Annotated in this window: 57 protein-coding genes and 1 riboswitch (2 of these 58 cut by a window edge); of the genes, 28 read left to right on the top strand and 29 right to left on the bottom strand. The window is 63.6% G+C overall.

Going from position 1 to position 54460, the window contains the following annotated elements:
- From O7A70_RS03260 to rpmB, 3 genes are all read right to left on the bottom strand, one after another.
- On the bottom strand, window positions 1-437 hold the 5' portion of the coding sequence (locus O7A70_RS03260) for a spermidine synthase (protein ID WP_337138979.1). The gene continues 238 nt to the left of window position 1, outside the view; only the first 437 of its 675 coding nucleotides appear in the window; its start codon is at window positions 435-437; the stop codon falls past the left edge of the window.
- Window positions 438-440: 3 nt separating this feature from the next.
- Entirely contained in the window at window positions 441-1124 is a 684-nt protein-coding gene (locus O7A70_RS03255; RefSeq protein ID WP_337138978.1) for a queuosine precursor transporter, read from the bottom strand.
- Window positions 1125-1285: 161 nt separating this feature from the next.
- Window positions 1286-1582, bottom strand: coding sequence for a 50S ribosomal protein L28 (gene rpmB, locus O7A70_RS03250; protein WP_027143515.1), 297 nt, complete (start codon window positions 1580-1582; stop codon window positions 1286-1288).
- A 257-nt stretch (window positions 1583-1839) separates the two neighbouring features.
- Here rpmB and O7A70_RS03245 point away from each other — a divergent pair, with 257 nt between their 5' ends.
- Genes O7A70_RS03245 through O7A70_RS03235 form a run of 3 tightly spaced genes read left to right on the top strand, consistent with a single transcriptional unit; the run spans window position 1840 to window position 4342 of the window.
- Window positions 1840-2628, top strand: a complete 789-nt coding sequence (locus tag O7A70_RS03245) for a DUF3108 domain-containing protein (protein ID WP_337138977.1) — start codon at window positions 1840-1842, stop codon at window positions 2626-2628.
- A 44-nt stretch (window positions 2629-2672) separates the two neighbouring features.
- A complete protein-coding gene (gene yddG, locus O7A70_RS03240) occupies window positions 2673-3671 on the top strand; it encodes an aromatic amino acid exporter YddG (protein ID WP_337138976.1) in 999 nt (332 codons plus the stop codon).
- Window positions 3668-4342 (top strand): lysoplasmalogenase family protein, encoded by a 675-nt coding sequence (locus tag O7A70_RS03235; RefSeq protein ID WP_027143512.1) that lies wholly within the window; start codon window positions 3668-3670, stop codon window positions 4340-4342. The genes yddG and O7A70_RS03235 overlap by 4 nt, the downstream gene beginning before the upstream one ends.
- Here the strand turns inward: O7A70_RS03235 and O7A70_RS03230 are convergent.
- Together O7A70_RS03230 and gloB are read right to left on the bottom strand one after the other, a co-directional pair.
- The gene (locus O7A70_RS03230) at window positions 4339-4758 is read right to left on the bottom strand and encodes a cupin domain-containing protein (RefSeq protein WP_027143511.1); all 420 of its coding nucleotides are present in this window, start codon (window positions 4756-4758) and stop codon (window positions 4339-4341) included. The two genes, O7A70_RS03235 and O7A70_RS03230, sit on opposite strands and share 4 nt — an antisense overlap.
- 22 nt (window positions 4759-4780) lie before the next feature.
- A complete protein-coding gene (gloB, locus tag O7A70_RS03225; protein WP_337138975.1) occupies window positions 4781-5548 on the bottom strand; it encodes a hydroxyacylglutathione hydrolase in 768 nt (255 codons plus the stop codon).
- 196 nt (window positions 5549-5744) lie between these two features.
- Between gloB and O7A70_RS03220 the strand changes: the two genes are divergently transcribed.
- The 3 genes from O7A70_RS03220 to O7A70_RS03210 all read left to right on the top strand — a co-directional run bounded on the left by O7A70_RS03220 (window position 5745) and on the right by O7A70_RS03210 (window position 9397).
- Window positions 5745-6533, top strand: a complete 789-nt coding sequence (locus O7A70_RS03220; RefSeq protein ID WP_027143509.1) for a class I SAM-dependent methyltransferase — start codon at window positions 5745-5747, stop codon at window positions 6531-6533.
- A gap of 142 nt (window positions 6534-6675) precedes the next feature.
- A complete protein-coding gene (locus O7A70_RS03215) occupies window positions 6676-8493 on the top strand; it encodes an ABC transporter ATP-binding protein/permease (RefSeq protein ID WP_337138974.1) in 1818 nt (605 codons plus the stop codon).
- A 100-nt stretch (window positions 8494-8593) separates the two neighbouring features.
- Window positions 8594-9397, top strand: coding sequence for a DUF1194 domain-containing protein (locus tag O7A70_RS03210; RefSeq protein ID WP_337138973.1), 804 nt, complete (start codon window positions 8594-8596; stop codon window positions 9395-9397).
- 13 nt (window positions 9398-9410) lie between these two features.
- On the opposite strand, the gene O7A70_RS03205 is transcribed toward O7A70_RS03210, so the two are convergent.
- The 5 genes from O7A70_RS03205 to metX all read right to left on the bottom strand — a co-directional run bounded on the left by O7A70_RS03205 (window position 9411) and on the right by metX (window position 14436).
- Window positions 9411-10346 carry a glycosyltransferase family 2 protein gene (locus O7A70_RS03205; protein WP_337138972.1) on the bottom strand — a complete coding sequence of 312 codons (936 nt, stop codon included), beginning with the start codon at window positions 10344-10346 and terminating at the stop codon, window positions 9411-9413.
- A 289-nt stretch (window positions 10347-10635) separates the two neighbouring features.
- On the bottom strand, window positions 10636-11658 hold the full coding sequence (locus O7A70_RS03200) for a glycosyltransferase (protein WP_337138971.1): 1023 nt from the start codon (window positions 11656-11658) through the stop codon (window positions 10636-10638).
- A gap of 78 nt (window positions 11659-11736) precedes the next feature.
- Window positions 11737-12585, bottom strand: a complete 849-nt coding sequence (locus tag O7A70_RS03195; protein WP_337138970.1) for a Stf0 family sulfotransferase — start codon at window positions 12583-12585, stop codon at window positions 11737-11739.
- On the bottom strand, window positions 12531-13145 hold the full coding sequence (metW, locus tag O7A70_RS03190; protein ID WP_140503320.1) for a methionine biosynthesis protein MetW: 615 nt from the start codon (window positions 13143-13145) through the stop codon (window positions 12531-12533). The genes O7A70_RS03195 and metW overlap by 55 nt, the downstream gene beginning before the upstream one ends.
- Window positions 13146-13266: 121 nt before the next feature.
- Window positions 13267-14436 (bottom strand): homoserine O-acetyltransferase MetX, encoded by a 1170-nt coding sequence (gene metX, locus O7A70_RS03185; protein WP_337138969.1) that lies wholly within the window; start codon window positions 14434-14436, stop codon window positions 13267-13269.
- Between the two features lie 120 nt (window positions 14437-14556).
- Window positions 14557-14634: riboswitch (SAM riboswitch) on the bottom strand.
- Window positions 14635-14770: 136 nt separating this feature from the next.
- Between metX and hisC the strand changes: the two genes are divergently transcribed.
- Both hisC and O7A70_RS03175 read left to right on the top strand, forming a co-directional pair.
- Window positions 14771-15880: a histidinol-phosphate transaminase gene (gene hisC, locus O7A70_RS03180; protein WP_337138968.1), complete on the top strand. Its 1110-nt coding sequence runs from the start codon at window positions 14771-14773 to the stop codon at window positions 15878-15880.
- Between the two features lie 5 nt (window positions 15881-15885).
- Window positions 15886-16821 (top strand): prephenate/arogenate dehydrogenase family protein, encoded by a 936-nt coding sequence (locus O7A70_RS03175; RefSeq protein WP_337138967.1) that lies wholly within the window; start codon window positions 15886-15888, stop codon window positions 16819-16821.
- On the opposite strand, the gene O7A70_RS03170 is transcribed toward O7A70_RS03175, so the two are convergent.
- Both O7A70_RS03170 and O7A70_RS03165 read right to left on the bottom strand, forming a co-directional pair.
- On the bottom strand, window positions 16818-17747 hold the full coding sequence (locus O7A70_RS03170; protein WP_337138966.1) for a sugar kinase: 930 nt from the start codon (window positions 17745-17747) through the stop codon (window positions 16818-16820). The genes O7A70_RS03175 and O7A70_RS03170 overlap by 4 nt on opposite strands.
- 7 nt (window positions 17748-17754) lie before the next feature.
- Window positions 17755-18753 (bottom strand): DUF2125 domain-containing protein, encoded by a 999-nt coding sequence (locus O7A70_RS03165; protein ID WP_337138965.1) that lies wholly within the window; start codon window positions 18751-18753, stop codon window positions 17755-17757.
- A gap of 153 nt (window positions 18754-18906) precedes the next feature.
- Between O7A70_RS03165 and O7A70_RS03160 the strand changes: the two genes are divergently transcribed.
- The 3 genes from O7A70_RS03160 to O7A70_RS03150 all read left to right on the top strand — a co-directional run bounded on the left by O7A70_RS03160 (window position 18907) and on the right by O7A70_RS03150 (window position 21218).
- On the top strand, window positions 18907-19428 hold the full coding sequence (locus O7A70_RS03160) for a gamma-glutamylcyclotransferase (protein ID WP_337138964.1): 522 nt from the start codon (window positions 18907-18909) through the stop codon (window positions 19426-19428).
- 122 nt (window positions 19429-19550) lie between these two features.
- A complete protein-coding gene (locus O7A70_RS03155; protein WP_140503309.1) occupies window positions 19551-20498 on the top strand; it encodes an aldo/keto reductase in 948 nt (315 codons plus the stop codon).
- A gap of 93 nt (window positions 20499-20591) precedes the next feature.
- The gene (locus tag O7A70_RS03150) at window positions 20592-21218 is read left to right on the top strand and encodes a LysE family translocator (protein ID WP_337138963.1); all 627 of its coding nucleotides are present in this window, start codon (window positions 20592-20594) and stop codon (window positions 21216-21218) included.
- Window positions 21219-21237: 19 nt separating this feature from the next.
- On the opposite strand, the gene O7A70_RS03145 is transcribed toward O7A70_RS03150, so the two are convergent.
- Both O7A70_RS03145 and O7A70_RS03140 read right to left on the bottom strand, forming a co-directional pair.
- Window positions 21238-22026 carry a lysophospholipid acyltransferase family protein gene (locus O7A70_RS03145; protein WP_337138962.1) on the bottom strand — a complete coding sequence of 263 codons (789 nt, stop codon included), beginning with the start codon at window positions 22024-22026 and terminating at the stop codon, window positions 21238-21240.
- A gap of 77 nt (window positions 22027-22103) precedes the next feature.
- Window positions 22104-23009 (bottom strand): LysR family transcriptional regulator, encoded by a 906-nt coding sequence (locus tag O7A70_RS03140; RefSeq protein ID WP_337138961.1) that lies wholly within the window; start codon window positions 23007-23009, stop codon window positions 22104-22106.
- 101 nt (window positions 23010-23110) lie between these two features.
- Here O7A70_RS03140 and O7A70_RS03135 point away from each other — a divergent pair, with 101 nt between their 5' ends.
- From O7A70_RS03135 to O7A70_RS03125, 3 genes are all read left to right on the top strand, one after another.
- Window positions 23111-23662: a carboxymuconolactone decarboxylase family protein gene (locus O7A70_RS03135; protein ID WP_337138960.1), complete on the top strand. Its 552-nt coding sequence runs from the start codon at window positions 23111-23113 to the stop codon at window positions 23660-23662.
- A 61-nt stretch (window positions 23663-23723) separates the two neighbouring features.
- On the top strand, window positions 23724-24194 hold the full coding sequence (locus O7A70_RS03130) for a nuclear transport factor 2 family protein (RefSeq protein ID WP_140747917.1): 471 nt from the start codon (window positions 23724-23726) through the stop codon (window positions 24192-24194).
- A 25-nt stretch (window positions 24195-24219) separates the two neighbouring features.
- A complete protein-coding gene (locus O7A70_RS03125) occupies window positions 24220-24852 on the top strand; it encodes a pyridoxamine 5'-phosphate oxidase family protein (RefSeq protein WP_337138959.1) in 633 nt (210 codons plus the stop codon).
- Window positions 24853-24859: 7 nt separating this feature from the next.
- On the opposite strand, the gene O7A70_RS03120 is transcribed toward O7A70_RS03125, so the two are convergent.
- The 3 genes from O7A70_RS03120 to ftsE all read right to left on the bottom strand — a co-directional run bounded on the left by O7A70_RS03120 (window position 24860) and on the right by ftsE (window position 27333).
- Window positions 24860-25585: a YdcF family protein gene (locus O7A70_RS03120; RefSeq protein ID WP_337138958.1), complete on the bottom strand. Its 726-nt coding sequence runs from the start codon at window positions 25583-25585 to the stop codon at window positions 24860-24862.
- 109 nt (window positions 25586-25694) lie between these two features.
- On the bottom strand, window positions 25695-26681 hold the full coding sequence (locus O7A70_RS03115) for a cell division protein FtsX (protein ID WP_337138957.1): 987 nt from the start codon (window positions 26679-26681) through the stop codon (window positions 25695-25697).
- Window positions 26674-27333 (bottom strand): cell division ATP-binding protein FtsE, encoded by a 660-nt coding sequence (ftsE, locus tag O7A70_RS03110; protein WP_337138956.1) that lies wholly within the window; start codon window positions 27331-27333, stop codon window positions 26674-26676. The genes O7A70_RS03115 and ftsE overlap by 8 nt, the downstream gene beginning before the upstream one ends.
- A gap of 188 nt (window positions 27334-27521) precedes the next feature.
- On the opposite strand from ftsE, the gene O7A70_RS03105 reads away from it, so the two are divergent.
- The 3 genes from O7A70_RS03105 to O7A70_RS03095 all read left to right on the top strand — a co-directional run bounded on the left by O7A70_RS03105 (window position 27522) and on the right by O7A70_RS03095 (window position 29179).
- A complete protein-coding gene (locus O7A70_RS03105) occupies window positions 27522-28166 on the top strand; it encodes a hypothetical protein (protein WP_337138955.1) in 645 nt (214 codons plus the stop codon).
- Between the two features lie 23 nt (window positions 28167-28189).
- Entirely contained in the window at window positions 28190-28732 is a 543-nt protein-coding gene (gene hpt, locus O7A70_RS03100; protein ID WP_337138954.1) for a hypoxanthine phosphoribosyltransferase, read from the top strand.
- Between the two features lie 75 nt (window positions 28733-28807).
- Entirely contained in the window at window positions 28808-29179 is a 372-nt protein-coding gene (locus tag O7A70_RS03095) for a response regulator (protein ID WP_181174151.1), read from the top strand.
- On the opposite strand, the gene O7A70_RS03090 is transcribed toward O7A70_RS03095, so the two are convergent.
- Window positions 29180-30127, bottom strand: coding sequence for a DMT family transporter (locus O7A70_RS03090; RefSeq protein WP_337138953.1), 948 nt, complete (start codon window positions 30125-30127; stop codon window positions 29180-29182).
- 222 nt (window positions 30128-30349) lie between these two features.
- Here O7A70_RS03090 and O7A70_RS03085 point away from each other — a divergent pair, with 222 nt between their 5' ends.
- Window positions 30350-31228, top strand: a complete 879-nt coding sequence (locus O7A70_RS03085; protein ID WP_337138952.1) for a LysR family transcriptional regulator — start codon at window positions 30350-30352, stop codon at window positions 31226-31228.
- Between the two features lie 26 nt (window positions 31229-31254).
- Here O7A70_RS03085 and O7A70_RS03080 read toward each other — a convergent pair whose 3' ends face one another.
- Both O7A70_RS03080 and O7A70_RS03075 read right to left on the bottom strand, forming a co-directional pair.
- Window positions 31255-33852 (bottom strand): TIGR02302 family protein, encoded by a 2598-nt coding sequence (locus O7A70_RS03080; RefSeq protein ID WP_337138951.1) that lies wholly within the window; start codon window positions 33850-33852, stop codon window positions 31255-31257.
- A gap of 213 nt (window positions 33853-34065) precedes the next feature.
- Entirely contained in the window at window positions 34066-35007 is a 942-nt protein-coding gene (locus O7A70_RS03075; RefSeq protein WP_337138950.1) for a threonine/serine dehydratase, read from the bottom strand.
- Window positions 35008-35057: 50 nt separating this feature from the next.
- Here O7A70_RS03075 and O7A70_RS03070 point away from each other — a divergent pair, with 50 nt between their 5' ends.
- Window positions 35058-35360: an ArsR/SmtB family transcription factor gene (locus O7A70_RS03070; RefSeq protein ID WP_337105252.1), complete on the top strand. Its 303-nt coding sequence runs from the start codon at window positions 35058-35060 to the stop codon at window positions 35358-35360.
- A gap of 19 nt (window positions 35361-35379) precedes the next feature.
- Here the strand turns inward: O7A70_RS03070 and lysA are convergent, their stop codons facing one another.
- The 3 genes from lysA to argH all read right to left on the bottom strand — a co-directional run bounded on the left by lysA (window position 35380) and on the right by argH (window position 38441).
- Entirely contained in the window at window positions 35380-36648 is a 1269-nt protein-coding gene (gene lysA / locus O7A70_RS03065; protein ID WP_337138949.1) for a diaminopimelate decarboxylase, read from the bottom strand.
- Window positions 36649-36717: 69 nt separating this feature from the next.
- Complete coding sequence (locus O7A70_RS03060; RefSeq protein WP_337138948.1) at window positions 36718-36924, bottom strand: hypothetical protein; 207 nt, start codon at window positions 36922-36924, stop codon at window positions 36718-36720.
- 116 nt (window positions 36925-37040) lie between these two features.
- A complete protein-coding gene (gene argH, locus O7A70_RS03055; protein ID WP_337138947.1) occupies window positions 37041-38441 on the bottom strand; it encodes an argininosuccinate lyase in 1401 nt (466 codons plus the stop codon).
- Between the two features lie 37 nt (window positions 38442-38478).
- Between argH and tlpA the strand changes: the two genes are divergently transcribed.
- The 6 genes from tlpA (at window position 38479) to O7A70_RS03025 (ending at window position 44728) form a co-directional block, all read left to right on the top strand.
- A complete protein-coding gene (gene tlpA, locus O7A70_RS03050) occupies window positions 38479-39159 on the top strand; it encodes a thiol:disulfide interchange protein TlpA (RefSeq protein ID WP_337138946.1) in 681 nt (226 codons plus the stop codon).
- A gap of 352 nt (window positions 39160-39511) precedes the next feature.
- Complete coding sequence (locus O7A70_RS03045; RefSeq protein WP_337138945.1) at window positions 39512-40864, top strand: extracellular solute-binding protein; 1353 nt, start codon at window positions 39512-39514, stop codon at window positions 40862-40864.
- Window positions 40865-40965: 101 nt separating this feature from the next.
- Entirely contained in the window at window positions 40966-41850 is an 885-nt protein-coding gene (locus tag O7A70_RS03040; protein WP_140503269.1) for a carbohydrate ABC transporter permease, read from the top strand.
- Between the two features lie 7 nt (window positions 41851-41857).
- A complete protein-coding gene (locus O7A70_RS03035) occupies window positions 41858-42772 on the top strand; it encodes an ABC transporter permease subunit (RefSeq protein ID WP_027143474.1) in 915 nt (304 codons plus the stop codon).
- Window positions 42773-42786: 14 nt separating this feature from the next.
- Window positions 42787-43887: a sn-glycerol-3-phosphate import ATP-binding protein UgpC gene (locus O7A70_RS03030; RefSeq protein ID WP_337138944.1), complete on the top strand. Its 1101-nt coding sequence runs from the start codon at window positions 42787-42789 to the stop codon at window positions 43885-43887.
- A gap of 31 nt (window positions 43888-43918) precedes the next feature.
- A complete protein-coding gene (locus O7A70_RS03025; RefSeq protein WP_337138943.1) occupies window positions 43919-44728 on the top strand; it encodes a phosphodiesterase in 810 nt (269 codons plus the stop codon).
- A gap of 36 nt (window positions 44729-44764) precedes the next feature.
- Here the strand turns inward: O7A70_RS03025 and O7A70_RS03020 are convergent, their stop codons facing one another.
- The 6 genes from O7A70_RS03020 to O7A70_RS02995 all read right to left on the bottom strand — a co-directional run bounded on the left by O7A70_RS03020 (window position 44765) and on the right by O7A70_RS02995 (window position 51346).
- A complete protein-coding gene (locus O7A70_RS03020; protein ID WP_337138942.1) occupies window positions 44765-45847 on the bottom strand; it encodes an ABC transporter ATP-binding protein in 1083 nt (360 codons plus the stop codon).
- On the bottom strand, window positions 45844-47424 hold the full coding sequence (locus O7A70_RS03015; RefSeq protein WP_337139033.1) for an ABC transporter permease: 1581 nt from the start codon (window positions 47422-47424) through the stop codon (window positions 45844-45846). Before O7A70_RS03015 ends, O7A70_RS03020 begins: the two co-directional genes overlap by 4 nt.
- Window positions 47425-47595: 171 nt before the next feature.
- Window positions 47596-48603, bottom strand: a complete 1008-nt coding sequence (locus O7A70_RS03010; protein ID WP_140503260.1) for an iron ABC transporter substrate-binding protein — start codon at window positions 48601-48603, stop codon at window positions 47596-47598.
- 120 nt (window positions 48604-48723) lie between these two features.
- The gene (locus tag O7A70_RS03005) at window positions 48724-50076 is read right to left on the bottom strand and encodes a hypothetical protein (protein ID WP_337138941.1); all 1353 of its coding nucleotides are present in this window, start codon (window positions 50074-50076) and stop codon (window positions 48724-48726) included.
- Window positions 50077-50085: 9 nt separating this feature from the next.
- A complete protein-coding gene (locus O7A70_RS03000; RefSeq protein ID WP_337138940.1) occupies window positions 50086-51135 on the bottom strand; it encodes a hypothetical protein in 1050 nt (349 codons plus the stop codon).
- A 73-nt stretch (window positions 51136-51208) separates the two neighbouring features.
- Window positions 51209-51346: a hypothetical protein gene (locus O7A70_RS02995; protein ID WP_337138939.1), complete on the bottom strand. Its 138-nt coding sequence runs from the start codon at window positions 51344-51346 to the stop codon at window positions 51209-51211.
- 228 nt (window positions 51347-51574) lie between these two features.
- Here O7A70_RS02995 and O7A70_RS02990 point away from each other — a divergent pair, with 228 nt between their 5' ends.
- From O7A70_RS02990 to O7A70_RS02980, 3 genes are all read left to right on the top strand, one after another.
- The gene (locus O7A70_RS02990) at window positions 51575-52141 is read left to right on the top strand and encodes a sigma-70 family RNA polymerase sigma factor (RefSeq protein ID WP_337138938.1); all 567 of its coding nucleotides are present in this window, start codon (window positions 51575-51577) and stop codon (window positions 52139-52141) included.
- 1 nt (window position 52142) lies between these two features.
- Complete coding sequence (locus O7A70_RS02985; RefSeq protein ID WP_337132236.1) at window positions 52143-52781, top strand: NrsF family protein; 639 nt, start codon at window positions 52143-52145, stop codon at window positions 52779-52781.
- Between the two features lie 163 nt (window positions 52782-52944).
- Window positions 52945-54460: the 5' portion of a PAS domain S-box protein gene (locus O7A70_RS02980; protein ID WP_337138937.1), read on the top strand. It continues 464 nt past the right edge of the window; 1516 of the gene's 1980 nt are visible here — the first part of the coding sequence; the start codon lies at window positions 52945-52947; its stop codon lies off the right edge, out of view.

The raw sequence follows: 54460 nt of genomic DNA, 5'->3' as shown, positions 1-54460 counted from the left end.
TTGTCGACGTCGAGCAGGATGGCGTCCCAGGCTCCGGCCCCGGACCGTATCAACTGGCCGACATCGGTTTCGCGGATGGTGACGCGGGAATCATAGAGCGACCCGGCGAAAATCTCGGCCATTGGGCCGCGCGCCCAGGCGATGACGGCCGGCACCAGTTCAGCGACAATGATTTCGGCATTGTTGCCCAGTTCGGCGAGAGCAGCGCGCAGCGTAAAACCCATGCCAAGCCCACCGATCAGCACCCTCGGCTGCCTATGGCCGGCAATTTTCTGGCAGGACAGTTTCGCCAGCGCCTCCTCGGAGCCGCTCAGCCGGCTGTTCATCAACTCGTTGGTGCCGAGCATGATCGAGAATTCGGAACCGCGCCGTTTCAGCCGCAGGTCCTGCTGGCCATCAGGCGTTCTCGCGGAGTCCAGCTGGATCCAGGGAATCACGGCTTAGGCCGGGGCAATGGCCGGCTGGCTCCAGCGGGCGGCGAGCAGCCGGTAGGGGATCAGTGCCAGGACAGCGATGATCAGTTTCACGCTGAGGTCGCCGAGCGCCCAGGACACCCAGCGCATGGCATCGACATGAAACACGCCCATCAATGGGGCGCTTTCGAGCGCGAAACTGTCGCTTGGACCGACGAAGGCAAAGGCGGCCGAAAAAGCCACACCGAAGAACACGACGGTGTCGAACACCGATCCGACCAGCGTGCCGATGATCGGTGCCCGCCACCAGCTCTGCCGACGCAGCCGGTTGAACACGGTGACGTCGAGCAACTGCGCGGTCAGGAAGGCAGCGCCCGAAGCGGCTGCGATGCGCACCAGCCGGTCGGCTGATGTCTCGAACTCGATCAGGCCATGACGGAACAGGAAGGGCGGGACGAGGATCGAGCAGACCACCGCCGTCATGAAGCCGACAAACACGATCCGGCGCGCCACGGCGGGTCCGTAGCGACGGTTGGCAAGGTCGGTAACAAGGAAGGAAAAGGGATAGGTGAAGGCGCCCCAGGTCAAAACATCGGCGAGCGACAGGCCGCCGATCTGGCCCTGCATGGGGAACTGGACGAGGATGTTCGAAGCCACGACGACAAGCGCCATGGCGGCCACAAAGGGCAGGTATCGCGAAAAGGAAGACATTTTTTTATCCTGGGTAATGGAACCAGCGGAGCGTTTGCCGAAAACCGGATCACGCTCGCTTCGTAGTCGAGCATCGGATTGTCGAGCCTTGCGGATCTATCCGATGCTCAGTGGCCAACAAGAGGTTGGCCAGGGCGGTTGTCCCCCGCCTGAGAGACGAATTAAGCGGCAGCCTGTTCGGCGGTCTTCTTGGCGATCTGCTTCTTCAAGAGACGCGCGCGCTGCGACAGCTCCTTGACGTCGGCCTTGGCCAGGAAGGCATCGAGGCCGCCGCGATGTTCGACCGAACGCAGCGCGTTGGCAGAAATGCGCAGGCGCACATTCTGGTTCAGCGCTTCCGAAATCAGCGTCACATTGACGAGGTTCGGCAGGAAACGACGCTTGGTCTTGTTGTTCGCGTGGCTCACATTGTTGCCGGTCTGGACTGCCTTGGCAGTGAGTTCGCAGGTGCGGGACATGGTTCTAACCTTCAGTTCTCTCGTGGCCTGCCAAACTTTTGTGCCCACGCCGGGTGGCGCGCGGTTCTGGTCAGGCGGCCTTATGGAAAAGTTGGCGTTCCTTAGTTGCATTTCACCGGGGCGTCAAGCTCCGGCTTCCCCACGGAAGCGCCCGGCATTTCATATTAAGGCCGGATTTCACCCTATAAGCGGTCTCACAGGGACATGCCAGACCGGAGTCGCCCGGCTCCGGCCGAAATCAAGGATCCGATCCCGCCATGCCTCGTTCGTCTCACGCGCTTGTTGCCGCGCTTGCCGTCGCCTTGCCGTCCGCCGCGTCCGCTGCCTCGCCGCAGTCGTTCAAGGGCGAGTACACGGTGTCGTTTCTGGGTCTCTCGATCGCGAAGTCGACTTTCTCCAGCCACTATGAGAATGGCGCCTACGCGATCGAAGGCAGTGTCTCCGCGGCGGGTCTCGCCAAGCTGTTCGACGACACGCGGGGCACGATCTCGTCCAAGGGTACGATCTCCGGGCAGAAGATGGTGCCGGAGGCATTCCGTGCCGACTACACTTCCGGCAAGAAGGCATCCTCGATCGACATTCGCTTTGCCAACGGTAACGTGACCTCGACGCAGGTCATCCCCGCTCCGGGCAAGCGCGACCCCGAGGCCTGGGTGCCGATCGGCGCCGGCGACCTGGCATCGGTGCTCGATCCGATGGCCGCCACCGTCATCCATGCCGACAGCCTCGACCAGGTCTGCGGCCGCAAGGTCAAGTTCTATGATGGCGAGATGCGCGCGGACCTGACACTGACCTACGCCTCGAAAGGAACGATCTCGGTGCCGGGCTACAAGGGCGACACTGTTACCTGCCAGATGGGTTTCGAGCCGGTGGCTGGCTATCGCAAGGGCCGCAAGGCGCTCAACTACCTCAAGAACAAGAGCCGCATGATGGTGACGTTTGCACCGCTTGGCCAAACCGGCGTATATGCGCCGATCCACGCCACGGTCGGAACGCAGATCGGTACCTTGACCATCAGCGCCAGGCGGTTCGAAGCAGTACAATAAGGCACGCCACCGGGGACAGGATGGGGCGCGCCACTGGAGACAAAATGGGGCGCGCAACACTGATCGGCTTTTCGGCGGTCGCCATGTGGGCGTTGCTTGCGTTGCTGACGGACGCGTCCGGCAAGGTGCCGCCATTCCTGTTGTCGGCGATCACTTTCTCGATCGGCACGGGCGTAGGGCTTGTCGCGCGACTGTTCATGCCGGCCAGCGACAGGAACCAGAAAATCCCGCCCCAGGTCTGGGTGATCGGTATTGCCGGCCTGTTCGGCTACCATTTCTTCTATTTTACCGCGCTGCGCAACGCGCCGGCGGTGGAGGCGAGCCTGATTGCTTATCTCTGGCCACTGCTGATCGTGCTGGGCTCGGCGCTGATGCCGGGCGAAAAACTGGCTTGGAATCATGTCGTCGGCGCGCTGCTCGGCCTTGCCGGCACCGTGCTGATCATCACCAAGGGCGGCGGCCTGGCCTTCGACGCGCGCTATGCTTTCGGCTATGCCATGGCCGCCGTCTGCGCCCTGCTATGGTCGTCCTATTCACTGCTGTCGCGACGTTTCCCGTCGGTGCCGACCAGCATCGTCACCTGGTTCTGCGCGGCAACCGCCGTGCTGTCGCTCGCCTGCCACCTGGCGCTCGAGGAAACAGTGCTGCCTGAGGGCGCCGGCCAGTGGCTGGCCGTGCTCGGGCTCGGCCTGATGCCGGTGGGCGCCGCCTTCTATGCCTGGGACATCGGCGTCAAGCGCGGCAACATCCAGGTGCTGGGCGCCGCAAGCTACGCGGCACCGCTTTTGTCGACGCTGGTGCTGATCGCGGCCGGTGTGGCCGAGCCTTCGTTGCGCATTCTGGCCGCCTGCGTGCTCATCACGGGCGGCGCGGCGCTGGCGGCAAAGTCGCTCTTCTTGCGCAAGCCAGCGGCGACCGGGAGCGGAGCCAGGGCATCCGAAAGCGGAGCCGGGGCATCCGAAGGCGGAGCCAGGGCATCCGACAGCGGGGCCAGGGCATCCGAAGGCGGAGCCAGGGCATCCGAAGGCGGAGCCAGGGCATGACGATGCCGTTTGCCGGCGGCATCGACGCCAATGCCAATGCAACGCTGATCTTTTCGCTGGTGGCGGCGGTGATCTATGCCTTCACGCTTGGCATGCGGCCGACGCTGGCCCGCTCGGCGGCAAAGACGCTCGCCGTGGCCATGCTTGCCGTACTCGCCGCAATCCAGGGCGGCCCGCTGCTGCTGGTCGCCGCCCTTGCGCTGAGCGCGGTTGGTGACGCCTTCCTGTCGCGCGACGGGGAAAAGGCATTTCTCGGCGGGCTGGCGAGCTTTCTCGTCGCCCACATCGTGTATGCCGCGCTGTTCCTGCGTAGCGGTGGCGGATTGGAGTTGCTTGCCGCCGAATCCTGGCTGGGCGCGATTGCACTGGCCATGGCGGTGTTCGCAATTGTCATGCTGGCGGCGCTCTGGCGCCGTGTCGGTCCCGGCCTGCGTATTCCGATCGCCGCCTATATCCTTGCGATCCTGGCCATGGGCATGTCGGCGCTGACGACAAACAGTAGCTGGGTGATCGGCGGCGTGGTGCTGTTCATGGCATCGGACGGGCTGCTCGCCACGGAGAAATTCCTGGTCGCCGCCATATCACCGCAGCGCGCCTTGATGCGCCTCGTCGTCTGGGTGCTGTACTACGCCGCCCAGCTCGCGATTACCCTGGGTTTCCTGCTGGGTTAGGGCTGCCAGCCCGGCTCGGCGAGTTCGAAGGCGGCGAAATCGAAACCTGGCGCGACGGTGCAGCCGACCAGCGTCCACTCGCCCAGGCTGCGCGCAGATTGCCACCAGCCTGCCGGCACGACGATTTGCGGCCGTTCGCCCGCCGCGAGGTCGATGCCGAGAACCTGCTCGATAATGGCGCCGCCTTCTTCCCACATCGACAGCGCCAGCGGGGCACCGGCATAAAAATGCCAGACCTCGGCGGCGTCCCTGACCCGATGCCAGGCCGAAAGCTGGTGCCGTTCCAGCAGGAAATAGATGGCGGTCGAATGACCCCGCGCACCGCCGGCTTCGTCGCGAAAAGTTTCCGCGTACCAGCCTCCTTCCGGATGCGGCTTCAGTGCGAGCGTTGCTATGATTTCCGCGGAACTGGTCATCGGCAGAAAGCCAACACGGCGCTCAGAAATTGTCCTTGCGCTTGCGGATCTCGGCGAAGACCTCGGCATCTCCAGCCTTCTCCATGCCCAGATGCTTGCGGATTGCCGGATCGTGCCAGCGCAGGAAGGGATTGGTCGACAGTTCCTCGCCGATCGTCGTCGGCAGCGTCGGCTTGTTGTCGACCCGCAGCGCCTCGATCCGCGCGGCGCGCTCCTTCAATGCCGAATTGGTGGGGTCGACGCTCAGCGCGAAACGGGCATTGGCGAGCGTATATTCGTGGCCGCAATAGACCGTCGTCTCGGCCGGAAGAGCCGCGAGCTTCTTCAGCGATTCGTACATCACCGGCGGCTTGCATTCGAACAGCCGGCCGCAACCCAGGGCGAACAGCGTATCCGCGGTGAACGCCACTTTCGATGCCGGCAGATGGTAGGAGACATGGCCGGCGGTATGTCCGGGCGTGGCGATCACCTCGATGCGCTCATCGCCGAGATGAAGGATGGAGCCTTCTTCGACGGTTTCGTCGATGCCGGGAATCTTGGCCTTTTCCGCCTCCGGCCCGACGATGCGCAGCTTGAAGCGCTCCTTGAGCGCCAGATTGGCCTCGACATGGTCGACATGGTGATGCGTGGTCAGGATCATCGTCGGCGTCCAGCCGGTGCGCTTGATCGCGGCCAGGATCGGCGCTTCCTCGGGCGCATCGATGATTGCGGTCTGGCCGGTTTCGGGATCATGCACCAGCACACCGAAATTGTCGGTGCGGCACATGAACTGTTCGATTTCGACCGGCATCGCATCTCTCCCTTTACCGCTGCAGACATAGGGTGCCGCTGCGTGAATGTCATCCCGGATGTCAAAGCGAAGGACATCCCGGATGTCAAAGCGAATGACGTCCGAATGTCATCCTGGGATGTCAAATTGACATCCGCCGTGCCGCCGCTTTGGACCTTTTGTTGAATCCGCCCGACATCACGGCTACATCCCTGACATGCATTCCGACATCGTCGACCTTCGCTCCTTCTATTCGACAACGCTCGGCCGGTTCGCCGAGCGTTCGATCACCATGGCGCTATCGTCGATATGGGCCGCGGTGCCCAATGAGCGGCTGGTAGGTCTCGGCTATACCTTGCCCTGGCTGGAGCGCTTCGGCTCCGACGCCGAGCGGGTCTTCGCCTTCATGCCGGCGACCCAGGGCGCCGTGGTTTGGCCGGCGACGGGGCCGACGGCAACGGCACTGGTCTTCGACGAGGAGCTGCCGCTGGTCGATTCCTGCATCGACCGCATGCTGCTCGTCCATTCGCTCGAACACGTCGAGAACCCGCGCGAGACGCTGAACGAGATCTGGCGGGTGCTGTCGCCGGCGGGGCGCGTCGTCATCGTCGTGCCCAACCGGCGCGGCGTCTGGGCACGCTTCGAACATACGCCGTTCGGCAACGGGCGGCCTTTCTCACGCGGGCAGCTCACCGAACTGCTGCGCGAGGCGAATTTCACGCCCGCCGCGTGGTCCGATGCCTTGTTTTTCCCGCCATCGCGACGGCGCTTCATGATGCGCTTCCACAATGTGCTGGAGCGCGCCGGCCGGCGGCTGTGGCCGATCTTCTCCGGCGTCATTGTCGTGGAAGCGCAGAAGCGACTTTATCAAGGCGTGCCGGTGGCCCAGCGCGCGTCCCGCCGCGTCTTCGTGCCGGTGCTGTCGCCACATGGCGCGACACGGCTCGGCCGGCGGGCCGAGGGAAGCGGTGCGGCATCGTCGGCTCGGCAAGCGACACCGTCGTGATCGCGATGGAAACTTGCATCGCGCGGCATCTTTCCGACCTATCTGTCGTGCTGGGCTCGCAAAGTGGTTGAGGGGCTGCCGCCGTCGGCTCTCTTAATCTCATCCGGTTTCAGCTTCGCTACTTAACGCAAGGACCTCGGCTATGGCTGATCAACTGGACAATCAGGCCACCGTTCAGCCGGTCGCTGTGGCCAGCAGCCTGCGCGATCAGGTGGCGGCGATCAAGCGGGCGCTGATAGAATCGCCGGTTCGCAAATGGTTGCTGTGGACGTCGGCCGGCATCATGGCCGTCATCGTCGCGACGTCGATCGGCCAGGTTCTGCTCAATCGCTGGAACCAACCCTTTTACGACGCGCTCGCGCGCCGCGACATGGCCGCCTTCCTGCATCAGCTTCTCGTCTTTGCCTTGATCGCCAGTGGGCTGCTGGTGCTCAACATCGGCCAGACCTGGCTCAACCAGATGATCCGGCTGAAGTTGCGCGAGGCGCTGACGCTGGATTTGATCGACCAGTGGATGCGGCCGGCGCGTGCTTTCCGGCTGGCCAATGCCGGCGCCATCGGCGTCAATCCCGATCAGCGCATGCAGCAGGATGCCGCGCATCTGTCGGACCTGTCGACCGATCTTGGTGTCGGCCTGCTGCAGTCCTTCATCCTGCTGGTGTCTTTCGTCGGCGTGTTGTGGGAGCTGTCTTCGGGTTTCGTGTTCCACATTGGCGGCTGGTCGCTGGCGATACCGGGCTACATGGTCTGGGCGGCGTTCCTCTATGCCGGCACCGCCTCCTGGCTGAGCTGGCTGGTCGGGCGGCCGCTCATCCGCCTCAACAGCGACCGCTACACGCGCGAAGCGGAACTGCGCTCCTCGATGGTGCGCGTCAACGAGAATGTCGATGCCATCGCGCTGTACCGTGGCGAGAATGATGCCAAGAGACGGCTCGAACTCGACCTCGGCACGGTGCTGGGTGCCATGCGGCGCATCTACACCGCCCAGATCAACCTGTCCTGGGTAACCGACACCTATGGCTGGATCACCGTCGTGGCGCCTATCCTGGTCGCCTCGCCGGTCTATTTCTCGGGCGACATCAGCTTTGGCGGCCTGATGATGGCGGTCGGCGCCTTCAACCAGGTGCATTCGTCGTTGCGCTGGTTCATCAACAACATCGGCAGCATCGCCGACTGGCGTGCCACGCTGATGCGCGTCGCCGACTTCCGCATCGCGCTCGATGAAACCGATGTGCTGCACGACAAGGAGAAGCGTATCTCCTTCGATCAGAACGCCAATGGCAGCCTGACGTTGGAGAAACTCCAGGTGGCCTCGCCGGAGGGCTGTACGAAGCTCTCCGACCAGCATGTCGAAATCCATGCCGGCGAGCGCGTGATGATCACCGGCGAGCCCGGTGCCGGCAAGACGCTGTTCTTCCGCGCCATTGCCGGCCTGTGGCCATGGGGGAGCGGAAAGATCGGCATGCCGGCGGGAGAAGCCCCGATCTTCGTGCCTCGTGTCCCGTATTTCCCGGCTGGCACGCTGCGCGAGGTTCTTGACCATCCCTATGGTGTTGCTCCGGCAAGCGATGCCGAGATCTCGGCGGTGCTTGGCGAAGTCGGCCTCGGGCGGCTGTCATCCTCGCTCGACCGGTCGGCCCGCTGGGAGCGGGAGTTGGGCGATGACGAACAGCGAGCGCTCGCCTTCGCCAGGCTCGCGTTGCGGAAGCCGAAATGGGTGGTTATCGATGAAGCGATGGATGCATTCGACGGCCCGTCGCTAAGGCGCGTGCTGTCGCTGCTGGATAAGCATCTGAAGGACGCCGCGATCATTAATATCGGACGCGGCCTGCACAACAATCAGTTCTTCCCGCGGTCCCTGACGATCGTGAAGGATACCGGCGCGCCCGCCCTGAAACCCGCCCCCGTCCGGGCAGGTGCCATCGAACCGCCGCCAGTCGCCGCACGGCGCAAGGCATAGAACAGCCGGCATTCGGACCGGCCGGGCGCGCGCCTGCCACAAGCTTTATTTCGCCGTGATCGCGAGCGATGTTGCGATCGAAACATCGCTTGTGCTGGCCATGCTTGAGATAATGAGCCTGCTTGCCTGCCTGGCTTGCGCCCAGGCCGCTCCGGTTCCTTCGGCGCCGGATACGCTGACCGTCGACGTCGAGCTGGTGCTGGCGGTCGATATCTCCCTGTCGATGGACGAAACCGAGTTCGCCCTTCAACGCGCCGGCTACGTAGAGGCGCTGCGGCATGCCGATTTCATCGAGGCGGTCCGTTCCGGCCATACGGGCCGCATTGCGCTCGCCTATTTCGAGTGGGCCGGCACGGTGCGCGACGACGCGGTCATCGGCTGGCAGATCATCGACGGCGCCGAGAGCGCTAACAGCTTTGCCGACAAGCTTGCGGCCCGCCCCTTCCGGAGTTTCCGCGGCACCTCGATTTCAAGCGCGGTTGCTTTCGGCACCGAGCTTTTCGACGGCACCAATTTCGCGGGCGAACGCAGCGTCATCGACATATCTGGCGACGGCCCCAACAATATCGGGCCGCCGGTCACCGTGACGCGTGATGCGGCCATTGCCAAGGGCATAGTCGTCAACGGCCTGCCGATCCTGATCAAGCCATCGCCGACCTTCAGCCATCTCGATCAGTATTATGCGCAGTGCGTGACCGGCGGACCTGGTTCCTTCGTGCTGCCGATCCATGCGGCCGCCGAATTCTCGACGGCGATCCGGCGCAAGCTGATTCTGGAAGTCAGCGGCATTCAGGACAAGCCCAAAATCACGCCTGTCGAGATGGACGCCCCGATCGACTGCCTTCTGGGGGAACGGGACAGGCGGTTCCTGTCGGATCCCTATTTCCCGGAACTGGACCGATAGGCCTGGCCGTGGGTCAGGCAGGCCGGGCGCCAAACTCGTTGCGGAATGTGTTGAGGAGATCGCGGCGCCAGCGCCGGCCCTGGACATAACCGTTGACCAGTTCCGGCAAGGAGTAGCCGAGGGCCTTCGACGACCGATTGGCCATATAGCCCTCGAACGCCTCCGGTATCCGGCCCCTGAGAATATCGGCGATGATCTGCCGTGAGATCATGTAGGGCGGAATGTGCGGGTAGGAGCGGGCGATATGCGGGTGCTTGCCCATCAGATTGGCATAGGCTTCGACATAGCCTGTCCTGCGGCCCGAAATCGAATTCTCCGAATTGTATTTCGTCCAGTCGATATCTCCCGACAATTGCGCGCCGAACCGCTGCGCGAGGCGCAGCAGCAACTCCCGGTCCTGCATCCGGGTGATGTCGCTGTCATAGCCGCCAACCGCCAGCAGGGCCTCGCGGCGGGCCGATATCGCCGAGCCGGCGATGAAGATCGTCTGCGCCACAAGCGTGCGCTCCAGTACCATGGAACTCACGAATGCCTCGGGATTGATGCAGTTGGTGGCGCGGCCGCTCTTCAGCGAGACGTATGAGCTCAGCAATACTTCGAGCGACGGATCGTCATCGAACCGGGCCAGCGTGCGCTCAAGCCGGTGCGGCAGGTAGACGTCGTCGGAATCGAGAAATGTCACCACAGGGGTCCGCGCACGTTCGATGCCGGCGTTCCTGGCGGCGTTGGCGCCGCGCCATTTCGCGCCGACATAGATCAGCCGCGGATCGCTGACGCGGGCGAGCGCCGCCTCGGTTCCGTCGGTCGAGCCATCGTCGACGACGATATGCTCGAACCGCGGCATGCTCTGGGAAAGCACGCTTTCGACGGCGCGGAGCACCGTTTCGCGCCGGTTGTGGGTCGGTGTGATGACCGTGATGAGGGGCGCCTGCTCCGTCTTCCCGCTCATATCGCGTCAGCCGTCTTCAGCGCAAAAACACACTTCGCGCCAGGTCCTTTGATCTTCAGGATGGTTGAACGGATCGGACTTCCCCCTGGATGGCCCTCATAGGATTCAGCGCGACGCTACAAAGAACAACCTGTTATGTCATCCTATTCTGCTGTCGTTCGACCGACAAGGCGTGATGAATTCCGGCTCCTGGAGCTTCAACCGCAACACCATCGCTGTCTTCCATGCTTGCGAAGTGGCGTTGACGATCAATTTTCGCAAGGGCGATCGAATCCACCGCTAAGATCAGCTAGCTGTGCCCGACATAGTCGGGCACGATCTCGATGTCGTCGCTGACCAGGCCTGTAGCGAGACTGAACTGGCCCCAAAACGCCAAACTGTAGAATGCAAGGCCGACAAGAAGGGAAAACGGAATTTGCCAAAGCGGCATCCCGGTGCCCCCGGCATGGCCGATAATCCGTCTTATGGTGCGCCATGACATGGTGAACCAACGGCTGAAGGACTTGACGATCCGTTGCGTGCGGCCAGGCGATTTGAGCTCCACGAACTTTCGGTCGGCGTCTCTGCCCGTGACCAGGGCGCGCCAGAAAAAAAATCGCCAGCCCCGCGGTGAGTAATGGTAGACGCGTGCGTTGACATTACGAATTATGCGGCCTTCGCGTTGCAATTCGCGCATCAACAATGTGCACGAGACCTTGAAGCCATTGTGTCTTGGAAAAGGATGATCGACGATCCAGTCGCGCCGAAACCCTACATTGTTGGCGTTCATCGCTCGCTTCGAGGCAAACCGCTTGTCTCCGTGAGCCATTGGGAAAAACCAGATCAGTGCAAACGTTCTCGAAAAGAAATCATCGTATGAAAGATAAGTATATCCATTCACACACATAACTTCTGGATCGCTAAAGGGCTCAAGCAAACCTGATAGCCAGCCTGGTTCGGCCACTACATCGGAATCGGTGAAAATGACGATATCCCCGTCCGTTGCCAATATGCCGTTGTTTTTTAGATCGTAGTATCGGCCCCCGGGGGAAGCTGTAAAGATCAGATCGGCAACTTGTTCCAGCTGTGGCGCTACCGCCCTGACGTCGATACGAAGCGATCCAGCTTCGGCGTCCGTGCCGCCGTGAGAGATAACAACCTTGGGTCTGTGCAAGCCGGCTGAAGAAACCGTGGTGATTTCACGTGCCAAGGCCTTCAGGCCAACGCCGACTTCGTCCCAATCGATGGACTTGGCGTTCTCCATCTCCACCACGAGGGAATATGTTGTGTATGGTTCAACCATTTCCGCATGGATCATATCGCTGCGTCGCACTGGCGATAGTCCCTGCAAGTCGGCCTAAAGGCAACCCTTTCAAGATCACGCGGGGATGTTTCCCAACAATACTGACGATCAGCCACCGCCACCAAATCGGGACCAAAGGGAACCGCGAGTGCGGTCAACCGGGAATCTTGAAGTGTCTGAATATTGCGCCAAGAAACGCTGCCGCCATTCTACATTGACGGTGTCTCGTTGAATTGCGAGGCCGGACGCAAAGCCAAATCCGACGTCACGGCCAAGCTCGGCGTCAACGAGACCAGCGATTTGCTTAAGACTGGTCTGTGGGTCTTGCAAAAGATCCTCATATGTCAACGACAGGAAAGGCACACCGTTTTTTGCAAACCAGAGGTCCCAAACCAGATTTTCCAGCACAAGTTTATCAAGCGACTGTGCGATCGCCGCGCCGTCGTAACGTGGCGCGTTGTTGGCGGTCTCGGTAGAACGGAATCGGCCGGTCTGACGGGCGCGAGCCCAGGAGATTGCCTGGCCAAGGAGATCGCGGCGCGTCAAACGGACATAGCGCAATTCTGGGAGGGTGGCTGGTAGGTCGATGGTTTTAGCCACTTGGGAAAATTGGCTGGCAAACAGTTTGACTGCGTAAATTCCGGAAGGGGATCGCCCATCCCTCAATGCCCGCAAGACTTGAGCGCGGGGATCGCGAGGATAGTTCGGCAATTCAAGAAGACGGCGGCCGCCGAACCACTCCAAAGGGTTGCCAAGCCCGGCGGCTGCCATCAATCCAGCGAGATGATTGCTGCCGCTGCGCGGTGACGTGCAGACCAGAATTCCAGCTTTTATGCCAGACAGGATGTCAGGTGGTATTTCAACCGGAAGAGGCCGTCTGCGAAAGAGATGCATGGCAACCACTACCGCTTCAGCAGGAACACAGCCTGTTGGCCAAAGAAATTCCAGAACCACCATGGCATCGACAGGCCGATCTTCTGGCCGTTGGCGTCGAGCGCTGTCGCCTTTTCCACCGTCGCGCCAAGCTCTTCGCACAGATTGACGAAGTCGCGGATGGTGCAGAAGTGGATGTTGGGCGTGTCGTACCAGGAATAGGGCAGATCCTTGGTCACCGGCATTCGGCCCTTGACGAACAGCGACAGGCGCACCCGCCAATGGCCGAAATTGGGGAAGGAGACGATCGCCCGATTGCCGATCCTGAGCAGTTCGTCGAGCACCAGTTTTGGATTGCGGGTGGCCTGCAGGGTCTGCGACAGGACGACGAAGTCAAAACCCTTGTCGGGATAGAATTCGAGATCCTTGTCAGCATCGCCCTGGATGACCGAGAGGCCGCGCGCCACGCATTCGTTGACGCCGCGCTGCGACAACTCGAGCCCGCGGCCGTCGACCTGCTTGCTTTCCTGCAGCAATTCGAGCAGCGAGCCGTCGCCGGAGCCGACGTCGAGCACGCGCGATTGCGGCGGGATGAGGTTGGCGACGACCTCGAGGTCGACACGCTGGCTGCCGTTGACGCTCATGGTTTCGCCTCCTGAGTGGCGCATGACCATGGTCCGGAAAGTCCGCAACTCCTCGGGGTCATGGCTTCGCCTTTCTGTTCGGCGCATGACCTTGGTCCGAAAAGTCTGCAACTTTTCGGGGTCATACGCCCAGCCCCCTGGCGCGCGCGGCCGAGCCGATGAAGCCGTTGATGGCGGCAAACAGTTCCGGTTCGTCGAGCAGGAAGGCGTCGTGGCCGCGATCGGTCTCGATCTCGACGAAGGATACCGAGGCGCCGGCGGCGTTGAGCGCATGGACGATGGAGCGGCTCTCTTCGGTCGGAAACAGCCAATCCGACGTGAAGGACACCAGGCAGAAGCGGGTTTTGGTGCCGGCAAAGGCGTCCGCCAGCCGGCCGCCATGGTCGGCGGCGAGGTCGAAATAATCCATCGACCGTGTCATGTAGAGGTAGGAGTTGGCGTCGAAACGGTCGACGAAGGTCATGCCCTGGTGGCGCAGATAGCTCTCGATCTGGAAATCGGCATCGAAGCCGAAGGTCAGCGCTTCGCGATCCTGCAGGTTACGGCCGAATTTGCGGTGCAGGGCGGCTTCCGACAGATAGGTTATGTGGGCGGCCATGCGCGCCACCGCCAGCCCCTTTTCCGGGCGCTTGCCGTGCTCGAAATATTTGCCGCCATGCCAGTCCGGATCGGCCATCACGGCCTGCCGCCCGACCTCGTGGAAAGCGATGTTCTGTGACGAATGGCGCGCGCCGGTGGCGATCGGCAGTGCCGAAAAAACCCGTTCGGGATAGCTCGACGCCCATTGCAGCACCTGCATGCCGCCCATCGAACCGCCCAGCACGCAGAACAGCTTCTCGATGCCGAAATGGTCGACCAGCATCTGCTGCGCGCGCACCATGTCACGGATGGTGATGACCGGAAGGTCGAGCCCATAGGGCTTTCCCGTGACGGGGTTGGTCGAGGCCGGCCCGGTGGAACCAAGACAGCCGCCGATGACGTTGGAGCAGATGACGAAGAAGCGGCTGGTGTCGATGATCTTGCCGGGGCCTATCAGCACTTCCCACCAGCCTGGCTTGCCGGTCACCGGATTGGTGCTGGCGACATGCTGGTCGCCGGTCAGCGCATGGCAGACGAGGATGGCATTGGAACGAGCGTCGTTCAGCGTGCCATAGGTCTGGTAGGCGATCTGGAATGGCGACAGCAGCGTGCCGGCGTCGAGCTTGAGCGGCTTGTCGGGCCCGAAACGCAACACCGGGCTCGACGGTTGATCGGCCTCGTTGTTGGTCTTTCCTGCACGCAGAACAGCCATCACGTCTCTCTTGCTGCACCGTGCTTTTTGCGGAAATCGCTGCCGATCTCCGCGCCGCCGATGCGTTCGTCCGGCCGGTCGCGGACAATAAAAAACCGGCATTGCCTTCGCAAAGCCGGTTACGTCACGCAAACGGCCCTTTAGCGAATTGTTTAACGTGGCTGCAAGCCGACCGGCCAAATCACCACGGAACTGTCCCTGTCCTTCTAGAACTCACCCGCCTCGCCGTCAATGCCGGCGGCCGGCACCACTGCCGCCCCTCGACATTGCCTGCCATGGCCTGTATTTCCGCAGCGGCTTCCGGATGGAGGTGTTTTCGACGGATTTTGCAAAAATGAACCAGACACCTGATCAGGCACGTCCGACCCCGCGCGCGGGCATCATGGACATAGACGCCTACGTGCCCGGCAAGAGCACGGCGCCGGCCGGTGTCGCCAAGGTCTACAAGCTGTCGTCGAACGAGAATCCGCTTGGGCCCTCGCCGAAGGCGATCGAGGCCGCGCGTGAGATCGCCGGCAAACTCGACGTCTATCCCGACGGCACCGCCAGGCGGTTGCGCGAGGCGATCGCCGAGGTGCATGGCCTCAACGCGCAGAACATCATCTGCTCGAACGGTTCCGACGAGATCCTCGGCCTGTTGGCGCAGACCTATCTCGCGCCCGGCGACGAGGCCATGTTCACCGAACACGCCTTCATGGTCTACAAGATCTACATCCAGTCGGCGGGCGCCACCCCGGTGGTGGTCAAGGAGACCGACGAGCGCGCCGACATCGATGCGATGCTGGCGGCTGTCACACCGCGCACGAAAATCGTGTTCCTGGCCAATCCCAACAACCCGACCGGCACCTATGTGCCGTTCCAGGAGGTGCGCCGGCTGCATGCCGGACTGCCGAAAAACGTGCTTCTGGTGCTCGACGCGGCCTATGCCGAATATGTCCGCCGCAACGACTATGAAGCCGGCATAGAACTTGTCGGCAGCGCTGAGAACGTGGTGATGACGCGCACCTTCTCCAAGATCGGCCTCGGCGGCGCGCGCATCGGCTGGATGTATGGTCCAATGCACATTGTCGACGCCATCAACCGCGTGCGCGGCCCCTTCAACGTCAATGCGACGGCGATCGAAGCCGGCATCGCCGCGATCCGCGACCGTGCCCATGTCGAGCGCAGTGTGGCGCATAACGAGACCTGGCTCGCCTGGCTGAGCGAGGAGATGACCGGGCTCGGACTGCGGGTGACGCCGAGCGTCGGCAATTTCCTGCTCATTCATTTTCCCGACGACCAGAAGCATTCGGCGGCGGCTGCTGATGAGTATCTGAGCGCGCGCGGCTATATATTGCGGCGCGTTTCAGGCTACGGCTTTCCCAACGCGCTGCGCATGACCGTCGGCACTGAAGAGGCCAATCGCGGCGTTGTCGCCGCGCTCACGACATTCCTGAAGAGCTAGAAACCATGACATCTCCGATGTTTGAAAAAATCGCGCTGGTCGGCATTGGCCTGATCGGTTCGTCGCTCGCCCGCGTCATTCGCCGTGAGGGTCTGGCTCGCCACGTCGCCATCTCGACCCGCAGCGCGGCAACGCTCAAGCGGGCCGAGGAACTGGGCCTCGGCGATTCCTACACCACGGCTGCCAGGGAAGCGGTCCGCGACGCCGATCTGATCATCGTCTCGGTGCCGGTCGGTTCGTCCGGCGCGGTGGCACAGGAAATCGCGCCGGCGCTGAAAAAGGGGGCGATCCTCACCGATGTCGGCTCGACCAAGGCGTCGGTCATCGCGCAGATGCAACCGCATGTGCCTGATAGCGTCCATTTCATTCCCGGCCACCCGCTGGCGGGTACCGAAAAATCAGGCCCGGATGCCGGGTTTGCCGACCTGTTCGACAATCGCTGGTGCATCTTCACGCCGGTATCGGGCACCGATCCGGAAGCGCTGGAACGGCTCTCGGAATTCTGGCGCCGCTGCGGCGCCAACATCGACACGATGGACCCGCAGCATCACGACATGACGCTCGCCATCGTCTCGCATCTGCCGCACATCATCGCCTACAACATCGTCGGCACCGCCGACGATCTGGAATCGGTGACCAAGACTGAAGTGATCAAATATTCCGCCTCCGGTTTTCGCGATTTCACGCGTCTGGCCGCCTCCGATCCGACCATGTGGCGGGACGTGTGCCTGCACAACAAGGATGCCATCCTGGAAATGCTGGCGCGGTTCTCGGAGGATTTGGCCTTCCTGCAGCGTGCGATCCGCTGGGGGGACGGCGACAAGCTGTTCGACCTGTTCACCCGTACCCGCGCCGTGCGCCGCTCGATCATCGAAGCCGGCCAGGATATCGACGCGCCCGATTTCGGCCGCCAGGCGGTGGAGCACCCGGCAAAGAGCTAAGCTGTTTCAGGCCAGGTCGCTGCCATCATGGCGAGCGTCTCCGCCCGATCCGGCGCGCCCAGCCTGCCGCCGAAGCGCAGACATTTGAGCGCGGCGGCCGCACTTGCGAGACGCAAGGCCTGTTCGACCGGCATGGCTTCCGCCAGCCCGACCGCAAAGGCGCCATGAAAGACATCGCCGGCGGCCAGCGTGTCGACCGCCTTGATCCTCGGTGCCTCGACATGGCGGGCTGATCCAGCGCTTCGATCGAGCCACCAGGTTCCCGCCGCACCGCCGGTGACCGCGACGAAGGCATCGGTGCGGGCGGCAAGGTCGGTGCAGGCGGTCTCCAGATCCAGCGCGTGGCCACATATGATGCGGACTGCCGGTTCGGAGGCGACGATGTGCGAGGCCAGCGGCAATAATTGTTCCAGCACCGCAAGCGGCGCGGTATCGGCATCGAGGATAGCCGGCCGGCCAGCGGCGCGCGCCGCCTTCAGGGCCAGGGCAGCGGCACCCGGCCAGCGCACGTCGGCCAGGACGGCATCGAATGTCGTGACGTCGGTGAACGGCAAGGCCTCGGGATCAGCCTGAGCGCGTGTGTCGTAGAAAGGCACGATGATCCGCTCGCCATGCGCATCGACCAGGATCGAGGCCAGTGCCGAGCGCGCGCCGCTGACGCGGCGCACATGGCTGCAATCGACGCCCTCGGCCTCTATTCTCGCAATCAGCTGATCGTCGACCGGATCGTCGCCGGCGCTCGCCCATAGCGATACCTCGGCGCCGAGGCGATGCGCGGCGCAGGCCGCGCTCGTGGCCATGCCCGAGGCGATCTGGATGCCGTCGGAGGCGATGAACTTTCCCTGATGATGGGGCAATGTATCGACACGCAGGATCGTATCCAGCGTCAGCGCCCCGACACTCAGGAGCTTCACGGGTCTTGCCATGGCGGGACTATTGCACCGGCTTGATCTTGCCCAGCGGGATGAAGCCGAGCGAGGCCTTGCCCTTGACCACTTTCAGCGGCATCGACGGTTCGCTGCCAAGCAGCGCCAGGGCGCCAAAACCCTGCTCGATCGCATTCTTCTGCTCGGGTATGGCGCCGGCAAGAATGGATGCCACGGCCTTGGGATCCTTGATCCTGATCATCAGATCGGCGTCGACCAGGCCCTCGGCATCGACCGAAAGCGGCCCGGAAACGGTGACACGCGCCATTCCCGACGACAGATCGAGGGTGCGGATTTCGATCCTCTGGCCGCGCAGGCTTTTCACCTGCGTGCCGATCGCCGCGACGCCGTTCTTCAGTGTCACGTCGCCGCTGGCATCGAGCGCCGGCAGCACGCGCCCGCCGATCGCGTCGGGATCGATCTCGAGATCGCCAAAGCTGCCGACATAGTCGAGATCCCCGCCATTCGGCTGCAACTGGCCCGATGCCTTGCCAGCACTGAACAGTTCGACCGGATCGGTGTCGTCGGCCGGGTCGGTTTGGCCTGATAGGCCCTCGGCCTGCAGCGATATGCGCCGCGGCAGCGGGTACCACAGTTTGACGTTGGCCTGCAGATTGTCCCAGTCGATCCAGAGCGGCATCATGCCCGGGACGGAGGTCCGGAGCGGACCGCGCAGACTGGCAACCGGCGACAAGGGTTGGACGATCTGGGCGGTGGCATTGAAACTACCGGCCGAGGCGGCGATGTTCTTGGCATCGTCCTCGTAAGCGAGGTTGTCGCAAGAGACGGCAAAGCTCAGGGGATAGCCACCGACCTGGAGATTGGCGCAGCCGGCCGCGATGCCGCTTTTGTTGAGCGTGGCAACCGCCTTGTCGGCCTCGGACCTCACCCTGTCGGCCATATAGAACCAGCCGGCGCTGTAGATGGCGAACAGCACCAGGATGAACGCGGCAAGCCACCACAAGCGGCGACGGCTACCCGGTTGGCGTTCGTCACTTGACGTCATGCTTTGGCTCTCGTTAACGCATGGATGGTGTGGACGGATTCTCGATTCCGGCAACACCAGTGGACAGAGACGAATAGGTAGACGGACACGGGCGGAAAAAACACCGGTTTCCGGTGCGGTGTTGCCATTCTTTTTGCAATCAGGCGCGTTGATATGGGCGATTTTTGGGTGTTCGGCTACGGTTCGCTGATCTGGCGGCCGGGTTTCGCGCATGTCGAGACACGACGCGCCCACCTGCATGGCTATCGCCGCTCGCTTTGCGTCTATTCCTTCGTGCACCGCGGCACGCGTCAGCGGCCCGGACTGGTGCTTGGCCTCGACCATGGCGGTTCCTGCGTCGGCCTTGCTTTCCGCGTGCCTGGCAAATTGCGCGACGAGGTCATTGCGTATCTACGCGAGCGCGAGCTCGTCACCAGCGTCTATCTCGAACGCACGCTCAAGGTGCGCCTCGACGGCGGCGATGCGGTCCAAGCCGTGGCCTACATCGTCGACCGCAGGCATGAGCAATATGCCGGGGCGCTGGATGCGGCGGATGCGGCGGCCCTGGTGCGCGGCGCGGTCGGCCGATCCGGCAACAATGAGGACTATGTGCTGAGCACGCTCAAGCATCTGGAAGCGCTCGATATCCGCGACCACTGGCTGGAGGATGTGGCGCGCCGGATAGCGACTTCGTGAAGCGCTGGCTCTGCGGAAAAAGGCGGCCAGGCCTTTGACCTCGATGCGGCAGGACCTAGGTTAGGCTCCGAACCCAGCCAGCGGGCGGCATCGCCCGCTCCCAATCATCACGGAGATCCGTCTTGCAGAAACGCCGTCTCGGTCGTACCGACCTTTCCATCGCGCCGCTGGTTCTGGGCGGCAATGTCTTCGGCTGGACCGCTGACGAGAAAACCTCCTTCGACCTCCTCGACCGCTTCGTCGGCGCGGGCCTCAATGCCATCGATACGGCGGACGCGTATTCGCGTTGGGTTCCCGGCAACAAGGGCGGCGAATCGGAAACCATCATCGGCAAATGGATGAAGGATCGTGGCAATCGCGACAAGGTCGTGGTGGTCACCAAGGTCGGCTCGGACATGGGGCAGGGCCACAAGGACCTGTCGGCCGCCTATATCGAAAAGGCCGTCGACGCATCGCTGAAGCGGCTGCGGACAGAATTCATCGACCTCTATCTGTCGCACTGGCCGGATCCGACCACGCCTTATGAGGAAACTCTCGGCGCCTATGAGAGACTGCTCGCCAAGGGCAAGATACGCTATGCCGGCTGTTCTAACCTCGATGCCGGCCAGTTGCGCGCGGCACTTGACGTGGCAAGCCTGCGCGGCTTGCCACGCTATGAGGTGCTGCAGCCGGAATACAATCTCTACGATCGTTCCTCCTTCGATGGCCCGCTACGCGACCTCTGCGTGGCCGAGGATATCGGCGTCATCACCTATTTCAGTCTGGCCAAGGGTTTTCTCAGCGGCAAGTACCGCACGGAAGCCGATCTCGGCCAGAGCGAGCGCGGGGAGGATGTCGGCAGCTATCTCAATCCACGCGGCATGCGCATTCTGGCGGCGCTCGACGCCGTATCCGCCAGGCATTCGGCCAAGCAGGCGGAAGTGGCGCTTGCCTGGGTTATCGCACGGCCAGGCGTCACCGCGCCGATCGCCAGCGCCACCAAGCCGAGCCAGATGGACAGCCTGATCAAGGCGGTGTCGTTGAAGTTGAGCGCGGACGACATGGCCGAACTCGACAAAGCCAGCGCCTGAGGCGGCCGGCAGCGCGGGGGCGCACGAACGTCCAAGACGATCCTCATGCCTTGCCATACCGTCCTTCGCACGGGGCGCAGGGCGGAGGATCAGATGGCCGGATCGCTTGTTTGGCAGCCGGAGCTTTGGCGCCAATTGCTTGCGCTGTTGCTGGCCGCCACCGTGGTCATGGGTAGCCCGGGGCCGGCGACGATAAGCGTCACCGCCGTTGGCGCCGCCTTCGGCCTGCGCGATTCGCTGCGCTACACCGGCGGCATCGTCCTGGGCACGATCGCCGTGCTGCTGGTCGTGGCGACCGGTGTCATGGCGGTGCTTGGGTCGATGCCGAAGCTGGCGCCGTTGCTGGTTGGTGCGTCTGCGGCCTACATCCTCTATCTCGCCTTCAAGATCGCCACCGCCCCGCCATTGGCTGTACGCGCCGCCGACGCGTCGCGCCCGACATGGCTGGCCGGTTTTCTCCTCGCGGTGGCCAACCCGAAAGCGTATGTGGCGATCGCCGCCGTGTTCGCGGGTGCTTCGTCGAGCGCGGGCGATGCCGAACTCCGGCTGTGGACGAAACTGACTGTTCTCGCGGTGATGATCGTTGTCATCCACGCCGTGTGGCTTCTTGCCGGTGCGGCGTTCTCGCGCTTCCTGCGCCGACCTGTCGCCTCGCGGATCATCAATCTGGGTTTTGCCGCGACGCTGCTGCTGACCACGGCGCTGGCGGTGCACGGTTGATGGCCTGGCCAGAGAGCCTTCAGGCCTTCGTGCCCAGCTCCCGAAGCCGCTTGATCGCCGTTGGCGGCAGGGCCGGCGGATTGGGGGCGCGCGATGCCTCGACGAGAAGCTGGTCGCAGGCAGCCTCGGTCTCGCCGATCAGCCGCGCCATGAACTCATCCTTGCCCAGACCAGGCGGTATGGGCGGCAGGAAGCGCGCCTTGACGGTCCCGGGATAGCGCAGGAACTTGCGGCGCGGCCAATAGAGGCCGGCGACATGGGCGACCGGCACCACCGGAACGCCAAGCTGGGTGTAGATTTCAACGATGCCGTATTTGTAGGCCGGCTCGTCGCCCGGCGCCCGGCGCGTGCCCTCGGGATAGATGATCAACTGGCGCGGGTTGCGCGCCATCTCTTCCTTGGTCGCTGCGACCACGGCCTTCAGCGCCTTGGAGCGGCTGCCGCGATCAACCGGGATCATGCGCATCTTCAAGATATACCAGCCGAAGAACGGGATCCAGGTCAGCTCGCGCTTCAGGATGTAAAGCGGGTCCTGGAGGTAAGGAAAGAAGGCGATAGCGTCCCAGAACGATTGGTGCTTGGGCGCCAGGATGAAGGAGCCCTCGGGCAGGTTTTCCTGCCCGGTGATGTCGTTTGTCGTTCCGGCGATCTTGTCATAGAGCCACATCGAGGTGCGCGACCAGAATTTCGGCACGAACCAGGCGCGGTGGCGGGGCGACAGGAAATAGTACGGGGTCCAGAGGATCATCTGGATGATCAGATTGACGTAGAAGACGAAATTGAACGCCAGCGATCTGACATAAAGCATGGGGGAGGTCCGGTGAGGAAGTGTGCGTTGGTTACACCAAGCGCGGGGAAAAAGGAAACGGTGCGATACTGCCCGTGCTACCAGGTCGCCTGCGCCAGCCGTTCCCTCAGGCGTGGGGCGGCGAAGTCGAGGAAGGCGCGCAATTTTACCGGCAGCCGGCCCTGGCCCGCATGCACCAGGTTTACCGGCCAAGGCTCGGGTTCGAAATCCCTGAGCACGGGGCGCAGTGTTCCTGATCGTGCGGCGGCGACGATCTGGTAGGAAAGCACCCGGGTCAACCCGACCCCGGAGATCGCCGCATCGATCGCCGCCTCGGCGGTGTTGACCCGAAGCCTTGAGCGGACCGGCACGACAAAATCAGCCTTGTCCACGGTGAAGGTCCAGGTGGCAAGCGAGCCAAGGCCTTCGAAGGTGATGCAGCTGTGCGTATCGAGCTCTCCCGGCGCCCCAGGAATGCCGTGTCCGGCCAGATAGGCCGGGCTTGCGCAGACAATATGACCGATCGAGCCGACCCTGATGGCGACCATCCGCGAATCCGGCAGCCTGCCGATGCGGACGGCGAGGTCGATATGGTCTTCGGCCAACTGGCTTATCCTGTCGCCGAGCGTGAGGCGGATATCCACCAGGGGAAAGGCGGCGAGGAACTCGGTGACAACCGGCAACACGTGAAGGCGGCCGAAGACGATCGGCGCGGTGATGATCAGTTCCCCTGTCGGGGCGCTGTATTCGCCGCCGGCGGTGCGTTCGGCGTCGCCGACCTCGTCGAGAATGCGGCGGCAGGCAGCGAGATAGGCATGGCCCGCATCGGTCAGTGTCAGCCGCCGCGTCGAGCGGTTCAACAGGCGTGTCTTCAGGTGGCGCTCCAGATCGGAGACCTTGCGGCTGACCGTTGCCAGCGGAACGTCCGAACGGCGCGCGGCGGCGGAAAGGCTGCCGCCTTCCGCTGCCGCGACAAAAAGGGACATGGCTTCGAGACGATCCATCATTTCTTCCAGAAAATGGAAGGGTTGATTGCAAACATGGCATCTACATCCGCAACATGGAAGGCTGCATATAGGCGGGGTACCTCAACAAGGAAATCTCCATGCCCCGCATTGCCACGCCTTCGTCCATCGCAAACGCTCCCGCCGCCGCGCAGCCCATGCTGCGGGCGGTGGAAAAACAGCTTGGTGTCGTCCCGAACCTGTTTCGGATGGTCGCCAACAGTCCGGCCGCGCTGGAAGGCTATCTCGGCATGATGGGAGCGTTGGCCAAGGGCCGGCTGCCGGCGCCGACGCGCGAGCGCATCGCGCTGGCGATCGCCGAGATCAATGGCTGCAACTACTGTCTTTCCGCCCACACCTATCTCGGCAAAAACCTTGCAAGGCTCGACGATGCCGAGATGATCGCCAACCGCCATGGCGGCTCCACGGATCCCAAGGCAGCCGCGGCGGTGCGTTTTGCCGCCGGGGTAGCGCAAAGCCGCGGGCATGTCGGCCAGGAGGATCTCGCCGCTGTCAGGCTCGCGGGCTATGACGACGGGGAGATCATCGAGATCGTCCAGCATGTCGCCCTGAACGTCTGGACCAACTATATCAACGAGGTTGCCCAGACGGAGATCGATTTTCCGGTTGTTTCCGCCCGCGATGCTGCCTGAATCCGGAAAAGGGGCGGCGGTGCCCGCCGGCCCCAATCCTTCAAGCCGCAGAGGAAACCCCATGTCTGAGAGCCGCCCGCCGCTTCCGCCCTTCACCGCCGAGACGTCAGCACAGAAAGCGCGCATGGCCGAGGATGCCTGGAATTCGCGCGATCCTGCGCGGGTGGCGCTCGCCTATACGGCGGACAGCCGTTGGCGCAACCGCGCCGAGTTCCTGCAAGGCCGCGATGCGATCCAGGCGTTCCTGACACGCAAATGGATACGCGAACTCGACTACCGGCTGATCAAGGAGGTCTGGGCCTTCGACGGCAACCGCATCGCCGTGCGCTTCGCCTATGAATGGCACGACGACAGCGGCTCATGGTTCCGCAGCTACGGCAATGAGAACTGGGAATTCGACGAGCACGGGCTGATGCGGCTGCGCATCGCCAGCATCAACGACCTGCCGATCGCCGAGGCCGAGCGCAAATATCGCTGGCCTCTCGGCCGGCGCCCGGACGACCATCCGACGTTGTCGGAGCTCGGCCTTTAGAAACGTTTCATGCAAGGAGGTTTCGATGAACGCACACGCTTTTACGAGCGATGTCGCCTTCACGCCGACGGTCAAGGCGATCCAGGCGCGTAAGGGCTCGCGTCAGTCCTACGCCCGCGTCGAGGAGCGCGGCGGCTGGCAGTCGGCGATCACACCGGACCTCGCCGCCTTCATCGAAGTGCAGACCAGCGTCTTCCTGTCGACGGCCAATGGCGATGGCCAGCCCTACATCCAGCACCGCGGCGGCCCTGCCGGCTTTCTCAAGGTGCTCGACGAGAAGACGATCGGCTTCGCGGATTTTTCCGGCAATAAGCAGTTCGTCACGCAGGGCAATCTGGCCGACAATCCGAGGGCCTTCCTGTTCCTGATCGATTACATGATGCGCCAGCGCATCAAGATCTGGGGCACGGCACGCGTTGTCGAAAACGACGCCGGGTTGACGGCGCGGCTGATGCCGCCGGACTACAAGGCGCGTCCCGAACAGGTCATCCTGTTCACCGTCTCGGCGTGGGATGCCAATTGCCCGCAACATATACCGCAGCGCTTCGAGGCGGCTGATGTGGCGGCGGCGCTTGGCGAGCGCGACCGGCGCATCCAGGACCTTGAGCAGGAGGTCGCGCGCCTCAAGGGCGTTTCAGGGGCTGGCGCCAAGCAATGACGCGGGCTCAGCCGCCGGCGGCGGTCTCGGCCAGCGCGATGCCTTCAGGCGTCGGCTTCAGCGGGATGATGCCGCGAGCCAGCGCCAGCAGGTATTTGGTGTATTCGGTGAACAGAACGCGCACCGCCCGCGGCTTGGTCAGCCAATTGCCATTATCAAGGTTGGAATTGACCACCGGGTAGGGTTCGAGCTTGGCGCCATGCAGCAGCCGGCCCATCTCCAGCAGGCTGCGCGGCATGTGATAATTGTTGGTGACCAGGATCACAGTACCATAGGCGTGGTTTTCCACCCATTTGGCGCTTTCCTCGGCATTGCCGATCGTGTCGAGCGCGGCGCGGTCGATGTCGACGCAGCAGGAAAACAGCTTCTTGTCGCCGCCGGTCGCAGCCTGGAGTTGGCGACGGCTGGCGGAGGGATGCACGCCACTGATCAGGAGTCGCTCGCCCTTGCCGGATGCCAGCAGCTCCATCGCCGCGTCGAGGCGCGACTGGCCGCCGGTCAGCACAATGATGGCGTCGGCCTTGGCCGGGTTGGCGGGCGTGGTCAGGTGGCTGACCTTGCTGGCAAACCAGCCGAAGCCGCCAGCGAACACTGTTGCGAGCACAAACAGGGAGACAGCGGAGAGACGCAGGGCGGTCCTTAAATGGCTAAGCCTGCCGTGGCCGCGCCAACGGGCAACCACCACTGGCAGCCGTCCAGCCGTCCCGGTCGAGTCCCGCACGTCCATGGTCATATGGTTAATCCCGAAATGCGGCCTTTGATAGGTAAAAGACGCACTTTGCGTTACGCGAATTCTCCATCCGTGATCGCGCTCTTTCGATCCACGCCAAGACGAGTTCCTTTCATGCGTCGGGTTGGCGAACGTCGATGTCGCTGAGATAGGCGACGACGGTGGCGTGCGAAGTTGCCGCCGTCAGCGCGCCAATCACCAGCACCATCAGGACGACACCCAGGTAGCCCGCGGAGCCGATGGCGAAGTTGCCGAACAACGCGGTCGCCTGATCGGCCTGCGGCGTTGCCATATTGCGCGACGACCACCAGGAAAACACGATGAAGACGAGCACCGCCGCCGCTCCGCCGGCGGCCGCGCCCTTCATGCCGGTGACCAGGAAATGCCGGCGGAATTCGCGTGCGATGAAGCGCGCTTCGGCGCCGACGAAATGCAGCACCTCGATGATGTGGCCGTTGCCGTCCATGGCGCCACGGGTCGCGAACACCACGGTCAGCACCGTTGCCGACAGCATCAGGGCCAGAACGGCGACGCCAATGGTCACCGTGGTGCGGGCCATGGCCACCAGCCGGTCGACCCAGGTGCGGTGGTCGTCAAGCGATGCACTCGGCAGCTTCGGCGTGATCGCGGCGCGCATGGCGGCGAAGTCCGGCGGACTGTTCTCGTCGATGGTTACGATGATCAGCCGCGGCACCGGCAGTTCGTCGATGTTGAGGCCCGATCCCAGCCAGGGCTCCAGGAGCCTGGCGGTCGCTTCGCGGTCGATGATCCGGGTCGACTTCACGCCGGGGAATTCGCCGGCGATCTGTGAGGCCTGGCTAAGCGCTGCCTCCATGTCGAGGCCGTCAGCCGGCTTGATCTGGATGGTCGCCTCGCGCGAGATCTGGTTTTCCCAAACCGAGGCCGTGTCGCGCACCAGCGTCACCGCGCCGAAGGTCAGGCAGGACAGGAAGGTCATGATAGCGATGACCAGCACCAGGGCGCGGCCGGCAATGTTCTGCGCGGGCACGATCGGCGCCATCTTGCGCTGGGTGCGCGGTCTTGCCTCGACCGCCTCGGCATCCTGCTCCTCGAAATGGTCAGCCGATAGCTCAGTCATAGATATCAAGCCTTCCGCCGGCCAGGATCATGCGGCGCGCGTCGACCTGTTCCATAAGGCCAAGATCGTGGGTCGCGATCACCACGGCGGTGCCGAGACGATTGAGTTCGATGAACAGCCGCAGCAGCCGCCGCGCCAGCGGCGGATCGACATTGCCGGTCGGCTCGTCGGCCAGCAGGATCTCCGGCTGCTCGATCAGGGCGCGCGCGATCGCGGCGCGCTGCTTCTCGCCGCCTGACAGAACCGGCGGCAGCACATGCATGCGTTCGCCGAGCCCCACCCATTTCAACAGTTCGGTGACATCGGTGCGGTAGCTCGCTTCCTCGCGCCCGCGCACGCGCAATGGCAAAGCAACATTCTCATAGGTGGTCATGTGGTCGAGCAGGCGAAAATCCTGGAACACCACGCCGATGCGGCGGCGCAGATGCGGCAGTTCGGTGCGTGAGATGCGCGAGCGGTCCTTGCCGAAGATGGTGATCAGTCCACGCGTCGGCCTCAGCGACATGAACAAAAGGCGCAGCAACGTCGTCTTGCCGGCACCCGAAGGCCCGCTCAGGAACTGGAAGGAGCGCTCCGGTATGTGCAGGGAGATGTCGCGGAGGATTTCCGGACCCATGCCATAGCGGAGGCCGACATTTTCGAAGCGAATCAATTTCGGCGACCTGAAATTCCTGGCGGCGGCGAGCCGGCCTGTTCTGCGAAAAGACCATCGGCCGGCATGGTTAACCGGCGGTTAATTCCTGGGTTGTTTCGGCTTGTCACGACAGCTCCGGTGGGGAAGCGTTAACCATTTGTGTTTACGCAAAAGAAACGAAAAGCGAACAGGTGCAATACTGGGCCATGATGGCTGACCAGCGAACCGCGCGCCCGGTTTCCGGCGAAATCATGACCGATCCACCGGCAATTGCCGTGGCGGACCGGATCGTGCGCGGTCCGGCGGCCGATATCATCGATGCCGACTATGAAGTGATGCCGCGCCTTGCTCCTGCGGTGGAAAGCGATTCCCCACCGCCGCGTGCGATCGTCACCCCGCCCATCGAGGGCATGGACATGCTGCGCAAGCCGGAAGCGCCAGCGAAACGGCCGCCGGCATCACGCGGAGGGCCGATCTTCTGGATCGCCGGCGTCGGTGCCGCTCTTGCCGCCTTCTGGGTGTCAGGCGGCCATGCGCTGGTGCGCCAGGCGCCGTACCTCGCCGGCGCGCAAGCGTCGGCGCTGACCATTTCAGGCGTCACGTCACGTGTCGACGCCTCAGGCACGAACCCGGTGCTGTTCGTCGATGGGGAGGCCGCGAACGACGGGACGGGCCCCGCGACCCTGCCGCCGCTCGAGATCCGGGTGACGGGCAAAGACGGGCGCACAATCCGTTATACGTTGGGGACATCCGGCCGCTTGCTGGCATCCGGCGAAAGATTCGGCTTTGCCAGCCGGCTCGACGTGCCTAAGAACGGCGTAAGAACCGTTTTGGTTACTTTCGCCGAGTAGGCGATCACCGGGGAAGACCATCTATGCCCATCGTACGCGGCAAGGACATCGAAGTCCTGTTTTCGGCATCGGCGATCGCGCGGCGCAATCTCGAACTCGCCAAGGAGATCGCCGGGCACGACTATCACGATTTGCTGGTGATTTCGGTGCTGAAGGGCTCGTTCATCTTCGCCGCCGACCTGATCCGGGCCATGCACGATGTCGGCCTGTCGCCGGAAGTCGAGTTCATCTTCATCTCCAGCTATGGCGCCGGCACCACCAGCGGCGAGGTGAGGGTGCTGCGCGACATCGACAACGAGGTTGCCGGCCGCGACGTGCTGTTGATCGACGACATTCTGGAATCGGGCAAGACGCTGAGCTTCACCCGCGACCTGATGCTGTCGCGCGGCGCGAAAAGCTGTTCCATCGCCGTGCTGCTCGACAAGCGCATGCGCCGCCAGACCGCGATCAATGCCGACTATGTCGGCTTCGACTGCCCCGATTATTTCGTCGTCGGCTACGGCATGGATGTCTCGCATGCGTTTCGCGAACTGCCGTTCGTGGGTGTCGTCAAGGGCGACGTTTGAGCGGCTTCCAAAAAGACTTGCCGACCGGTTCCGCTTTCAGGAAAAGTCAACTTTTGCCCGCCAAATATGCCGGCCATGGCAAAGCTTCTGATCGTCGAGGACGATGAGTCCGTCCGCACCCTCGCAGCCCGCGCGCTCGAACGCGCCGGCCACGCAATCGATATCGCCGCCGACGGCGCGCAAGGTCTGGCGCTGATCAAGGCCGCGCATGGCGGTTACGATCTCGTCGTCTCCGACATCCGCATGCCGGAGATGGACGGCATCGAGATGGCGGTTGCGGCCGCGGCGCTTTTCCCGGCGATGAAGATCATGCTGATGACCGGCTATGCCGACCAGCGCGAGCGCGCCGAGGAATTGAACGGCATTATCCTCGATGTCGTGCAAAAGCCCTTCACGCTGGCCGAGATCCGTTCGCGCGTCGAACGGGCGCTGATCTGCTTCGCCTGATCAGGCCGGATCCCTGGCGACAAGCGCCGGCGCTGGGCTGGTCCGCCGCTCGGTGTTGAGCGCCAGCAGGCCGGCGCCGATGATGAGCGCCGCGCCGATCACGGTCGTCGAGCGTGGTACCTCGGCGAAGAACAGGAAACCCCACAGCGGCGACCACAGGATGCCGGTATATTCGAAGGTGGCGACGCGGTTGGCCGGAGCCAGCCGGTAGCCCTGCGAGAGCAGGATCATGCCGGCGGAGGCGACGAAACCGCACGCCGCCATCTTGAGGAAATCCGGCAGTGTCGGCCAGATCCACGGCCGCACCAGGAATTCGAGGCTCGGGTGGACGGCGTGGGTTATGCCGGCGAGGTGGAAGGTGCCGGCGACCACGGCCGCGCCGGTCAGATAGGCGCCGTTCTGGTAGAAGGCCATCACGGTGGAGGATTCGGTGTCGCCGATCTTGCGGGCCATCAATTGCGAAAATCCGTAGAGCACGGCCGAGCCCAGCGACAGCAAGGCCGCCCAGTCGAACAGTCCGGCGCCGGGGCGCAGCATCACCAGGACGCCAAGCATGCCGATCAGCACGGTTGCCAGCGTCTGCCAGGAAACGCGCTCGCCAAGATAGGGGCCGGCCATCGCCATGATGCAGAGCGGCGCCATGAAATAGAGCGCCACGGCGTCGGCCAGCGGCAGGGCGGCGATGGCCAGGTAATAGACGGTGTAGGACGTGAACTGGATGAAGGCGCGCATGGTCAGCATGCCGAAGCGCCGCGACAGGATGGCACGGAGCCCGACATCGGCATGGACGAGAAGGATCAGGATCGGCAGGGCGATGATCGAGCGGATCGCCATCACCTCGGTCACCGGGTAGCCGCTCGACACGGCTTTGACGAGCGGGTCCTGCAGCGAGAAGACCAGCACGCCCAGGCACAGGCTCAGGATGCCGCGCACCATCCTATTCTGCATCCGCGTTCAGGCTCCCGCGCATCCGATCCGGCGACCCTCTCCAGATCAAAAAGAACCCGCCACCGTTTTCGGGCAGCGGGCACGAGTGAGGACTCTTTGATTGGTCCGCTGCCGATTTCGCGGCCGCATATCCAATGGGTGAGGCAACTATCGCCCGGTGTTTGACATGTTGCAAACGAATTGGAATGATGCCAACAATCAACTTTGCTTATGACGGATGCGATGCGGCCAACCCTCGACAGCGATCTCCTGCGGACCTTTGTCGCCATCGCCGAGGCCGGCAATTTCACGAGGGCCGCCGAGCAGGCCGGCCGCACGCAGTCGGCCGTATCGATGCAGATGAAGAAGCTCGAAGAGCTGGTCGGCGACAGCCTGTTCGAGCGCGGTTCACGTGGCGTCGCCCTGACGCGGCGTGGCGGCGAACTTATCGTCAATGCCCGCCGCATCGTCGCGCTGCTCGACGAGACGGCGGCGTCGATGGCGGCGGCGCCGCTGGGCGGGCCGGTGCGCATCGGTATTCCGGAGGAATATGGCCACGCCATACTGTCGCGCGCGCTCGGCGCTTTTTCGAAACGCCACACACAGGTCGAGGTCACCGTGCGCTACGCGCATTCAGGCGCCCAGATGGCGGCGCTCGCCGCCGGCGAACTCGATCTCTGCGTGGTGTTCGAATGGCAGGACCCGTCAGGCGGCGAGGTGCTGATGCACGATCCGACGGTGTGGGTGACATCGGCCCTGCATCACATGCATGAGGAACGGCCGGTGCCGATCGCGCTCTACAACCGGGCCGGCTGGTGCAAGGATTTTGCCGTCAAATCACTTGAGCAGCGCGGTCTTGCCTATCGTGTCGCCTATACCAGCGACACCACCGGCGGCCTCAAGCTCGCCATCACCTCGGGGCTGGCGATTGCGCCGATCTCACGCAGCAACATTCCGGCCGGCTGTCGCGAACTGACATCCGCGGACGGCTTTGGCGATATCGATTCCTCGAATGTGGTGATGCACCGCAACCCGAATGCCTCCGGCGAGGCGATCGACGGCATGCAAGAGGCTATCCGCGAGGCGTTCGTCAACAGGCAGGTCCAACCCGCCGCGCCATAGACGTCGCCAGTTGCTGCCGCCGCTTGCTATTTCAGCTCGAGCAGCCGTTCCAGATAGCTGCGCTCGATGTCCGGGCTGAGCGCGTTGCCGAGCCGCTTGCGGATCGCTTCCAGTATCTGGCGGGCGCGCTGCACGTCGATCTCGTCGGGCACTTTCACCGAATCGCCGAAATCAGGACCCTGGCTGGCGCGCGGCCGGCCGAGCGGGTCGCGGTCGGCGTCCTGCTGACGACCGCCTTGCTGGCTGCCGCCCTGGTCGCCCTGCATGGCCTGCATCTGCTTCATCATGTCCTTGGCGCCCTTGCGCAGCGCCTCGAGGGCCCGGCCTTGGTGGCCGACCGCCTCGTCGCCCTGGCCCTCGCCAAGCGCCTGCTCGGCGCTGCCCATGGACTTGCCGGCCTCGCCAAATCCTTCATTGGGCTCCATGCCCATGCCTTCGAGGCCCTTCTTCAGCTGCTCGAGATCGCTCTTCAGCTGGCCCTGGCCTTCCTGCAACTGCTTCAGCGCATCGGCGAATTCCTGCGGCGTCATCGGCTTTGGCCTGGCGAGCGGATCGCGGTCCTGCCCAATGCCTGGCTTGTCCTGGTCCTCGCCACCGCCCTGGCCAAGCTGCTCGTCGCGGTTCTCGCCACGCTGGCGCTCGCCGCGCTGCATCTGGTCCATGCGGAACGTGTCGTTCATCATCTCCTGCTGGCGCCGCAGGATCTCGCCGAGCTTGTCCATCTGCTGGCGCATCTGGCTGTCCTGCTCACCGCCCTGCTGCTGGCGGCCGGCCTGGAGGTTGTTCATCATGTCCTGCAGCTGCGACAGCAATTGCTGCGCCTTGTCGCGATCGCCCGACTTGGCCAGGTTCTCGATCTGGTCCATCATGCGGTCGATATCGCTCTGCCGCAGTTCCTGGCCGTTCTGCTGCATTTGCGGCGCGTTCGGGTTCTGCTTGGCGCGTTCGGCGAATTCCTGCAGGAACTGGTTCATCGCCTCGCGCAGTTCCTTCATCGCCTTCTCGATCTCGGCGTCGCTGGCGCCGTTCTTTATGGCGTCCTGCAGCGCCTGCTGCGCTTGGCGCAGCCGCTTTTCGGCGGCAGACAGGTTGCCCTCCTCGATGCCGAGCGCGATCTCCCAGAGATAGGCGACCTCGCTGCGCAGCTGATCGTCGTTCCCGGCCAGTTTCAGCCGGCTCATCGCGCTCATGATGGCGAGGTAGTGGGACATGTTGTCGAACGTGTCTTCGGGCCGCAGCGTGATGGCTTCCATCAGGTCGAGCACGCGCGGCTTGGCATTGGCGTCGAGTGCGAGCAGGCGGCGCTGTTCGATCACGGCGCGCGCCAGCGGGTTGGCGAACGGCCGCTCGGGCATCACCAGCGTCTTTGTCTCGCTGGACGCGGTGTGTCCGGCGTCGTCGGTGGCGACCAGCGTCAGCTTGATGCTGCCGCCGGCCCAGACATGCTCGGTCAGATCCTTCGTGGTGCGGGCGGCATTCGCCTTGCCGCCGCGGCGCGGCAGCGTCAGCGGCATGTCAGGCGGACCATAGAGCGGATGCGCATCTGGCGCCTGCGGATCGGCCAGCGCGAACACCGCCTTGGCGGTCGCGGCGCCGTAATCGTCGTCGATCTGGTAGTTGAGCTCGAAGGCGCCGTTAGCGGCGCGCTTGGGCTCGCCGACGAAGCGGATCTGCGGCGGCTTGTCCGGCAGCACGGCAAAGGCCCAGCGGGCAAGCTGGTCGTCGCCCGACTTCAGCGTCAGCGTGCCGTCGCCGGTCAGCTTGCCGATGAACTGGCGTATCTTCGAGGATGAGGCGGGGGCCGGCACCGCCGGGCTTGCCGCCGGCTTGGCGACGGCTTGCGGGTCGATGGCGCGCGCGTTGCCATCCTTGTCGGCATAGGCAAGCGTTTCCTCGCCCGATCCACCGGTCACACGCAGTGAGACATCGCTGCCTTCCGGAATGGTGAAGGTCGGCGTCGCCTGGTTGGCATCAGCGGTCAAGAAGATCGGCGGCTTGCCGGTATAGGCCGGCGGCGTCACCCAGGCGTCGATGCGCGGCGGCACGGTGTCGAGTGTGCCGTGTGCGCTGAAACCGTCTGCTATCCTGCCGCCGGTCGGCCCGAAGGAGAAGGCGAAGGCGGTGACCAGCAGGAGCGCCGCCACGGCGCGAAGTCCCCACGGATCGCGCTCCGGCACGCGCGTGCGCGGCAGGTCGGCGCCGAGACTGCCGAGCTTCCCAGCCATGCGCTTCTGGTGCTCGCGCCAGAGCGCCTGCGAGAAACTGCTTTCCTGGCCGCTGGGCCGGTCGCTCTGCACCTGTACCGGGCTGTGCAGCAATCTGTTGGCGGCCTCGATGCGGCGATCGACCTCGGTGGCGCCAGGCATGCGGAAAAAGCGCAGCGGATAAAGCGCGGCCAGCCCTGCCAGGCCGAAAACGGCGATAAGGCCGATGCGCGCCACATCCGGCAGCCGAGGGAAAATACCGAACCACGAGACGCTGAGGAACAGGCTGGCAACAACCATGAGCGAGAGCAGCAGCGGCCAGCCGCGCTCGACGGTCATCGCGACACGCGTCGCCAGCCGGCTCAAGGCAAGGCGTCCGGCCAGGCCGCGATCGTTGCTGAAGATGGGTCGTTGCGTCATCGGCCCTTCCTAGAGCCTGTTCCGCCCTGAAAGGACCGGAATGGGGCTCTATCTCTTTGAGCATGATCTGTTCCGAAAACCGGACTCCACTCTCGGGGATCATGCTGCCAGGCGGGGCGGGATAGCCCAAGCCTCACGACTCGAAGAATACCAGCAAACACGGCAAAGGCGAGGCAGTTTGAGAAAACGTGAAGCCGGCCGAATTGGTTGCAATCAGAAATTGGCGGGGTTTGCGTTGGCGCCACAGACCAGCACGGCGACCCGCTCGCCCGGCGCCGGCGCGTAGCGGCCGGACAGCATCGCGGCGAAGGCGGCGGCACCACCTGGTTCCGAGATGATGCGCACGCTGTTCCAGAGCGCCTTCTGGGCGGCGATGATGTCGTCGTCGCTGACCAGGATGGAGCGTTCCACGAAGGCTTCGGCGATCGGGAACATCATTTCGCCCACGCGCTTCGGCGCCAGCGAATCGGCGGCGATACCTTCGGCTGGCGCGTCGACCGGATGGCCGGCCTCGAAGGCTCGATGAAGCGTCGGCGCGCCCTCGGGCTCGACGGCGACGATGCGGATGCGGCCGGCATACCAGGCGGCGACGCCGCCGATCAGGCCGCCACCACCGACGGCAACCAGCAGCGTGTCGATCTCAGGCAGATCGTTTTCGATCTCAAGCCCGAGAGTGCCCTGGCCGATCAGCGTTTCCTCCTGGTTGAAGGCGTGGATCTGCAAGGCGCCGGTTTCCTCAGCGAAACGTTCGCTGGCGGCCAGCGCCTCGGCATAGCGGGCGCCGCCGACGACGAGGTCGGCGCCATAGCCGCGAATGCGGTCGAGCTTGGCCTGCGGGCTCACTTCGGGAACGAAGATGGTCGCCTTATGGCCAAGCCGCATGGCGGCGTAGGCGACCGCCGCGCCATGATTGCCGCCCGATGCGGCGACGACGCCGGCCTCGGGAACCGGCCGCTCCAAAAGGTTGGTGAAGGCGCCGCGCGCCTTGAACGAGCCGGAATGCTGCAAGCATTCGAGCTTGAGGTCGACCGCCAATGGCGGCCGGTCGAAGTCGGCCATGTCGACGCGCAGCACCGGCGTGTGCCTGATATAGGGGCGGATGCGCGGTTCCATCGCGGCGATGCGTTCGCGTGTGATGGTGTTGTCCTGCGACATCAAGATCTCCTCGGGATTGACAGTAATTAGTAATTTGGCAAAATGGCTAAATGCAAGAGGTTGATGTCTTCAAGGCGATCGCCAACGGACGCAGGCTGCAGATTCTCGACTGGCTCAAGGATCCGCGTGCGCATTTCCGGGCACAGGCGGATGGCGATCTGGTCGAGGACGGCGTCTGCGCGCTGCTGATCGCCGAGAAGCTCGGCATCACGCAGGCGACGCTTTCCGAGCATATGCGTGTGCTTACCCAGGCCGGCCTGCTCAGAACCAAGCGCATCAAGCAATGGACCTTCTACCGCCGCGACGAGGACAGGATCGCCGACGCAAGGGCGCTCATCCAGAACCGGCTATAGCGTCGCGGCCAGACGGCTTTTATGCAAGCCAGTCTGGCACCGAATCCAGCCCGATCAGCTCGTCATAGGTCAGCCGCGGACGCACGACGTGGAAACGGTCGCCGTCGACCAGCACCTCCGGCACCAGCAGGCGGGTGTTGTAGGTGCCGGCCTGGACCGCGCCATAGGCGCCGGCGGTGGAAACGGCGACCAGATCGCCCGCCTTCAGCCGGGGCAGGTCGCGATCGAGCCCGAGATAGTCACCGGTCTCGCAGACCTGGCCGACCACATCGACCATCATGCGCGGTGTGTCGGCCGGCGGCTGCACGACCGGCTTGATCTCATGAAAGGCATCGTAGAGCGTCGGCCGGATCAGGTCGTTCATGGCGGCGTCGACGACGAGGAAGTTCCTGGCGTCGCCTTCCTTCACGAAAATCACTTCCGAGACCAGGATGCCGGCATTGCCGACGATCAATCGGCCTGGCTCGAACATCACCTTCAGACCCAACTTGGTGACATGCTTGCGGACGATCTGGGCATAGGCGTCGGGCAAGGGGGGCGGGTTGTTGTCGACGCGGTAGGGAATGCCGAGGCCGCCGCCGAGGTCGATATGCTCGATGGCGTGGCCGTCGCCGCGCAGCGCGCCGACCAGGTCGACCAGCAGGGCGAAGGCGTCGTCGAAAGGCTGCAGTTCCGTGATCTGGCTGCCGATATGGGTATCGATGCCGGTGATCTTGATGCCGGGAAGCGTTGCCGCGCGGGCATAGACCTGGCGCGCACGCTGCCACGGAATGCCGAACTTGTTCTCGGCCTTGCCGGTTGAGATCTTCTTGTGGGTCCTGGCGTCGACATCGGGATTGATGCGCAGCGAGACCGGCGCCATCTTGCCGAGAGCCGAGGCGCGGGCCGACAGGAGTTCGAGTTCCGGCTCGGATTCGACGTTGAAGCAGAGAATGCCGGCTTCGAGCGCAAAGTCCATTTCACGCGCCGTCTTGCCGACACCGGAGAACAGGATCTTGCTGGGCGGGACGCCGGCGGCCAGTGCCCGGCGCAATTCGCCTTCCGAGACCACGTCGGCGCCGGCGCCGAGCTTGGCCAGGATCCGCAGCACCGCCTGGTTGGAATTGGCCTTCATGGCGTAGCAGACCAGCGTGTCGAGCCCGGCAAAGGCCTTGACGAAGACACGGTAGTGCCTGGTCAGGGTTGCCGTCGAATAACAGTAGAACGGCGTGCCGACCTGCGCGGCGATATCAGGGATCGCCACGTCCTCGGCATGCAGCACGCCGTCGCGGTAGTCGAAATGGTTCACGAGAGTGGTTCCGGAAGTTGGGGCACGATGCGATCGGGTTTGGAAAGACCAATCCCGCCTTCATCGGAGCTAGATCAGCGGGTCGAGGATGAACTTCTTGTCCACGACCGGTTTTTCCGGTTCCGGCGGCACGGGCTGGTGGGCCTTTTCGGCATCCTTGCGCGCCTGGACGGCCGCCTCGTAGGGCGTGTCGAGACCGGCCTTGCGGCCGCAGGCCGTCACGGAGGCTAGCGCCACAAGCAGCGTCAGCGTTACCAAAATCCTGCTTCCGGTCATCGATCCATCCGTCCGAAACGTTTGCCAGCCGCCGCTTTTAGCCGAGTTCTCGGCGTATTGCACCCCGCATATTGCCGATCGCAATATCGGGATATTGTTGATCGCAATATCCGGCATCACGCCTTGGCGATGCGCTTTTTCCAGGCGCGTATCTGCTTCCGCACTTCCGATGGCGCGGTGCCGCCGAAGCTGGTGCGGCTCTTGACCGAGTTCTGCACCGCCAGCACCGAGAATATGTCCGCCGTGATGCCTGGGTTGATCGATTGCAGATCCTCCAGCGAAAGCTTCTCCAGGCTAACCTTCTTGTCTTCGGCCAGCGCCACCGCGCGGCCGGTGACATGATGCGCCTCGCGGAACGGCAAGCCCAAAGTGCGCACCAGCCAGTCGGCGAGGTCGGTGGCGGTGGCGTGACCAGAGCCGGCAGCCTTCTTCATCGCGGCCGCGTTGACCGTCATGTCCGAGACCATGCCGGTCGTCGCGGCAAGCATCAGGTCGAGCGTCTCGGCGGCGTCGAACACGGATTCCTTATCTTCCTGCATGTCCTTGCCATAGGTCAAAGGCATGCCCTTCATCACCGTCAGCAGGCCGACCAGATGGCCGTTGACGCGGCCGGTCTTGCCGCGCACGAGTTCTGCGGCGTCGGGGTTCTTTTTCTGCGGCATGATCGAGGAGCCGGTGGAAAAGCTGTCCGACAGCCTGATGAAGCCGAATTGCGGCGTCGACCAGATGATGATCTCCTCCGCGAGCCGCGACAGGTGCGTGGCGCAGATCGCGGCCATGGCGAGGAACTCCAGCGCGAAATCGCGGTCGGAGACGCTGTCCAGCGAATTGCGCATCGGCTCGCGGAAACCGAGCGCCCTGGCGGTCTGATGGCGGTCGATCGGGAAACTGGTGCCGGCAAGGGCCGCGGCACCGAGCGGGCTCTCGTCCATGCGTTCGATGGCGTCGCGCACGCGCGACAGGTCGCGCGCGAACATCTCGACATAGGCCATGCAGTGATGGCCGAAGGTTACCGGCTGCGCCGCCTGCATGTGAGTAAAGCCCGGCATGACGGTCGCGGCATGTTCCTCGGCTCGCGCCAGGAGGGCCATGATCAAGCCTCTCAACGCCTCGGCGACACGAAAGCATTCGTCCTTGACCCAGAGCCGCAGATCGACAGCCACCTGGTCGTTGCGCGAGCGGGCGGTGTGCAGCCGGCCGGCCGCGGACCCGATAAGGTCCGCGAGACGGGCCTCGACGTTCATGTGGATGTCTTCCAGCCGGGTCGAAAACTCAAAGCTGCCGGCTTCGATCTCTTTCAGGATCGTGTTCAGCCCGTGAGCGATTTTTTCTTGATCGGCCGCTGAAATAATGCCCGTTTGCGCCAGCATCTCGCTATGAGCGATCGAGCCTCTTATGTCCTGCGCATAGAGTTTGCGGTCGAACGAGATCGACGCGTTGATCGCTTCCATGATCGCGGCCGGACCCGAGGCAAATCGTCCGCCCCACATCTGGTTGCTGGTCTTCTTGTCGCTCATGGCTATAAAACCCGTGCTTCGGAGCAGTTTTGAGAAAATGGCAGACGGAAACAGATTTTTCCCGGCCCCGCGCCTGATCCTCGCCGCCCTGGTGGCGGGAGCGCTGGCCGGCGCGGTCGGGGTATATGTCAGCGAGAGCCGGTCTGGCAACAACGCCGCGCCCCAAGTAGCCGCAAGCGACAGCAAGGACGACATCGCCTGCGCCGCCAAGAGCGACCGCGCCAAGAAGATCGCGGCCGCGGCCACCGGCGAGGTCGCGGCACTTTTGCCGGCCGATCCGCCGCAGTCGATGAGGAGCCTCGCCTTCAACGGTCCGGACGGCAAGCCGATGACGATCGCCGACCATGCCGGCAAGACGGTGCTGCTCAATCTGTGGGCCACATGGTGCGCGCCATGCCGTGCCGAAATGCCGGCGCTCGACGCGCTGCAAAAGGAGAAAGGCAGCGATGCCTTTCAGGTCGTCGCCGTCAACGTCGATGCCGGCGACGATGTGAAGCCGAAGAAGTTTCTCGCCGATACCGGTGTGCACACGCTCGGCTACTACCGGGATTCGACGATGACGCTGTTCAACGACCTCAAGGCGCGCGGTCTGGCGCTCGGCCTGCCCGTCACCATGCTGATCGATGGCGAAGGCTGCCTGATCGCCCATATGAACGGGCCGGCCGAATGGTCGGGGCCCGACGCCAAGCGGCTGGTCGAGACGGCGATCGGGTCGTGAGCTAGGCCGAGCGCACGCTTGGCTTGAGCAGGACGGGGCTGCCATCCTGGCGGCCGGTGCATCGGAGTCCGCTTGCCGTCGCCGGCGGTCAGGTCTCGTCAGCTGCTTCACCCGAATTTCATCATCCCTTTAGCCGGATAACCATGATGGCCTTTACGTCCTCGAGAGCCGCCCTAGCTACCTAAGGCGCCGGTGTGACGTTTTCATGCCGGCGCCACCGCCGAGGGGGAGGAAAGACCAGCTGTCCACAGGCCCGGGAGGCCACAACAGAACTGTCACATACCTTCTCTAAGAGAGCGGGCAAGGACTTGCGCAAGACCCTTGTCAACAGTCATTCAAGAGGGAAGAAACCATGACGATCATCAAGCGGGGCCTCGCTGCCCTTGCCGCAGGCGCGCTCAGCACCGCGCTGGCGGTTCCTGCCTTTGCGGAGCCGGTGAAATTCGACTTCTGGTTCGGCCTGTCGGGCGACCTCGCCCGCGTCGTCGACACGCTGTGCAAGAACTTCAATGCCTCGCAGAAGGATTATGAAGTCGTCTGCACCAGCCAGGGCAATTACGACGCCACGCTGCAGAACACCATCGCCGCCTTCCGCGCCGGCAAACAGCCCGCCGTCGTGCAGGTCTACGACGTCGGTACCGCCACGATGATGCTGTCGGGCGCCTACAAGCCCGCCGACAAGCTGATGGAAGAAAACGGCTACAAGATCGACTACGCCGACTATTTCCCAGGCATCGCCCGCTACTACGCGACCTCGAAGGGCGAGATGCTGTCCTTCCCGTTCAATTCCTCGACCGCGCTGATGTACTGGAACAAGGACGCCTTCGCGAAGATCGGCAAGGCCGAGGCGCCCAAGACCTGGGAAGACGTCGGCGCCGACCTGCAGGCGATGAAGGACGCCGGCTACGAATGCCCGATGGCGATCAACATCTCGGCCAATGAAAGCTGGCAGCTGATGGAGCAGTTCTCGGCCATCCACAACCAGCCGATCGCCACCAAGAACAACGGCTATGACGGTCTCGACGCGCGTCTGGAAGTCAACAAGACCAAGTTCGTCCAGTACGTCACCGATCTCAAGAAATGGTACGATGCCGGCCTGATCAAGATCAAGTCCAAGGACCTCGGCCAGGATATGGTCCAGGCCTTCGCCTCGGGTACCTGCCAGGTGATCATGACCTCGGTCGGCGATCACGGCACGGTCGGCAAGACGCAGAAGGAAGGTATGAAGTGGGATGTCGCCGAACTGCCGGCCTATGCCGGTACCGAGCGCAAGAATTCGCTGGTCGGCGGCGCTTCGCTGTGGGTGCTCTCCGGCAAGTCGGACGCTGAGTACAAGGGCGCGGCCGCGTTCCTTAACTTCATCCACGACCCCAAGACCGCTTTGTTCTGGTCGACCAACACCGGCTACATCCCAGTGACCAAGTCGGGCTTCGACTACATGAAGTCCACCGGCTTCTACGACAAGGCGCCCTACAAGGGCCGTGAAGTCGCCATCGCCAGCCTGACCGCGTCGGAGCCGACCGAAATCACCCGTGGTATACGCCTGGGCAACTTCACCCAGATCCGCGCAGAGTTCGGCACGCAGATGCAGGCGATCTTCGCCAACAAGGTGAGCGTGCAGCAGGGCCTCGACACGCTGGTCAAGAATGGCGACGCCATCCTCGACCGCTTCCAGCAGACCTATCCGGGCAAGACCCTGCCCTGATTTCGAAGATTGCCGAGGCCGCTCGCCGAGATTCGACGGGCGGCCGTTTCGTATAATCTTATCTTGCTTTGGGCTGGCCGTTCCGCGGCCACGGCGGACCGATGGAAAAACGCGTTACCTTCAGCAGTTGGACAATCGGCATCCTTTTCGCGGTGCCGCAGCTCCTCCTGATCTTCACGTTCTTCTACTGGCCTGCCGGCCAGGCCGTATACTGGTCGCTGACGCTGCAACAGCCCTGGGGCGGCGGCAACATCTGGGTCGGGCTCGACAATTTCCGCTCGATCCTGGCTAACGCCGATTACTGGAACTCGATCACCGCCAGCCTTGTCTTTGCCGGCATCAGCACTGGGCTTGCAATGTTCGTCGCGCTTGTGCTCGCCGCGCTCACCGACCGCCAGCTTGCCGGCTCGCGTCTCTATCGCGTGGTGCTGATCTGGCCTTACGGTATCGCCGCACCGGCTCTGGCGATGGCGTTTCGTTTCATCCTGGCGCCGGAAGCCGGCTTCATGGCCGTGGTCAACCAAGTCTGGCCCGGCTTCTGGGATCCCGGGCTCGACGGCGCTGATGCCATGGCCTCGATCATCATCGCCTTCTCGTGGAAATATGTCGGCTACAACTTCATCTTCTTCCTCGCCGCGTTCCAGGCCATCCCGCGCTCCCTCATCGAAGCCGCCGCGATGGACGGCTCCGGCGTCATGAGGCGTTTCTGGGACATCCAGTTCCCGCTGATCACGCCGACAATCTTTTTCCTGCTGGTCATCAACATCACGGAGAGCTTTCAGGATTCGTTCGGCATCGTCGACATCATGACGTCGGGCGGCCCGGCGAACGCCACCAATCTGATGGTCTACAAGATCTATTCCGATGGCTTCAAAGGCCTCGACTATTCGGGCGCCGCCGCGCAGAGCATCATTTTGATGCTGCTCATCGTGGTGCTGACCATTTTCCAGTTCCGCTTCATCGAGCGGCGCGTGCACTACAGGTGAGACTGATATGGTCGAGCGCACCCCGTTCCTCAATTTCTTCACGCATCTGATCCTGTTTGTCGGCTTTGTACTTTGCATCGCGCCGTTCGTGGTTGTGGCCGTGGCCGCGTCGCACAATCTTAGGGATGTCAACGACGTGCCGATGTCGCTGCTGCCGGGCAGCGACTTTTGGACAAACATCAAGACGGCCTGGACGACGGCCGACCTTGGCCCCAAGCTGCTCAACAGTTTCATCATGGCTGCCGGAGTCGCGGCCGGCAAAGTGATCATCTCGGCGCTGACCGCCTTCTCGATCGTCTATTTCCGCTATCCCGGCCGCACCTTCATCTTCTGGCTGATCTTCGTCACGCTGATGCTGCCGCTGGAAGTGCGCATCGTGCCGACCTACGCGGTCGTCGCCAATGTGCTGTCGCCCTACCAGACCATCCTCGACATCACCGGGCTGAGCTGGCTGATCGAGAAGGTCTCGGGCGTGCAGGTTTCGCTCAGCCTAGGGCTGCTCAATTCCTATACCGGACTGATCCTGCCGTTGATCGCCACCGCCACCGGCACTTTCCTCTACCGGCAGTTCTTCCTGACCGTACCGGACGAGCTGACCGAGGCGGCGCGTATGGACGGTGCCGGCGCGCTGCGTTTCTTCATCGATATCCTGCTGCCATTGTCGCGCAACAACATGGCGGCACTCGGCACCATCATGTTCCTGTGGGCGTGGAACCAGTATCTGTGGCCGCTGCTCATCACCACCGACCAGTCGCATGCGACGGCGGTTACCGAGCTCAAGCAGCTCATCCCCAATGTCGGCGGTATTCCGGAATGGAACATCGCCATGGCCGGAACGCTTATCGTCATGCTGCCGCCGCTGATCGTCGTGGTGCTCATGCAACGCTGGTTCGTGCGCGGCCTGATCGCCACCGAGAAGTAACAAGGAGACAAAAGATGGCCTCCATCGCAATACGCGGCGTCAAGAAGAACTATGCCAAGACGCAGGTCGTGCATGGCGTCGATCTCGACTTCGCCTCTGGCGAATTCGTCGTCATTCTCGGGCCGTCCGGCTGCGGCAAGTCCACGCTGCTTAGGATGATCGCCGGGCTGGAAGAGATTTCCGACGGTACGATCGCCATCGACGGCATGGTGGTCAACAAGCTTGAGCCGCGCGAACGCGGCTGCGCCATGGTGTTCCAGAACTACGCACTCTATCCGCATATGAGCGTGGCCCAGAACATCGGCTATTCGCTCAAGGTCGCCGGTATTCCCTCGGCCGAGCGCAACCAGCGCATCCAGGCGGTTGCGCGCACGCTGGAGCTTGAACAGCTGCTCGACCGCAAGCCGATGGCGCTTTCGGGTGGCCAGAGGCAGCGCGTCGCGATGGGCCGTGCGATGATCCGCGAGCCGAAAGTCTTCCTGTTCGACGAGCCGCTGTCCAATCTCGACGCCAAGCTGCGCGTCCAGATGCGCTCGGAGATCCGCAAGCTGCATCGCCGGCTGAATGCCACCTCCGTCTTCGTCACCCACGATCAGGTCGAGGCGATGACGCTGGCCGACCGGCTGGTGGTGATGAATGGCGGACGGGTCGAACAGGTCGGAACGCCAGGTGAAATCTACACCCGCCCGGCCAGCCGCTTCGTCGCCACCTTCGTTGGCGCGCCGGCCATGAACATCCTTGAAGGCACGGTCGAACTCGACGGGCTGTCGCTGCTCGGCGGCAGCCGGCGCCTGGCCATGGCTCGCGCCGGCCTGCCGTTCGGCACGAAGGTGGCGATGGGCATCCGCCCGGAAGCGGTGCGGCTGGTCGCACGGGGAACGGCCGGCGCGCTCGATGCCACTGTCGATCTCGTCGAGGAACTGGGCGCGGGGCGGGTCATCTATGTCGACCTCGACGGCGCGCCGTTCTCGGTGATGACCTCGGAGGCCGTTCACCCCGAGCCCGGCAGCACCGTCGGCCTGAAGATCTCGCCGGACGACATGCACTTCTTCTCGTCGGAGACAGGCACCCGTCTCGATGTCTTCAAGGCTTCCGTGCCCGAACCGGCGCTTTGATTCCAAAACGCGCGCAGCCAAAGAGACGCAGATGAAAATCATCCAGGTCACCGATGTGCATCTTGGCCGGCAAGGTGAGCGCCGCTATGGGGCGGATCTGCATGAGCGGCTCGATCAGTGCATCGCGCACATCAATGCGCATCACGCCGACGCAGCACTTTGCGTCTTCACCGGCGACCTGACGGAGACCGGCGCGCCGCAGAGCTATGCCGATCTGCGCGGTGCGCTCGGAACGTTGTCGATGCCGTACAGGCTGCTGCCGGGCAACCATGACCGGCGGGCCAATCTCATCGCTGCGTTTCCCGAAGTTCCGGTCGACAAAAACGGCTTCGTGCAGTCGGCCCATGATACCGGCGACGAAGTGCTGTTGTTTCTCGACTGTCTGGCGGAAGGACGCATCGAGGGCGAACTGTGCGACAGCCGGCTTGCCTGGCTCGAAGCCCGGCTGGAACAATCAGGCGGCAGGCCCGTCTACGTTTTCCTGCATCATCCGCCGGTCGCGCTCGGCCTGCCGCAGCTCGATCCGCTGGCGCTCGAACGGCCCGAGCGGTTGCTCGGCCTGCTGCGGGATCATGGCAACGTTCGCCATATTTTCTTCGGCCACGTTCACCGCGATATCGCGGGAACCGTCGCCGGCATTCCGTTCTCGGCGCAGCGGGGCCTGCATGCCCGGTTCGAGCTTGCCCTCGACCGATCGAGCGAGATCGTCGAACAGGCGCCGCCGTCCTACGCCGTCATCCTCATCGACAGCGCCAACGAGTGCGTGGTGGTGCACGGTTGCGATTTTCTCGAGCAATGGCCGATCTATTCAGCGGAAACCGGCGAACGCGTCACGGCGTGAACCGGCCACTCCGCGTGGGTTCAGCGCCTTAAGGCCTCAAGCGAAGACGTGCGCCTTGCCCGATACGGTCAGCCGCACGATCTCGCCGACCGCCGGAGCGTCCATGCCGGATTTGCGCAGGATCAGCGGCGTGCCGCCGATCGCGGCGGCGTCCGGCGGATCGGAATTGTTCAAGAGCCGCACCGCGATCGTGCATGTCGAGCCGGCGAATTCCGATTCCGTCACCTCGCCGAAGGGCATGTCTGGTGTGCCCGACATGCCCTCACGCGAGGTGCGTTTGAGCCCAATCTGCTCCGGCCGCAACATGATGCGGGCGACATCGCGGCTGTCCGGCGTGTCGACGGCGATGCGGCCCAGCGGCGAACTGGCGAAGCCGCCCGAAATGCTCGCGGGCAGGATGATGGCATCGCCGAGGAACTCGGCGATCATCCTGTCCTTCGGCTTGAGATAAAGCTCGCGCGGCGTGCCGACCTGGGAAAATTTCCCGTCGCGCATGACCGCCACCTGGCTGGCGAAGGACAGCGCCTCGGCCTGGTCGTGCGTCACCAATATGGTGGTGATGCCGGCCCCTTCCAGAAGCTCGGCCACCGCCTTGCGCATCGAGGCGCGCAGGCCGGTGTCCAGCGCCGAGAACGGCTCGTCGAGCAGCATCAGCCGCGGCTTCATCGCCATGGCGCGGGCCAGCGCCACGCGCTGCTGCTGGCCGCCGGAGAGCTCGTGCGGGCGGCGTTTGAGGATCGCCTTGTCCAATCCCACGATATAGGCAAGTTCGACGATGCGCTCGGCGCGCTTGTCGTCGTCCCGTGCCATGCCGAAGCCGATATTGTCCGAGATGGTCAGATGCGGGAACAGGGCGCCGTCCTGCGCCACCAGGCCAATGCCGCGGCGATGCGCCGGCACAGCGGCGCCGCCATTGGCCAGCACCTGCCCGTCGAGCACGATCCGGCCCTGATCGGGCGCCTCGAAACCGGCGATCAACCGCAGCAAGGTTGTCTTGCCGCAGCCGGAAGGTCCTACGATCGCGGTGCGACTGCCGCTGGCGACGTTCAGGTCGACGCCGGCAAGTGCCGCGACCGGGCCGTAACGCTTGTGCAGGTTGCCGAGTTCGAGAAAGCTCATCGTCCGGCCATCCGCTTCGACTGGAGATAGAGCAGCCAGGTCAGGGGCAGCGACATCGCCACCATGATGGAGGCGTAAGGGGCCGCCGAAGCGTAGTCGATCTCGCCGCTATAGGACCAGAACGCCATGGCCAGCGTGCGGGTGCCGTTCGGCGCCAGCATCTGCGTCGCGGTCAATTCGTTCATGATGCCGAGCGCCACCAGCGCCATGCCGGCCGCGGCACCCGGCGCCGACAGGCGGATTGTCGTCGACCACAGCGCGTTGAGCGGCCGCCGGCCGAGGCTGGAGGCGGCGCGCTCGAGTTCGACCGGGGCCTGGGCGATCGACGCGCGCAGGCTGACCAGGGCACGCGGCAGGAACATCAGGGCATATGCGACCAGGATGGTGAACAGGGTCTGGTAGAGCGGCAGGGCGATGCGCACGGTGATGGTGACCAGCGCCAGCGCAATGACGATACCCGGCAGCGAGCCGACAATGTAATTGCATCCCTCCAGCAGGCGCTGCAACGGACCGGGCGCACGGATCGAGATCCAGGCCATCGGCATGGCAGCGACGGTGGCAAGCAACGCGCCGGCAAGCGATAGGAACAGTGTCTGGCCGAGTGCCAGGCCAATCTCATCAAGACGCCAGACATCGGCGCCGCCGGCGATGAGCCAGCGGCCAATGGTGATGAACGGCACGCCAAGCGCCAGCAGGGTGGTGACGACGAGCAGCAGCAAGCTGGGCAGGGTGGCGCGACCGAGGCTCATCCGCTGCTGATATCGCGCGGCACCCGAGCCGACACGGGCATAACGCTCCTCGCCGCGCACCAGCACCTCGAGGCCGAGCAGCACGAAGCAGCAGGTCACCAGCACGCCGGCCAGCATGTTGGCGGCCGGACCGTTGAAGGTCGACTGGAACTGGTCGACGATCGCGGTGGTGAAGGTGTCGAAGCGGATGAAGACGTAGAGGCCATATTCGGCCAGCAGATGCAGGCCGACCAGCAGCGAGCCGCCGCAGATGGCGAGCCTGAGCTGCGGCAACACGACACGCCAGAACACATGCCAAGGTCCGAGACCAAGTGCCGCCGCGGCATCCTCTAGGGCAGGATCGAGGCGGCGCAGCGCCGCCGACACCGGCAGATAGAGGAAGGGAAAATAGGCGATGACGGATACCAGCACGCCAGCCCAGAGGCCGTGCAGCCCCGGCACCATGGTGATCCAGGCATAGGAGTGTACGAAAGCGGGGATGGCGAGCGGCGCCACGCAGAGCCAGGACCAGAGCCGGGCACCAGGCAGGTCGCTGCGTTCGGTCAGCCAGGCCAGCGTCACCGACAAGGTGATGGCGATCGGTACGGCCAGCAGCACCAGCAGGCCGGTGTTGACCAGCAGTTCGCCGACACGTGGCCGGAAGACCAATGCCGCGACAGTATCCCAACCGGTCTGCACCGCGATCCATATGATGAAGACAAGCGGCACCAATGCCAGCAGGGAGACTGATATGGCGGCGATGACAAGCCAGGGCGCCACACGCCGCTGCGTCCTTCGGCGCATCTTCAGCGGCAGGCCAGGGCGCGCGAGATCGACCGCGGGCTGCATCAGCTCAGGCGCCATGCCATCGCGGCGCGGCGGCGGCAATCAGGGGACCACGGTCGCGGTCAGGAACGAAGCGTGTCGTCATGGACGAATGCATCTCGGAACAAAACGCTCCCGCGGAAGGTGAATTCCCGCAGGAGCACGGTTTGACGTCCTTATTAGGAAGAACGACGACTAAAGCAAGCCGGCTGCGGTCATGAGGTCGGTGACCTTCTTGGAGTTCAGCGTCGCGGCGTCGACCTTCGGCGCCTGCAGGTCGACCAGCGGCACCAGCTTCGGATTGGACTGCGCACCCTTGCCGACCGCGTATTCGAAGGAGGTTCCGTTCTTCAGCACGTCCTGGCCACCCTTGCCGGTCACCCATTTCAGGAAGGCCTGGGCTTCCTTGGGGTGCTTGCTCGAGGCGAGCACGCCGCCGCCGGAGACCGATACGAAAGCGCCCGGATCCTGGTTCTTGAAATAGTGCAGCGCGACGTTCTTGGAGTTTTCGCCGGTCTTGGCCTGATCGCCAAAGTAGTAATAGTGGTAGATCACGCCGCCTTCGATCTCGCCGGCATTGACCGCCTTCATCACCGTGCTGTTACCCTTGTAGGCGGTGAAGTTCGCCTTCATCGCCTTCAGCCAATCGGCCGTGGCGGCCTCGCCCTTGAGCTGCAGCAATGCGCTGACAATAGCCTGGAAATCGGCGCCAGAAGGCGAGGCCGCCCAGCGGCCCTTCCAACTCGGGTCGGCGAGGTCGAGCATCGACTTGGGCAACTGGTCGGCCTTGAGCTTGGTCGTATTATAGGCAAAGACGGTGCTGCGCGCGGCCACGCCCACCCATTTGCCGCTGGCGGCCTGATAGTCCTGCGGGACCTGTGCGAGCGTGTCGGCGTCGACCGGCGCGAACAGGCCGGCATTCTCGACCAGCACCATGGCCGGCGAATTTTCCGTCAGAAACACGTCGGCGGGCGAGGAGGCGCCTTCGGCGACGATCTGGTTGGAGAAGTCGCTGTCGCCGCCATTGCGCAAGGTAACCTTGATGCCGGTTTCCTTGGTGAACCCTTCGGCCCAATCCTTGGCCAGGCTTTCATGCTGGGCGTTATAGACGATGATGCCGGCATCTTCGGCCGTCGCCGGACCGGCGGCCAGGCTGATTGCAAGCGCCGCTACGCTGGCCAGGGCAAGAAGGGGGGATTTCATAAGGTACTCCTCGGGTTGCCCGCACTGCGGGTGCGTCCGAGTATCAATTCATGAATGGGTTAGTCAAGATTGAAAGGCAATCGGCGCCATCACGGTTTCGCGTATCGGACGCTGATGGCATCATCCGATATGCGGTGCTGGTGGCTGCTCCCGCGGAATGCAGCCATCGACCATCGGATGAATGGTCCAGCGCTGGTCCAGGCCCTGCTGTGTTCGTTTGGTCTCCGGATCGAACGCTTCGTTCAGCATGGCGCACCACGTTCTGCGCAGATTCTCGCAGCGTGTCCTGAACGCGGCGCTGCCAAGCCCGTCACGCATATCCTGCGCGGTGAGGTCGATGGCCTCGCCCGGCGGTTTGGGCGGGACCGTGCCCGTGTCGGGAAAATCCGGATTCCACTGAAGATAGTATCTTGCGTCGACACCGGCCGCCGCATCGAATTTGACCACCGTCATCAGCGGATGAAACTCATGCCAGCCCTTGTGATAGCCGTCATAGACATGTTCGCCGAGGACGGCGACATGATCGCCCATCCTGATGGGGCCGAGCGCCTTGTCGCCGACATTGGCGTCCTCGACATTGCCGGGATTCCAGTTGAACAGTCCCTGCAGGACCGGCTTGACGCCGCCGAAGTAGGACGCCGCTCCGCCGATGGCGCCGCCAATGGCCGCTCCGAGCAATCCTCCCAGGAACGAGCCGATGGCGCAGCCCAGCGCACCCAGGAAGAACGACCCTATGGCGCAGCCGACAGCCGCCCCAACACTGGCGCCGGCGGCCGCCGCGGCCGCCGTGACGACCAGAGCCGCCGCCAGCAGGATGACAATGGCCGGCGCCCACTGGCGCATCTTGATCCAGAAGTCACCCTCGGCCTCGCAGTGCAGGGCCCAGCGGGCATGATCGTCGGCGGGTGCGTAGCCCAGATCCGCCTTCAGGTCATCGCGCGGCAACAGCAGTTCGTGACCCTGAAAGCCGTCATTGAGAATGTCGTTCGCCGGATGGGCGGTGATGTTGGCGGCGAATTCCGCGACGACGGTGCCGTCGCCATTGTAGCGATTGGCGGCGGCCAAAGCCGCCTCATTGGTTTCGGCGTTGAGAATCTCAGTCGTCGGATGCGGCATCAGTATGACGTCGAAATACTGGTCATTGTCGAAGGCGCCGAGATCACTGCGGAACGGATTGTAGGAGACGATGCCGACGGCGCATTTCGGATTGTCCTTGTCGAGGCAGACCAGGCGATGGTTCAGCCATTCCCCGGCGGCCTTGTCGATCGTCGCGGTGGCGGACGCCAGAAACGCGATTGCCGCGGCAAATGCTGCGCCGACCGGCCCCAGCAGCAAGCCGAAGGCGGCTGCCAGCCCGGTGATGACGATGATCTGCAGCGCCTGGGCGGCGAGGAAAGCCAGCCGGTCGGCCTCATTGTAGGGCTTGCCACCGGCCGGATAGAGAAAGCAGCTCGTATAGTGCTTATAGGCCATCGGAGCGCCTCAGCCTTTCGTGGCGGTGAGCGTCACGCCGCCGGTCATGGTGCGTGATCCGCTTTCGCCGATCGTGAAGACATGGACGTTGAAGGCCTTTGAGCCACGGAAGGCGGCGTCCTTCGGTTCGATCTCGACGGTGATCTCGGTTATCTGGCGGGGCTGCAGTGAAAGCGTTCTTGGAACGATCCTGACCGACCAGTCATCGGGAACGGGAAACCGGCCATAGGCCTGTTCCTCCAGCGCCTTGGCCCAGCGCGCCTTGCTCTCCACGAGCCTCGGCTGCGGGGTGTCCGTGCGTTCGTCTCGACTTTGGCCGTGTGGCGGGGTACATGGTTGCAGCTTCGGCAGGCCGTAGCAGTCCGCCTCGATCTGGAAACGCCGGACGACCGAGGCCTCGTTGCGGACGCTGAAGGAGAACTTTGCCGGTGAGCGCATCTCGGCAATGTTGACGTTCTTCTGGCCGAGGTTGTTGCCGGGGTTGGCGTCATCGCCCCAGGAAAGCTGTGCCTGCAGGCAGTAATGGCCGCCGGTGGCGGGCGTGGTCCAACTGAATTCGGCATAGGCCGGGCAATCGATCGTGCCCTTGGCCCCGAGATTGACGGCGAGGTTGGCGATCGGACGGGAAACGGTCTGTGCGCCGAAGGACAGGTAGGACAGCGCCACCCCGACGCCGACGGCCGGCGCATCATAGGACCCGTTCCAGACACGCACGCGAACGCGATAGGTGCGAGAGGGCTGCAGCGCACCGGTGACCGGCGCGGCGCCGTCGAAAATGTCGATGTCGGGATTGTCCCAGGTGACCGCGAGACCCTGCGCCATCAGATAGTACTGGGCATAGAGAAGAGGATCGGCGCGCTTGTAGATGTCGGGTGGCAGCTGGATGCAGCAATCGTTCTGCGCGGGGCCTGGCAGCCGCTGGCGCTTGGCCAACCGGCACAGCAGCATGCGAATCGTCGCAAACAGCACCTTCAGCCCGACGGCAAGACGCTTCCAGAATTCGGCGGCGAACAACAGCAGTGCCGCGGTTCTGACGTGGTTGACCAGAGATCCTGCCATGTCGTGTTTCCCACGCTGAGAGGACGCAACGGTAGTGTTTTCCTGGCAAACGTGTCCCCGCCGGTTCTCCCGGCTATTTCGTCAGTGATCCCTGTCTTCCGTAGAAGTAGATGGCAGCGACAAAGACTATGGCCGCAATGACAAGGCCGCTCTCGAAAGTTCCCGAGCCATTGTCGGGAGAAAATCCAAAAAAGCGTTCAATGAAATCCATTTCGGCCTCCCTCCGATCCTTGACGCTACAGAAGGGTTTACCTTACGTCAATCAAAGCTTGGCCAGCGCTGTTCCCAACGCCCGGACCGGGAACCAGGGAAACCGTCAGGGAATTTCGCGGGCCATCCCGCAAACTTTCGTGATTTGCCCGTAGTTTGGCTTGGACATTATTTCGCCGGCCACGTAACAAATCAGTGCCGAGGCGCGAAGATCGGGGAGTGAACTCTTGTGAGCGGCAAGGACGAGGCCGAGCTTTCCCGGCTGATGCGGGCCGCGATCGCGGGAGATGAAAAGGCCTATGCCGACTTTCTTCACCGGATTGCCGCGCTGATCCGCGGCTTTGTCAGGCGCAAGATCGTGCAGGGCGGGGTCGATCCCGAGGATGTCGTGCAGGAAACCTTGCTGGCCATTCATGTCAAACGACACACCTGGCGCCAGGACGCGCCGGTGTTGCCATGGGTCTATGCGATTGCCCGTTTCAAGCTGATCGACGCATTCCGGCGGCGCGGGCGGCGCATCGAAATCGATGTCGACGACATCGCCGAGACTTTCGCCGAGCCGGAAACCGAGACGGTCAGCGAGCGCGACATCAACCGGGCCCTCGACGGGCTGCCGCCGGCTCAGCGGTCAGTGGTTTCGGCCGTGTCCGTGGAGGGCCGTTCCATCGGTGAGACAGCGGCGAAGTTCGGCATCAGCGAGACGGCGGTGCGTGTGTCGCTGCACCGGGGACTTACCGCCATAGCCAAGCGATTCGGACAGGGGCGATTCGGACAGGGGCGGTTCGGACGGGAATGACATGAAGACCGACGATCTCATCAAGGCGCTCGACGCCGATGCCCGCAGCAAGGCGATGCCGTTGCGCTCGGCCTGGTGGCTGGCGGCCGGTGCGGCCGTCGTCGCCGCGGCCGCTGTTTTCATGATGACGATCGGGCCGCGCCCCGACTTCATGGTTGCCGCGCACACGATCCGCTTCCTGTCCAAGTTTGTTTTCACCGTCGTGCTCGCCATCAGCGCCTTCGCCCTGATCCGTGCCCTGTCGACGCCGGGTGCGGCGACAGGCCGTGCAATGGCGGCGATGATCGCCGCGCCGCTGCTGGTCGCGGTGGCCGTGGTGCTGGAACTCTTCATGGTGCCGCAGGCGCTATGGGGCACGCGCATGATCGGATCGAACATGATGATCTGCATGAGCTTCATCCCGCTGATCGGCATCGGCCCGCTGGCCATCTTCCTGTGGATGCTGCGCTATGGCGCGCCGACACGGCCGGTGCTTGCCGGCACCGTCGCGGGGCTGCTTGCCGGCGGGCTGGCGGCGACCTTCTATGCGGCGCACTGCTTCGACGATTCGCCGCTTTTCGTTGCCACCTGGTATACGATCGCCATCGCGGCCCTCGCTTTGCTCGGCGCGCTCGGCGGGCGGCTTTTCGTGCGATGGTAACAGGATACCCGCGCCCACACCCCGTTAATACCGGTCCTTAATCATGCCGGCAATTGTTTGCCGGTTCCCATGTCGCCGATGCTCCGGTCGCAACCTTTCCTTAAAATCGATCCTTCAGGGTCCTAACGGAAAAAAGCGATTGCCCACGGGGGTGGCATAAATCGTGACATTGCGAAGTACCATCGGGCCGGGACAGTACAAGCATGCAGCTCTGGCGCTGCTTGTGGCCGGCGTTGCCGTGGTGGCCGCCTCGCTTGTGCCGTCAAGGCTGGACCTTGGCGCGGAAGCCCTCAGACTTTGCCTTCAAATATCGGTCGCGGTTACGGTCTGCGCGCTTTTCCTGGCCTATCTGTTCATCACGCGCATCTCTGATGACCGGCGGCAGATTGCGGAGAGCGAGCAGCGGTTCCGCCGAGCCATGGAAGATTCGGCCATCGGCATCGCCATCGTCAGCCTCGACGGGCGTATTCTCCAGACCAACCCAGCCTTCGCCGCCATGCTTGGCTATAGCCGAGAGGAAATCGAGGCGCTGACCTTCTTCCAGATCACGCATCCCGATGATCTGCAGATCGGGCGGGAAACCATGGAAAGCATGAGAGCTGGCACGGTCAACGCCTTCCAATTCGAGAAGCGTTACCTCAAAAAGGATGGCGCGCCCATTTGGGCCAATCTTGCCGGCTCCGTCATCCGAGACGAGAAAAGCGGCCGGCCGCTCTATCTCGTTTCGCAGATCGAGGACATCGACGCGCGCAAGCAGGCCGAGGCGCGCATCACGGAGGCGGAAACGCGCTGGAATTTCGCGCTGGCCGGCGCCGGTCAAGGTGTCTGGGATCTCGACATGCGCAAGGGGGGCACCACCTATTCCCCCACCTGGGTCAAGATGCTGGGTTATGGGGATGGCGAGCTCGATGGTGACCCCGATCGCTGGCTGACGATGATCCATCCCGACGACCGCGCCGCGGTCGCGGAGGCTGATCGCGCCCATCTCGATGGCCAGACTGAATTTTTCGAGGCCGAGTTCAGGATGCGCCACAAGGATGGCCGCTGGGTTTGGATTCTCGACCGCGGCAAGGCCATCGAGCGCGATGCGGACGGACAGCTGATCAGAGCGATCGGCAGCTTGACCGACATCACCCGGCGCAAGCAGGCCGAAGAACGGCTCATCGTCTCAGCGGCGATGCTGGCTGACGAGAAGGAGCGGCTGAGAGTGACGCTGCAATCGATCGGCGATGCGGTCATCTGCACCGATGCCGCGAACCGCGTCACCTTCATGAACCCGGTGGCCGAAAAGCTGACCAGCGTTTCCGGCGACGAGGCACTCGGCAAGACGCTGAGCCATGTCTATTGGGCAGTCGACGAGGAGACCGGCCACAGGATCGGCATGACGCGGCCCGTGATAGGCGAAGAGGCGCGCTCCGACCAGAACAGCCGCGCGGTCCTCATCCGGCGCGACGACACACGCTGCAGCATCCGCCAGGTCGTGTCGCCGATCGTCAACGAGCGCAACGAATTCGGCGGGCTGGTGATCGTCTTCCAGGACTTCACCGATGCGCGCGCCCTGCAGCGCCAGCTTGCCCATGCCGCCGCGCACGATGCGCTCACCGGGCTCGCCAACCGCTCGAGCTTCATCCGCGCCATGGAGGGATTGGTCGATCAGGCGCGCAGGGACGGCACGATGG

Source organism: Mesorhizobium sp. Cs1299R1N1, assembly GCF_037179655.1.
In the GTDB taxonomy this organism is placed as follows: domain Bacteria; phylum Pseudomonadota; class Alphaproteobacteria; order Rhizobiales; family Rhizobiaceae; genus Mesorhizobium; species Mesorhizobium salmacidum.
Note: the sequence above shows the minus strand (reverse complement) of the source record. Positions and strands in the feature narration are given on the sequence as shown.

Excerpts from the sequence above, each read along its gene's own strand:
- O7A70_RS03135 (WP_337138960.1), top strand. The coding sequence starts at position 23,111 with ATGCCCCGCATTGCCACGCCTTCGTCCATCGCAAACGCTCCCGCCGCC.
- O7A70_RS03020 (WP_337138942.1), bottom strand. The coding sequence starts at position 45,847 with ATGAGCTTTCTCGAACTCGGCAACCTGCACAAGCGTTACGGCCCGGTC.
- O7A70_RS03010 (WP_140503260.1), bottom strand. The coding sequence starts at position 48,603 with ATGAAATCCCCCCTTCTTGCCCTGGCCAGCGTAGCGGCGCTTGCAATC.
- O7A70_RS03245 (WP_337138977.1), top strand. The coding sequence starts at position 1,840 with ATGCCTCGTTCGTCTCACGCGCTTGTTGCCGCGCTTGCCGTCGCCTTG.
- O7A70_RS03035 (WP_027143474.1), top strand. The coding sequence starts at position 41,858 with ATGGTCGAGCGCACCCCGTTCCTCAATTTCTTCACGCATCTGATCCTG.
- metW (WP_140503320.1), bottom strand. The coding sequence starts at position 13,145 with ATGAGCGTCAACGGCAGCCAGCGTGTCGACCTCGAGGTCGTCGCCAAC.
- O7A70_RS03195 (WP_337138970.1), bottom strand. The coding sequence starts at position 12,585 with ATGGTGGTTCTGGAATTTCTTTGGCCAACAGGCTGTGTTCCTGCTGAA.
- O7A70_RS03145 (WP_337138962.1), bottom strand. The coding sequence starts at position 22,026 with ATGCTTTATGTCAGATCGCTGGCGTTCAATTTCGTCTTCTACGTCAAT.
- O7A70_RS03215 (WP_337138974.1), top strand. The coding sequence starts at position 6,676 with ATGGCTGATCAACTGGACAATCAGGCCACCGTTCAGCCGGTCGCTGTG.
- argH (WP_337138947.1), bottom strand. The coding sequence starts at position 38,441 with ATGAGCGACAAGAAGACCAGCAACCAGATGTGGGGCGGACGATTTGCC.
- tlpA (WP_337138946.1), top strand. The coding sequence starts at position 38,479 with ATGGCAGACGGAAACAGATTTTTCCCGGCCCCGCGCCTGATCCTCGCC.
- O7A70_RS03015 (WP_337139033.1), bottom strand. The coding sequence starts at position 47,424 with ATGCAGCCCGCGGTCGATCTCGCGCGCCCTGGCCTGCCGCTGAAGATG.
- O7A70_RS03160 (WP_337138964.1), top strand. The coding sequence starts at position 18,907 with ATGGGCGATTTTTGGGTGTTCGGCTACGGTTCGCTGATCTGGCGGCCG.
- O7A70_RS03165 (WP_337138965.1), bottom strand. The coding sequence starts at position 18,753 with ATGACGTCAAGTGACGAACGCCAACCGGGTAGCCGTCGCCGCTTGTGG.
- O7A70_RS03115 (WP_337138957.1), bottom strand. The coding sequence starts at position 26,681 with ATGACTGAGCTATCGGCTGACCATTTCGAGGAGCAGGATGCCGAGGCG.
- gloB (WP_337138975.1), bottom strand. The coding sequence starts at position 5,548 with ATGCCGGTCGAAATCGAACAGTTCATGTGCCGCACCGACAATTTCGGT.
- O7A70_RS03170 (WP_337138966.1), bottom strand. The coding sequence starts at position 17,747 with ATGGCAAGACCCGTGAAGCTCCTGAGTGTCGGGGCGCTGACGCTGGAT.
- O7A70_RS03030 (WP_337138944.1), top strand. The coding sequence starts at position 42,787 with ATGGCCTCCATCGCAATACGCGGCGTCAAGAAGAACTATGCCAAGACG.
- hisC (WP_337138968.1), top strand. The coding sequence starts at position 14,771 with ATGAACCAGACACCTGATCAGGCACGTCCGACCCCGCGCGCGGGCATC.
- O7A70_RS03220 (WP_027143509.1), top strand. The coding sequence starts at position 5,745 with ATGCATTCCGACATCGTCGACCTTCGCTCCTTCTATTCGACAACGCTC.
- O7A70_RS03235 (WP_027143512.1), top strand. The coding sequence starts at position 3,668 with ATGACGATGCCGTTTGCCGGCGGCATCGACGCCAATGCCAATGCAACG.
- O7A70_RS03140 (WP_337138961.1), bottom strand. The coding sequence starts at position 23,009 with ATGGATCGTCTCGAAGCCATGTCCCTTTTTGTCGCGGCAGCGGAAGGC.
- O7A70_RS03070 (WP_337105252.1), top strand. The coding sequence starts at position 35,058 with ATGCAAGAGGTTGATGTCTTCAAGGCGATCGCCAACGGACGCAGGCTG.
- O7A70_RS03075 (WP_337138950.1), bottom strand. The coding sequence starts at position 35,007 with ATGTCGCAGGACAACACCATCACACGCGAACGCATCGCCGCGATGGAA.
- O7A70_RS03105 (WP_337138955.1), top strand. The coding sequence starts at position 27,522 with ATGATGGCTGACCAGCGAACCGCGCGCCCGGTTTCCGGCGAAATCATG.
- yddG (WP_337138976.1), top strand. The coding sequence starts at position 2,673 with ATGGGGCGCGCAACACTGATCGGCTTTTCGGCGGTCGCCATGTGGGCG.
- O7A70_RS03025 (WP_337138943.1), top strand. The coding sequence starts at position 43,919 with ATGAAAATCATCCAGGTCACCGATGTGCATCTTGGCCGGCAAGGTGAG.
- O7A70_RS02995 (WP_337138939.1), bottom strand. The coding sequence starts at position 51,346 with ATGGATTTCATTGAACGCTTTTTTGGATTTTCTCCCGACAATGGCTCG.
- O7A70_RS03080 (WP_337138951.1), bottom strand. The coding sequence starts at position 33,852 with ATGACGCAACGACCCATCTTCAGCAACGATCGCGGCCTGGCCGGACGC.
- O7A70_RS03230 (WP_027143511.1), bottom strand. The coding sequence starts at position 4,758 with ATGACCAGTTCCGCGGAAATCATAGCAACGCTCGCACTGAAGCCGCAT.
- O7A70_RS03095 (WP_181174151.1), top strand. The coding sequence starts at position 28,808 with ATGGCAAAGCTTCTGATCGTCGAGGACGATGAGTCCGTCCGCACCCTC.
- O7A70_RS03130 (WP_140747917.1), top strand. The coding sequence starts at position 23,724 with ATGTCTGAGAGCCGCCCGCCGCTTCCGCCCTTCACCGCCGAGACGTCA.
- O7A70_RS03120 (WP_337138958.1), bottom strand. The coding sequence starts at position 25,585 with ATGACCATGGACGTGCGGGACTCGACCGGGACGGCTGGACGGCTGCCA.
- hpt (WP_337138954.1), top strand. The coding sequence starts at position 28,190 with ATGCCCATCGTACGCGGCAAGGACATCGAAGTCCTGTTTTCGGCATCG.
- metX (WP_337138969.1), bottom strand. The coding sequence starts at position 14,436 with ATGGCTGTTCTGCGTGCAGGAAAGACCAACAACGAGGCCGATCAACCG.
- rpmB (WP_027143515.1), bottom strand. The coding sequence starts at position 1,582 with ATGTCCCGCACCTGCGAACTCACTGCCAAGGCAGTCCAGACCGGCAAC.
- O7A70_RS03255 (WP_337138978.1), bottom strand. The coding sequence starts at position 1,124 with ATGTCTTCCTTTTCGCGATACCTGCCCTTTGTGGCCGCCATGGCGCTT.
- O7A70_RS03090 (WP_337138953.1), bottom strand. The coding sequence starts at position 30,127 with ATGCAGAATAGGATGGTGCGCGGCATCCTGAGCCTGTGCCTGGGCGTG.
- O7A70_RS03150 (WP_337138963.1), top strand. The coding sequence starts at position 20,592 with ATGGCCGGATCGCTTGTTTGGCAGCCGGAGCTTTGGCGCCAATTGCTT.
- O7A70_RS03175 (WP_337138967.1), top strand. The coding sequence starts at position 15,886 with ATGACATCTCCGATGTTTGAAAAAATCGCGCTGGTCGGCATTGGCCTG.
- O7A70_RS03000 (WP_337138940.1), bottom strand. The coding sequence starts at position 51,135 with ATGGCAGGATCTCTGGTCAACCACGTCAGAACCGCGGCACTGCTGTTG.
- O7A70_RS03045 (WP_337138945.1), top strand. The coding sequence starts at position 39,512 with ATGACGATCATCAAGCGGGGCCTCGCTGCCCTTGCCGCAGGCGCGCTC.
- O7A70_RS03125 (WP_337138959.1), top strand. The coding sequence starts at position 24,220 with ATGAACGCACACGCTTTTACGAGCGATGTCGCCTTCACGCCGACGGTC.
- O7A70_RS02985 (WP_337132236.1), top strand. The coding sequence starts at position 52,143 with ATGAAGACCGACGATCTCATCAAGGCGCTCGACGCCGATGCCCGCAGC.
- O7A70_RS03060 (WP_337138948.1), bottom strand. The coding sequence starts at position 36,924 with ATGACCGGAAGCAGGATTTTGGTAACGCTGACGCTGCTTGTGGCGCTA.
- O7A70_RS03005 (WP_337138941.1), bottom strand. The coding sequence starts at position 50,076 with ATGGCCTATAAGCACTATACGAGCTGCTTTCTCTATCCGGCCGGTGGC.
- O7A70_RS03205 (WP_337138972.1), bottom strand. The coding sequence starts at position 10,346 with ATGAGCGGGAAGACGGAGCAGGCGCCCCTCATCACGGTCATCACACCG.
- O7A70_RS03040 (WP_140503269.1), top strand. The coding sequence starts at position 40,966 with ATGGAAAAACGCGTTACCTTCAGCAGTTGGACAATCGGCATCCTTTTC.
- O7A70_RS03210 (WP_337138973.1), top strand. The coding sequence starts at position 8,594 with ATGCTTGAGATAATGAGCCTGCTTGCCTGCCTGGCTTGCGCCCAGGCC.
- O7A70_RS03085 (WP_337138952.1), top strand. The coding sequence starts at position 30,350 with ATGCGGCCAACCCTCGACAGCGATCTCCTGCGGACCTTTGTCGCCATC.